This is a genomic window from Streptomyces sp. CB03238 (assembly GCF_002099185.1).
Taxonomy (GTDB): Bacteria; Actinomycetota; Actinomycetes; order Streptomycetales; family Streptomycetaceae; genus Streptomyces.
Genome location: NZ_NBCN01000004.1, coordinates 284,647 through 340,096 on the forward strand (window position 1 = coordinate 284,647; position 55,450 = coordinate 340,096).

The 55,450-nt window shown below is 73.4% G+C and carries 54 protein-coding genes, 3 pseudogenes and 1 riboswitch (2 of these 58 running past the window's edge); of the genes and pseudogenes, 30 read left to right on the forward strand and 27 right to left on the reverse strand.

Going from position 1 to position 55,450, the window contains the following annotated elements; translation table 11 throughout:
* Positions 1 to 292, reverse strand: partial view of an RNB domain-containing ribonuclease gene (locus tag BKD26_RS08545; protein ID WP_084897220.1) — the start only. It extends 1,151 nt beyond the left edge of the window; the window shows 292 of its 1,443 coding nt (coding positions 1-292); it begins with the start codon at positions 290 to 292; its stop codon lies beyond the left edge, outside the window.
* Between the two features lie 127 nt (positions 293 to 419).
* Between BKD26_RS08545 and yaaA the strand changes: the two genes are divergently transcribed.
* Both yaaA and eda read left to right on the forward strand, forming a co-directional pair.
* A complete protein-coding gene (gene yaaA, locus BKD26_RS08550) occupies positions 420 to 1,184 on the forward strand; it encodes a peroxide stress protein YaaA (protein WP_084897221.1) in 765 nt (254 codons plus the stop codon).
* 60 nt (positions 1,185 to 1,244) lie between these two features.
* Entirely contained in the window at positions 1,245 to 1,871 is a 627-nt protein-coding gene (eda, locus tag BKD26_RS08555; protein WP_084897222.1) for a bifunctional 4-hydroxy-2-oxoglutarate aldolase/2-dehydro-3-deoxy-phosphogluconate aldolase, read from the forward strand.
* 361 nt (positions 1,872 to 2,232) lie between these two features.
* Here eda and BKD26_RS40170 read toward each other — a convergent pair whose 3' ends face one another.
* From BKD26_RS40170 to BKD26_RS08575, 5 genes are read right to left on the reverse strand one after another with little or no spacing between them, the layout of a single operon-like run.
* Entirely contained in the window at positions 2,233 to 2,409 is a 177-nt protein-coding gene (locus tag BKD26_RS40170) for a hypothetical protein (protein WP_179166468.1), read from the reverse strand.
* 1 nt (position 2,410) lies between these two features.
* Complete coding sequence (locus BKD26_RS08560; RefSeq protein WP_084897223.1) at positions 2,411 to 3,262, reverse strand: GNAT family N-acetyltransferase; 852 nt, start codon at positions 3,260 to 3,262, stop codon at positions 2,411 to 2,413.
* Positions 3,259 to 4,635 (reverse strand): bifunctional RNase H/acid phosphatase, encoded by a 1,377-nt coding sequence (locus tag BKD26_RS08565; protein WP_084897391.1) that lies wholly within the window; start codon positions 4,633 to 4,635, stop codon positions 3,259 to 3,261. The genes BKD26_RS08560 and BKD26_RS08565 overlap by 4 nt, the downstream gene beginning before the upstream one ends.
* A gap of 8 nt (positions 4,636 to 4,643) precedes the next feature.
* Positions 4,644 to 5,387: a C4-type zinc ribbon domain-containing protein gene (locus BKD26_RS08570; RefSeq protein WP_179166486.1), complete on the reverse strand. Its 744-nt coding sequence runs from the start codon at positions 5,385 to 5,387 to the stop codon at positions 4,644 to 4,646.
* Entirely contained in the window at positions 5,384 to 6,199 is an 816-nt protein-coding gene (locus BKD26_RS08575) for a Nif3-like dinuclear metal center hexameric protein (RefSeq protein WP_084897224.1), read from the reverse strand. Before BKD26_RS08575 ends, BKD26_RS08570 begins: the two co-directional genes overlap by 4 nt.
* A 710-nt stretch (positions 6,200 to 6,909) precedes the next feature.
* On the opposite strand from BKD26_RS08575, the gene BKD26_RS08585 reads away from it, so the two are divergent.
* On the forward strand, positions 6,910 to 8,085 hold the full coding sequence (locus tag BKD26_RS08585) for a hypothetical protein (RefSeq protein WP_084897226.1): 1,176 nt from the start codon (positions 6,910 to 6,912) through the stop codon (positions 8,083 to 8,085).
* A gap of 270 nt (positions 8,086 to 8,355) precedes the next feature.
* Here BKD26_RS08585 and BKD26_RS08590 read toward each other — a convergent pair whose 3' ends face one another.
* The 5 genes from BKD26_RS08590 to BKD26_RS08610 form a co-directional block, all read right to left on the reverse strand.
* On the reverse strand, positions 8,356 to 9,276 hold the full coding sequence (locus BKD26_RS08590) for a 3-oxoacyl-ACP reductase (RefSeq protein WP_084897227.1): 921 nt from the start codon (positions 9,274 to 9,276) through the stop codon (positions 8,356 to 8,358).
* A gap of 12 nt (positions 9,277 to 9,288) precedes the next feature.
* A complete protein-coding gene (locus tag BKD26_RS08595) occupies positions 9,289 to 10,365 on the reverse strand; it encodes a Zn-dependent alcohol dehydrogenase (protein ID WP_084897228.1) in 1,077 nt (358 codons plus the stop codon).
* A gap of 13 nt (positions 10,366 to 10,378) precedes the next feature.
* A complete protein-coding gene (locus tag BKD26_RS08600; protein ID WP_084897229.1) occupies positions 10,379 to 11,233 on the reverse strand; it encodes a MaoC/PaaZ C-terminal domain-containing protein in 855 nt (284 codons plus the stop codon).
* Between the two features lie 550 nt (positions 11,234 to 11,783).
* Positions 11,784 to 12,005 carry a hypothetical protein gene (locus tag BKD26_RS08605; RefSeq protein ID WP_073751884.1) on the reverse strand — a complete coding sequence of 74 codons (222 nt, stop codon included), beginning with the start codon at positions 12,003 to 12,005 and terminating at the stop codon, positions 11,784 to 11,786.
* Between the two features lie 69 nt (positions 12,006 to 12,074).
* The gene (locus BKD26_RS08610; RefSeq protein ID WP_107417793.1) at positions 12,075 to 13,511 is read right to left on the reverse strand and encodes an MFS transporter; all 1,437 of its coding nucleotides are present in this window, start codon (positions 13,509 to 13,511) and stop codon (positions 12,075 to 12,077) included.
* A gap of 140 nt (positions 13,512 to 13,651) precedes the next feature.
* Here BKD26_RS08610 and BKD26_RS08615 point away from each other — a divergent pair, with 140 nt between their 5' ends.
* The 7 genes and pseudogenes from BKD26_RS08615 (at position 13,652) to BKD26_RS41225 (ending at position 19,465) form a co-directional block, all read left to right on the forward strand.
* Positions 13,652 to 14,302 carry a class I SAM-dependent methyltransferase gene (locus BKD26_RS08615; protein ID WP_084897231.1) on the forward strand — a complete coding sequence of 217 codons (651 nt, stop codon included), beginning with the start codon at positions 13,652 to 13,654 and terminating at the stop codon, positions 14,300 to 14,302.
* 1,263 nt (positions 14,303 to 15,565) lie between these two features.
* The gene (locus BKD26_RS08620) at positions 15,566 to 16,438 is read left to right on the forward strand and encodes an N-acetylmuramoyl-L-alanine amidase (RefSeq protein ID WP_107417794.1); all 873 of its coding nucleotides are present in this window, start codon (positions 15,566 to 15,568) and stop codon (positions 16,436 to 16,438) included.
* Positions 16,439 to 16,604: 166 nt separating this feature from the next.
* Positions 16,605 to 17,414: a hypothetical protein gene (locus BKD26_RS08625; RefSeq protein WP_241518580.1), complete on the forward strand. Its 810-nt coding sequence runs from the start codon at positions 16,605 to 16,607 to the stop codon at positions 17,412 to 17,414.
* A gap of 100 nt (positions 17,415 to 17,514) precedes the next feature.
* A complete protein-coding gene (locus tag BKD26_RS08630; RefSeq protein WP_084897233.1) occupies positions 17,515 to 18,519 on the forward strand; it encodes an LLM class F420-dependent oxidoreductase in 1,005 nt (334 codons plus the stop codon).
* Positions 18,520 to 18,591: 72 nt separating this feature from the next.
* Positions 18,592 to 18,873 (forward strand): annotated as a pseudogene (locus BKD26_RS41215) (DUF6531 domain-containing protein); the annotation flags it as partial.
* Positions 18,874 to 18,979: 106 nt separating this feature from the next.
* Positions 18,980 to 19,210, forward strand: a pseudogene (locus BKD26_RS41220) (RHS repeat-associated core domain-containing protein); the annotation flags it as partial.
* Positions 19,211 to 19,255: 45 nt separating this feature from the next.
* Positions 19,256 to 19,465, forward strand: a complete 210-nt coding sequence (locus tag BKD26_RS41225) for an AHH domain-containing protein (RefSeq protein WP_241518592.1) — start codon at positions 19,256 to 19,258, stop codon at positions 19,463 to 19,465.
* 367 nt (positions 19,466 to 19,832) lie between these two features.
* Here BKD26_RS41225 and BKD26_RS40845 read toward each other — a convergent pair whose 3' ends face one another.
* A complete protein-coding gene (locus BKD26_RS40845) occupies positions 19,833 to 20,135 on the reverse strand; it encodes a hypothetical protein (RefSeq protein ID WP_206603678.1) in 303 nt (100 codons plus the stop codon).
* 172 nt (positions 20,136 to 20,307) lie between these two features.
* Here BKD26_RS40845 and BKD26_RS08645 point away from each other — a divergent pair, with 172 nt between their 5' ends.
* Positions 20,308 to 20,601, forward strand: a complete 294-nt coding sequence (locus tag BKD26_RS08645) for a hypothetical protein (protein ID WP_084897234.1) — start codon at positions 20,308 to 20,310, stop codon at positions 20,599 to 20,601.
* A 66-nt stretch (positions 20,602 to 20,667) separates the two neighbouring features.
* Here BKD26_RS08645 and BKD26_RS08650 read toward each other — a convergent pair whose 3' ends face one another.
* The 4 genes from BKD26_RS08650 to BKD26_RS08665 form a co-directional block, all read right to left on the reverse strand.
* Positions 20,668 to 21,195 (reverse strand): hypothetical protein, encoded by a 528-nt coding sequence (locus BKD26_RS08650; RefSeq protein WP_084897394.1) that lies wholly within the window; start codon positions 21,193 to 21,195, stop codon positions 20,668 to 20,670.
* A gap of 223 nt (positions 21,196 to 21,418) precedes the next feature.
* Positions 21,419 to 22,492: a prenyltransferase/squalene oxidase repeat-containing protein gene (locus BKD26_RS08655; RefSeq protein ID WP_084897235.1), complete on the reverse strand. Its 1,074-nt coding sequence runs from the start codon at positions 22,490 to 22,492 to the stop codon at positions 21,419 to 21,421.
* Entirely contained in the window at positions 22,489 to 23,229 is a 741-nt protein-coding gene (locus BKD26_RS08660; protein ID WP_084897236.1) for a class I SAM-dependent methyltransferase, read from the reverse strand. The genes BKD26_RS08655 and BKD26_RS08660 overlap by 4 nt, the downstream gene beginning before the upstream one ends.
* 46 nt (positions 23,230 to 23,275) lie before the next feature.
* Positions 23,276 to 24,586: a glycosyltransferase family 4 protein gene (locus BKD26_RS08665; RefSeq protein WP_084897237.1), complete on the reverse strand. Its 1,311-nt coding sequence runs from the start codon at positions 24,584 to 24,586 to the stop codon at positions 23,276 to 23,278.
* A 220-nt stretch (positions 24,587 to 24,806) separates the two neighbouring features.
* On the opposite strand from BKD26_RS08665, the gene BKD26_RS08670 reads away from it, so the two are divergent.
* Positions 24,807 to 25,442: a TetR family transcriptional regulator gene (locus BKD26_RS08670; protein WP_084897238.1), complete on the forward strand. Its 636-nt coding sequence runs from the start codon at positions 24,807 to 24,809 to the stop codon at positions 25,440 to 25,442.
* Between the two features lie 530 nt (positions 25,443 to 25,972).
* Here the strand turns inward: BKD26_RS08670 and BKD26_RS08675 are convergent.
* From BKD26_RS08675 to BKD26_RS08685, 3 genes are all read right to left on the reverse strand, one after another.
* Complete coding sequence (locus BKD26_RS08675; RefSeq protein ID WP_084897239.1) at positions 25,973 to 26,500, reverse strand: hypothetical protein; 528 nt, start codon at positions 26,498 to 26,500, stop codon at positions 25,973 to 25,975.
* Between the two features lie 123 nt (positions 26,501 to 26,623).
* Positions 26,624 to 26,860 (reverse strand): ferredoxin, encoded by a 237-nt coding sequence (locus tag BKD26_RS08680; protein WP_084897240.1) that lies wholly within the window; start codon positions 26,858 to 26,860, stop codon positions 26,624 to 26,626.
* Entirely contained in the window at positions 26,860 to 28,320 is a 1,461-nt protein-coding gene (locus BKD26_RS08685) for an aldehyde dehydrogenase (RefSeq protein ID WP_084897241.1), read from the reverse strand. Before BKD26_RS08685 ends, BKD26_RS08680 begins: the two co-directional genes overlap by 1 nt.
* A 99-nt stretch (positions 28,321 to 28,419) precedes the next feature.
* Between BKD26_RS08685 and BKD26_RS08690 the strand changes: the two genes are divergently transcribed.
* The 7 genes and pseudogenes from BKD26_RS08690 to BKD26_RS41230 form a co-directional block, all read left to right on the forward strand.
* The gene (locus BKD26_RS08690) at positions 28,420 to 29,454 is read left to right on the forward strand and encodes an MBL fold metallo-hydrolase (protein WP_084897242.1); all 1,035 of its coding nucleotides are present in this window, start codon (positions 28,420 to 28,422) and stop codon (positions 29,452 to 29,454) included.
* A gap of 1 nt (position 29,455) precedes the next feature.
* A riboswitch (cobalamin riboswitch) is annotated at positions 29,456 to 29,589 on the forward strand.
* A 116-nt stretch (positions 29,590 to 29,705) separates the two neighbouring features.
* Positions 29,706 to 30,992, forward strand: coding sequence for a prenyltransferase/squalene oxidase repeat-containing protein (locus BKD26_RS08695; RefSeq protein ID WP_084897243.1), 1,287 nt, complete (start codon positions 29,706 to 29,708; stop codon positions 30,990 to 30,992).
* Between the two features lie 121 nt (positions 30,993 to 31,113).
* On the forward strand, positions 31,114 to 31,662 hold the full coding sequence (locus BKD26_RS08700; RefSeq protein ID WP_347104517.1) for an SCO2322 family protein: 549 nt from the start codon (positions 31,114 to 31,116) through the stop codon (positions 31,660 to 31,662).
* Positions 31,635 to 32,756, forward strand: coding sequence for an energy-coupling factor transporter transmembrane component T (locus tag BKD26_RS08705; RefSeq protein WP_084897244.1), 1,122 nt, complete (start codon positions 31,635 to 31,637; stop codon positions 32,754 to 32,756). The genes BKD26_RS08700 and BKD26_RS08705 overlap by 28 nt, the downstream gene beginning before the upstream one ends.
* Positions 32,753 to 34,714 carry an ABC transporter ATP-binding protein gene (locus tag BKD26_RS08710; RefSeq protein ID WP_084897245.1) on the forward strand — a complete coding sequence of 654 codons (1,962 nt, stop codon included), beginning with the start codon at positions 32,753 to 32,755 and terminating at the stop codon, positions 34,712 to 34,714. Before BKD26_RS08705 ends, BKD26_RS08710 begins: the two co-directional genes overlap by 4 nt.
* Entirely contained in the window at positions 34,711 to 35,526 is an 816-nt protein-coding gene (locus BKD26_RS08715) for an ECF transporter S component (protein ID WP_179166470.1), read from the forward strand. The genes BKD26_RS08710 and BKD26_RS08715 overlap by 4 nt, the downstream gene beginning before the upstream one ends.
* A 414-nt stretch (positions 35,527 to 35,940) precedes the next feature.
* Positions 35,941 to 36,012: pseudogene (locus BKD26_RS41230) on the forward strand (lytic transglycosylase domain-containing protein); the annotation flags it as partial.
* A gap of 72 nt (positions 36,013 to 36,084) precedes the next feature.
* On the opposite strand, the gene BKD26_RS08725 reads toward BKD26_RS41230, so the two are convergent.
* Positions 36,085 to 37,254, reverse strand: coding sequence for a steroid 3-ketoacyl-CoA thiolase (locus tag BKD26_RS08725; RefSeq protein WP_084897248.1), 1,170 nt, complete (start codon positions 37,252 to 37,254; stop codon positions 36,085 to 36,087).
* A 253-nt stretch (positions 37,255 to 37,507) separates the two neighbouring features.
* On the opposite strand from BKD26_RS08725, the gene BKD26_RS08730 reads away from it, so the two are divergent.
* The 3 genes from BKD26_RS08730 (at position 37,508) to BKD26_RS08740 (ending at position 40,245) form a co-directional block, all read left to right on the forward strand.
* A complete protein-coding gene (locus tag BKD26_RS08730) occupies positions 37,508 to 38,773 on the forward strand; it encodes a cytochrome P450 (RefSeq protein WP_084897249.1) in 1,266 nt (421 codons plus the stop codon).
* Between the two features lie 64 nt (positions 38,774 to 38,837).
* On the forward strand, positions 38,838 to 39,539 hold the full coding sequence (locus BKD26_RS08735) for a pyridoxamine 5'-phosphate oxidase family protein (RefSeq protein ID WP_084897250.1): 702 nt from the start codon (positions 38,838 to 38,840) through the stop codon (positions 39,537 to 39,539).
* 37 nt (positions 39,540 to 39,576) lie between these two features.
* The gene (locus BKD26_RS08740; RefSeq protein WP_084897251.1) at positions 39,577 to 40,245 is read left to right on the forward strand and encodes an O-methyltransferase; all 669 of its coding nucleotides are present in this window, start codon (positions 39,577 to 39,579) and stop codon (positions 40,243 to 40,245) included.
* Between the two features lie 7 nt (positions 40,246 to 40,252).
* On the opposite strand, the gene BKD26_RS39035 is transcribed toward BKD26_RS08740, so the two are convergent.
* Complete coding sequence (locus BKD26_RS39035) at positions 40,253 to 41,164, reverse strand: hypothetical protein (protein ID WP_107417796.1); 912 nt, start codon at positions 41,162 to 41,164, stop codon at positions 40,253 to 40,255.
* Positions 41,164 to 41,820, reverse strand: a complete 657-nt coding sequence (locus BKD26_RS08755; RefSeq protein ID WP_084897254.1) for a hypothetical protein — start codon at positions 41,818 to 41,820, stop codon at positions 41,164 to 41,166. The genes BKD26_RS39035 and BKD26_RS08755 overlap by 1 nt, the downstream gene beginning before the upstream one ends.
* A 108-nt stretch (positions 41,821 to 41,928) precedes the next feature.
* Here BKD26_RS08755 and BKD26_RS08760 point away from each other — a divergent pair, with 108 nt between their 5' ends.
* The gene (locus tag BKD26_RS08760) at positions 41,929 to 42,423 is read left to right on the forward strand and encodes a GNAT family N-acetyltransferase (protein ID WP_179166471.1); all 495 of its coding nucleotides are present in this window, start codon (positions 41,929 to 41,931) and stop codon (positions 42,421 to 42,423) included.
* Here the strand turns inward: BKD26_RS08760 and BKD26_RS08765 are convergent.
* Positions 42,420 to 44,468 carry an MFS transporter gene (locus BKD26_RS08765; RefSeq protein WP_107417797.1) on the reverse strand — a complete coding sequence of 683 codons (2,049 nt, stop codon included), beginning with the start codon at positions 44,466 to 44,468 and terminating at the stop codon, positions 42,420 to 42,422. The two genes, BKD26_RS08760 and BKD26_RS08765, sit on opposite strands and share 4 nt — an antisense overlap.
* A 419-nt stretch (positions 44,469 to 44,887) precedes the next feature.
* On the opposite strand from BKD26_RS08765, the gene BKD26_RS08770 reads away from it, so the two are divergent.
* Positions 44,888 to 45,661, forward strand: a complete 774-nt coding sequence (locus tag BKD26_RS08770; protein ID WP_084897256.1) for a peptidoglycan-binding domain-containing protein — start codon at positions 44,888 to 44,890, stop codon at positions 45,659 to 45,661.
* Positions 45,662 to 45,802: 141 nt separating this feature from the next.
* Positions 45,803 to 46,471, forward strand: a complete 669-nt coding sequence (locus tag BKD26_RS08775; protein WP_084897257.1) for an HAD-IA family hydrolase — start codon at positions 45,803 to 45,805, stop codon at positions 46,469 to 46,471.
* 4 nt (positions 46,472 to 46,475) lie between these two features.
* Here BKD26_RS08775 and BKD26_RS08780 read toward each other — a convergent pair whose 3' ends face one another.
* Both BKD26_RS08780 and BKD26_RS08785 read right to left on the reverse strand, forming a co-directional pair.
* Positions 46,476 to 47,060 (reverse strand): TMEM165/GDT1 family protein, encoded by a 585-nt coding sequence (locus BKD26_RS08780; protein ID WP_073751825.1) that lies wholly within the window; start codon positions 47,058 to 47,060, stop codon positions 46,476 to 46,478.
* A 259-nt stretch (positions 47,061 to 47,319) separates the two neighbouring features.
* A complete protein-coding gene (locus BKD26_RS08785; protein ID WP_084897258.1) occupies positions 47,320 to 48,063 on the reverse strand; it encodes an ABC transporter permease in 744 nt (247 codons plus the stop codon).
* A 189-nt stretch (positions 48,064 to 48,252) separates the two neighbouring features.
* Here BKD26_RS08785 and BKD26_RS08790 point away from each other — a divergent pair, with 189 nt between their 5' ends.
* The 5 genes from BKD26_RS08790 to BKD26_RS08810 all read left to right on the forward strand — a co-directional run bounded on the left by BKD26_RS08790 (position 48,253) and on the right by BKD26_RS08810 (position 54,314).
* Positions 48,253 to 48,909, forward strand: coding sequence for an HNH endonuclease family protein (locus BKD26_RS08790; RefSeq protein WP_084897259.1), 657 nt, complete (start codon positions 48,253 to 48,255; stop codon positions 48,907 to 48,909).
* A gap of 67 nt (positions 48,910 to 48,976) precedes the next feature.
* Complete coding sequence (locus BKD26_RS08795; RefSeq protein ID WP_107417798.1) at positions 48,977 to 50,824, forward strand: alkaline phosphatase D family protein; 1,848 nt, start codon at positions 48,977 to 48,979, stop codon at positions 50,822 to 50,824.
* 255 nt (positions 50,825 to 51,079) lie between these two features.
* Positions 51,080 to 52,939, forward strand: coding sequence for an FAD/NAD(P)-binding protein (locus BKD26_RS08800; RefSeq protein WP_084897260.1), 1,860 nt, complete (start codon positions 51,080 to 51,082; stop codon positions 52,937 to 52,939).
* 52 nt (positions 52,940 to 52,991) lie between these two features.
* A complete protein-coding gene (locus BKD26_RS08805; protein WP_084897261.1) occupies positions 52,992 to 53,441 on the forward strand; it encodes a DoxX family protein in 450 nt (149 codons plus the stop codon).
* Between the two features lie 258 nt (positions 53,442 to 53,699).
* Entirely contained in the window at positions 53,700 to 54,314 is a 615-nt protein-coding gene (locus tag BKD26_RS08810; protein WP_084897396.1) for a VTT domain-containing protein, read from the forward strand.
* Positions 54,315 to 54,381: 67 nt separating this feature from the next.
* Here BKD26_RS08810 and BKD26_RS08815 read toward each other — a convergent pair whose 3' ends face one another.
* Together BKD26_RS08815 and BKD26_RS08820 are read right to left on the reverse strand one after the other, a co-directional pair.
* Positions 54,382 to 55,290, reverse strand: coding sequence for a DJ-1/PfpI family protein (locus BKD26_RS08815; protein WP_084897262.1), 909 nt, complete (start codon positions 55,288 to 55,290; stop codon positions 54,382 to 54,384).
* A 10-nt stretch (positions 55,291 to 55,300) separates the two neighbouring features.
* A protein-coding gene (locus BKD26_RS08820) for an isochorismatase family protein (protein ID WP_084897263.1) crosses the window boundary here: on the reverse strand, positions 55,301 to 55,450 show its final stretch. 450 nt of this gene lie beyond the right edge of the window; 150 of the gene's 600 nt are visible here — the last part of the coding sequence; its start codon lies beyond the right edge, outside the window; its stop codon occupies positions 55,301 to 55,303.

Genomic DNA, 55,450 nt, shown 5'->3' on the forward strand with positions numbered 1-55,450 from the left:
CGAAGGCGGCGACGTCGGCGATGGCGTAGTGGACGCGGTAGCCGCCGTCGGCGCGGCGCGTGAGGTGCATGGCCTGGTCGAGGTCGGTGGAGCCGGGCGGGTCGATGGTGAAGAAGGGGAGGTCGGTGGCGTCGCGGCCGGGCAGCCGGGGCGTTTTCGCGGCGGCCTCCGCCTCGGCGAGGACGGCGGGCGGGAAGGCGTCGGGGACGTCGAGCTCGGTACGCAGCGCGCGCAGGGCGGCCCGCAGGGGCGCCTCGGCCGCGCCGGTCACACGCATCTGGCGGCGGGGCATGGGTCGAGCGTAGGGCGCGGGGCACGGGGCGGCACTTCGTACGGTGCGGCGCTTCGTACGCTCCGGCGCTTTGTACGCTGGCGCGGGGCCGCATCCCCGTTTTCGTACGTACTGAAGGAGAACCACCGTGCTCGTGCTGTTGCCGCCCTCGGAAGGAAAGGCCGCATCGGGGAGCGGCGCACCGCTGGAGCCGGGTTCGCTGTCGCTGCCGGGGCTCGCCCCCGCGCGCGCCGCCGTGCTGGAGGAGCTGGTGGAGCTGTGCGCCGGCGACGAGGACAAGGCGCGGGAGGTCCTCGGGCTGAGCGAGGGGCTGCGCGGCGAGGTCGCGAAGAACGCCGGGCTGCGGACGGCGGGTGCGCGGCCGGCCGGGGAGATCTACACGGGCGTGCTGTACGACGCGCTGGGCCTGGCGACGCTGGACGCGGCGGCGCGGGAGCGGGCGGGGCGGTCACTGCTGGTGTTCTCGGGGCTGTGGGGCGCGGTGCGGGTGGACGACCGGATCCCGTCGTACCGCTGCTCGATGGGCGTGAAACTGCCGGGGCTGGGGGCGCTCGGGGCGTACTGGCGTACGCCGATGGCGGCCGTGCTGCCGGAGGTGGCCGGGGACGGGCTGGTCCTGGACCTGCGGTCGGCGGCGTACGCGACGGCGTGGAAGCCGAAGGGCGAGGTCGGGGCACGGACGGCGACGGTGCGGGTGCTGCACGCGCCGACGCGGAAGGTGGTCAGCCACTTCAACAAGGCGACGAAGGGGCGGATCGTACGGAGCCTGCTGGAGGCGGGCGCGGTGCCCGGTTCGCCGGGTGAGCTGGTGGAGGCGCTGGGGGACCTGGGGTACGTGGTGGAGACGCCGGGGGCGGGGAAGCTGGACGTGCTGGTGGACGAGATCCACTGATACGTTGCGGAGGCTGCAACGGTCGTTGCGGGAGGTGATGCCGCTCGGCAGGATGGCCGCATGACTTCCGCCCCGTCCGTGCTCGACCATGCCCCCGTCGTGCCCGTCGTCGTCATCGAGGACGCCACCGACGCCGTACCGCTGGCGCGGGCGCTGGTGGCGGGCGGTCTGCCGGCGATCGAGGTCACGCTGCGGACACCCGCCGCGCTCGACGCAATCCGGTCGATCGCGGCCGAGGTCCCGGACGCCGTGGTCGGCGCGGGCACGGTCCTCTCGGCGCGGGCCGTGGCGGACGCGGTGGGCGCGGGGGCGCGGTTCCTGGTGAGCCCGGGGTGGACGGACGGGCTGCTGGACGCGCTGGAGGGGTCGGGCGTGCCGTTCCTGCCCGGCGTCTCGACCGCCTCGGAGGTCGTGGCGCTGCTGGAGCGCGGGGTGCGCGAGATGAAGTTCTTCCCGGCGGAGGCGGCGGGCGGCACGGCCTACCTGAAGTCACTGGCCGGCCCGCTGCCACAGGCCCGGTTCTGCCCGACGGGCGGCATCTCACTCGCATCGGCGCCCGCGTACCTGCGGCTGCCGAACGTGGGCTGCGTGGGCGGCACGTGGATGCTGCCGGGCGACGCACTCGCGGGCCGGGACTGGTCGCGGGTGGAATCGCTGGCGCGGGAGGCGTCGGCGTTGCGGAGCTGATACGCCGGGGCCGCGAGCCGGCGCTGTCGGCCGGTTGATGGGGCGCGCCGACCGCGGGTCGGCCCGGCGAGTTGTGGGGCGCGCCGGGAGCCCGCCCGGTAGCCGGGTGCGGGGCGCCGCGATCGGGCGTTGTCGGCCAGTTGTGGGTGTTCGAGCCCTGGCGGCCGGCTGGGGCCGAGTCACGAGCCGCGCCGTCGGCACGTTGCGGGGCCCGCTGCTTCCGGCCCGACCGGCCGGGGACACCGCCGGGCGGTTGTGGGGCGTATCCCGAGCGGCGCCGCCGGGCCGGGTGGGGCCGCGGAGTCGGGCCGGTCGACTGGTTGTTGTCCGGCGTACGGACCGGCGGCGAAGGCGAGGGTGCCTACGGGGTGAGCGCCGCCACCAGCCACGCGAACAGGCCGATGCCCGCGACGCCGGCCGCGATGAACGCGGCGGCGAAGGCGATGGCCGGGAGCGCGAGCGCGAGCAGCGCACAGGAGCGGCCCCGGGCCGCCTCCGCCTCCGTCTCCGCCTCGTAGTCGTCGCCCCAGGGGCCCACGTCAGGCGAACCCGACGTCGACGTGGTCGGCGACCGGGCGGTAGCCCAGGCGCTGGTAGAGCGCGGTGCTGGTGGGGTTGGCGACGTCGGCGAACAGCAGGACCTGCCGGGCGCCGGCGTCCTGGGCCGCGCGACTGGCGGCTGCGGTGACGGCCCCCGCGTAACCGCGACCGCGCAGTTCGGGCGGCGTGTAGACGGGCGCGACGCGGGACTGCCCGGCGACGAGCGGTGAGTGGGCCGCCATCGAGACGGGCCGGCCGCCGGTCTCCCAGACGTACAGCCCGCCGTACGCGACCCGCCGCTCGGCGTTCGCCGTGTGGTCGACGGTCGGACCCACGCCGATCTCGGCGGCGAAGGCGCTCATCCAGGCGGCGGCCAGCGGTACATCGGCAGCGGTGGCCCGCCGTGCGGTGCCCGGCGGCGCGGGCCGGGGCGGTGCGAGCTCGCCGAGCCGGAACAACCGGCTGCGGCGGGTGACCGCCCAGGACTCCCCAGGGGCCGTCCATGCCGCGGCAAACGCCCGCGCGGGCCCGTCGCCGCCCTTCACGCCCTCGACACGTGTTCCCCGCAGGGTTTCGGCGAGCTGCCGGGCAGCCACCTCCGGCATGGGCCCCAGCAGCGGATCCCTGGGCGGTGTCTGGACGAACACCGCCTCGACGGGCCCGCCGGCGTTACGACGCCAGAAACCGAACCGGGCGTCCTCGGTCCCGAGCGCCCGGGGGCCGTGGCGCCGTACCGTCTCCGCGACGGTGAGCGGCACGGTGTTGCCGGCCGGGTCGGCTTCGAGGTACGGCTCCGCCTCGCGCCGGAACTCCTCCACGTCATGGGTGACGTGCCAGCCGCCGGCGCTCACCGCAGGTGCGACGTGTCGTTCAGGAGGCGGACCGAGGCGTTGCCGTCCTTGTAGTACGCCACCGCCGAGAGCGACGCCGCGGCCAGCTCCATGCGGAACAGGGACTCCGGCGGAGCACCCAGGGCCAGGCGGATCAGCGTCTTGATGGGCGTGACGTGCGTGACCAGCAGGACGGTACGGCCCACGTGGCGGGCGGTCAGCTGGTCGCGGGTCGCCGCGACCCGGCGCGCGACGGCCGCGAAGGACTCGCCGCCCGTGGGGGCGGCCTTCGGGGAGGCCAGCCAGGCGTCCAGGTCGTCCGGGTACCGCTCCCGTACCTCCGCGAACGTCAGGCCCTCCCAGGCGCCGAAGTCCGTCTCGCGGAGCCCGTCCTCGATGCGGACGTCCAGGCCCAGGCGGGCCGCGATCGTCGCGGCGGTCTGACGGCACCGGGCGAGCGGCGACGACACGATCTCCTGGATGGTGCCGCGCGCCGCGAGGGCGGCCGCGACCGCGTCGGCCTGCCGGCGGCCCACCGGGGACAGGTCGGGGTCACTGCCCCCGCTGCCCGAGAAACGCTTCTCCGGCGTCAGCGCGGTCTCCCCGTGCCGCAGCAGCACGAACGTGGCCGGCGCCCCCAGGTCCGCCGCGGCCGCCCACCCGACGGGCGGGGTCGCGGTCGTCGCGGTCGTCGCGGTCGTCGCGGTACGGCTCGCGGCCGCGGCGACGCCCACCTCACTGAGCGCGTCCCCTCCGGCCGGTGCCACGCGGGTGGCCGCCGTGCTCGCGGGCGCCGCGCCCGCCGTACCGTCGGACGCCGCCGCGCCACCGCCCGCCCGCTCCGTCGTGCCCGTCAGCGCCGCGCGGGCCTTCGCCGCGCCCGCCGCCGCGTCGCCGACCACGCGGGCCGCACCCGTGTCGAGAGCACCGGCGCGGGCACCGGCGTCGAGCGCGGCCGTCGACGAGGACGGCTGCCACTGCTTGCCGCGCTTGCCCGCGTCCATCGCCTCGTTGGCGAGCCGGTCCGCGTGCTTGTTCCGCTCGCGCGGGATCCACTCGTACGTCACCTGCGACGGTGGGAAGATCCGGCCCGCCTCCGCCGCCAGCGGCTTCATGTCCGGGTGCTTGATCTTCCAGCGCCCGGACATCTGCTCCACGACCAGCTTGGAGTCCATCCGGACCCGGATCGTCGCGTCCGGCGCCAGCTCACGCGCCGCCTTCAGGCCCGCCACCAGGCCCTTGTACTCGGCGACGTTGTTCGTGGCGACGCCGATGTACTCGGCCGCCTCCGCCAGCGGCTCCCCCGACACCGGGTCCAGGACCACCGCCCCGTACCCCGCCGGGCCCGGGTTGCCCCGGGAGCCGCCGTCGGCCTCGACGATCAGTTCCCGCATGTCCGGCATTACAGGCCCGACTCCGCCGTACGCACCAGGATGCGGCGGCAGTTCTCGCACCGTACGACGGTGTCGGGCGCCGCCGCCCGCACGTCGTTCACCTCGGTGATGTTCAGCTCGATGTGGCAGCCCTCGCAGCGGCGCTGGAACAGGCGCGCCGCGCCCACCCCGCCCTGCTGCTGGCGGATCTTCTCGTACAGCTTCATCAGGTCGGCGGGAACGGAACCGGCCACGAGCTCGCGCTCCTTGGCGACGGACGCGGCCTCGCTGTCCAGCTCCTGCTGCTGCGCGTCGCGCCGGGCGACCGCGTCGTCGACCTTGGCCTGGACGGAGGAGACCCGCTCGGTCAGCTCGGCGACCCGCTCCTGGGCGGACTCGCGGCGCTCCATGACCTCCAGGACGATGTCCTCCAGGTCGCCCTGGCGCTTGGCCAGCGAGACGATCTCCTTCTGGAGGTTCTCCAGGTCCTTGGGGGACGTGATCGCCCCCGAGTCCAGCCGCTGCTGGTCGCGGACGGCACGCTGGCGCACCTGGTCGACGTCCTGCTCCGCCTTGGTCTGCTCGCGGGCGCAGTCGCTCTCCTCGGTCTGCGCGGCGACGAGCAGGTCGCGCAGCTGGGTGAGGTCCTTGTTCAGCGACTCGATCTCGGCGTGCTCGGGCAGGGACGTGCGCTTGTGGGCGAGCTGCGACAGGCGTACGTCGAGGGACTGGACGTCGAGGAGTCGGATCTGGTCGGCGGGCGCGGCGTTCAGTTGGGGGCTCCAGAAGAAGAGTGGTGGGACCACGGGTCGGTGACCGTCCTGGACACATGGACCCTGAGGTCCCAGCCGTGGCGGTCGGAAATCTCGTCGAGCTGGGCGGCGGCCAGCTCGCACCAGGGCCACTCGGTGGCCCAGTGGGCGGCGTCGACCAGCCCCAGCGGTGAGTGGTGGGTGGCCTCGGAGGCCGGGTGGTGGCGCAGGTCGGCGGTGAGGAACGCGTCCACGCCCGCCGCCCGTACGGCGTCGAAGAGCCCGTCGCCGGAGCCACCGCTGACCGCGACGGTACGGACGGTGGCGTCGGGGTCGCCCGCGACGCGGATGCCCTGCGCGGTGGCGGGCAGCCGCTCGGCGGCGCGGGCGGCGAACTCCCGCAGGGTCTCCGGGTGGTCCAGCTCGCAGATCCGGCCGAGGCCGTTCTCGGGCACGAGGGGCCCGGTGACGCGCAGGTCGAGGGCGCCGGCGAGGGCGTCGGAGACGCCGGGGTCGGCGGTGTCGGCGTTGGTGTGCGCGACGTGCAGCGCGATGTCGTTCTTGATCAGCGTGTGGACGACGCGGCCCTTGAAGTGGCCTGCCGCGACCGTCGTCGTACCGCGCAGATAGAGCGGGTGGTGGGCGACGATCAGCTCGGCGCCGAGCGCGATCGCCTCGTCGACGATCTCCTGTACGGGGTCGACGGCGAACAGCACGCGTGTGACGTCTCCGTCGGGGTCGCCGCAGACCGTGCCGACGGCGTCCCACTGTTCTGCCCGCTCGGGCGGCCAGAGGGCGTCGAGCTCGGCGATGACTTCAGACAGACGGGGCACGGAGGAAAGGCTACCTGGCCTGCCCTCCCGCCCCACACCTGTGGCCGCCCCCGTACTGCGGCGGCCCGCCACGGGAGCGGGCCCCGCCCCGGTGGCGGGCGCGGACGTGCGCGTACGGCCCTCCGGCCGCCGGGCCCGCCCCGGTCCGGCCGTCCCGCCGTCGGCCCGGCGCCGCACAGGTACGCGGCCGGGCTACGCCCGGTCAGGGCACCGCCCGGTGAAGGCACCGCCCGGTGAAGGCACCGCCTGAAGCGGCGACGGCACCCCCGTGCTCCGCCCGCGAGGGGCAGCGGCTGCACCCCCGGGCGTCGCACACCCGGCTGCCGGGCCCGGCCCGGTCGCCCACCCACGCAGCCCCGGCGCCCGCCCGGTGGGGCCGGTGGGCGGCGGGCGTGGCCCCTCCGGGCTCGTCTCCTCGAGGCCGGCGGCCTCGGGGACGACAGATGGGAGCCGTTACGGAGCCGCCAACCTCTGCGGGGACGACCCTGCACGGCCCCACCCCGGCCGTCGTTCGCCCGGCCGCAGTGGGGGGTCCGGACGAGGCAGGACGGGATGTCGTCGTCGCCCTCGCTCGACGCCCCGGCAGCACAACTGCACCTCCTTTCTCAGGCGAACCCGGACATCGCCACCCTTATAGGTGAAGCGCGAGGGCTCCCGTTGTTCGGCTGGAAGTGCGAAAACTAGCTTCGGTCGCCGGAGGTGACGACTCGATGACAGCCTGTGCCCTCGAGACCGCCGCGGAGGACGACGGCGCGGTGTCGCGTGCGAGTTTCACCATCGCGGCGAACGGCGCCTACGCGGCACGCCTGGCCGGTTCCGGCGAGGCGCTGTTCCCGGAGCGGTGGACGCTGGACGGGCCGGAGCCGTACGCGGTGCCGCTGCCGGCCGCCCAGCCCGAGGACCCGCACGCGCAGCTGCTTCCGCTGGTGGACGGGCGGGTGCTGATCGGGCGCCGGGTGGGCGGGCGGTACGTCTTCTCGCTGCTGTACCCGACCGGGCCGCGGACGGGCGAACTGCCGCTGGGCGCGGTGGAGTCGGCGTCGCTGCGGCTGCTGCCGCCGTCGCCGGACGGGGCGTGCGCCTACGCGCTGGCCGCCGGGGAGCACTCGACGGGTGTCTGGCGGGTGGCCGGCGGAGCCGGCGCCGGCCCCGAGCACGTCGCCGAGGTCAGGGGGCGCTGTACGGGTGGGGCGTGGCTGGACCGTACGGGCCGGATGCTCGCGCTGGACCGGCGGCCGCCCGGGGGCGGGCCGGTGAAGACGGTCGCGGTCGACCTGGAGCGGGGCGGCGAGATGACGCCGCTGCTGCAGATCACGGACGGCAGCGACGACCGGCTGCTGCTCGCGGACCCGGACAGCGGGCTGCTGCTGATCCGGTCCGACGCGCCGTCACCGGGCCACCACCGGCTGGGCTGGGGCGTTCTGGGGAGCTCGCTGCCGGTGCGTTTCCCGGAGTGCCTGCGCCCGGCCGACGCCGCGGTGACGCCGTTCGCGATACAGCCCGGTCAGACGCTGACGCCGGAGGCGTGCGCGGTGGCGTTGCGGATCGACGCGGCGGCGGGCAGCTGGGTGGGGCTGTGGCGCCCGGCGGGGCGGCGGCTGCACCACCTGGCCGCGCCCGAGGGGTGGCTGACCGGGGCCGGGCTGTGGACCAGGGAGGGGGTGCTGCGGCTGCCGTACGCGACCCGGTCGGTGCCGTGCGGCCTGGCCCGGGTCGACCCGGCCGTGGCGATGCGGGAGGAACCCGTACAGCATCCGGTCACCACACAATCGACACAAGCGGAATGCGCTGGTGGGGAACCGTCCGGGCGCGTGGTGACTCCTGGTGTGTGCAAGCCGGTGCCGTTGCAGCAGGCACCGCTCACCGGCCGCACAGCCCGTGGATAGACTCTCGGGCCGCAACATCGTCAGCGATCACTACGGGGTGACTTCCCACATGTCTGAAGCCAGCACCGACACGACCCACGGGCGACCGCAGGGGGACGCCGGCGGCTCCGGAAAGCACCGAGGGGGCGCGGCGTCGACGGAGGACCTCTCGACGCAGCCGCACGGCCGTCACCGCAAGGATCCGCACCACAGCGCGGCCTGACGGCACGACAGCTACAAGGGGCCGCCCCGGGGAGATCCCCCAGGGGCGGCCCCTTCGCCGTACGCGGCTCAGTCCTTCGTCAGGGACAGGACCTCGGAGGCGCCGAACGTCTCGCCGGGCGGCCGGCCGGCGTAGTACGGCGAGAGCAGGGCGTCCAGCTCCTCGTACGAGAACGCCTCCTTGGCCGTGTCGAACTTCGCCGCCACCCTGGGCCGTTCCATCACGGCGACCATTCCGCCGTGGACGACGAGCAGTTGGCCGTTGACGGCGGAGGCGGCGGGTGAGGCGAGGTAGCCGACGAGGGGCGCGACGTGGTCCGGGGACAGCGGGTCGAGGGCGTCGCTCGCGGTGGGCTCCTTGTAGCCGGCGAAGACGTCCTCGGTCATACGCGTACGGGCACGGGGACAGATGGCGTTGCACGTGACGCCGTACTTGGCGAGCGCGAGCGCCGTGGAGGTGGTCAGGCCCACGATGCCGCCCTTGGCGGCGGCGTAGTTGGGCTGGCCCGCCGAGCCCGCGAGGAACGCCTCGGAGGAGGTGTTGACGATCCGGCCGTGGACCGGTGCCCCGGTCTCCTTCGCGCGCTCGCGCCAGTGGACGGACGCGAAGTGGGTGGTGTTGAAGTGGCCCTTGAGGTGGACGCGTATCACCGCGTCCCACTCCGCCTCGTTCATCGAGAAGATCATCCGGTCGCGGAGGATGCCCGCGTTGTTGACCAGGATGCCGAGTCCGCCGTACGTGTCGATGGCGAGGCCCACCAGCTCGCCGGCCGTGGCGTGGTCGGCGACGTCCCCGACGTGGGCGACCGCCCGGCCGCCCGCCGCGTGGATCTCGGCGACGACCTCGGCGGCCGCGGCCGCCGACCCCTCCCCGTAGTCGTTGACGACGACCGCCGCACCGAGCCGGGCCAGTTCGAGCGCTTCCGCGCGGCCGAGGCCCCGGCCGGCGCCTGTGACGATCGCGGAGAGGTCCCGTAGAGGCATGGACATGGGATCTCCTCCTCAGATCTCGATGCAGGTACGCAGCGCCTCGCCCGTCCGCATCTGCTCCAGCGCGTCGTTGATGCCCGCCAGCGGCACCCGGTGGGTGATCAGGCCCGCGAGGTCGATACGGCCCGCCCGCCACAGGGCGATGGCCCTCTCGTACGAGCGGAGCACGTCACCGCCCCCGTACATCGAGGGCAGGATCCGCTTCTCGTCGAAGAACAGCTCGAACATGTTGAGCTGGAGGAAGTCGTCCATGGCGCCCGCGCCGACGATGCAGAGCGTGCCGCCGCGCCGGGTCGACTCGTAGGCGGTGCGGGCCGTGGCGGACCGGCCGACGACCTCGAAGACGTAGTCGAAGCCCTCACCGGCGGTGATCCGCTGCTTGGCGTCGGGGAGTCCGTCCGGGGCCACCGCCTCGGTCGCGCCGAACCGCAGCGCCGCCTCGCGGCGGGAGGCCACCGGGTCGACGGCCACGATCTGGGCCGCGCCCTGGAGCTTGGCGCCCTGGATCGCGGAGATGCCGACGCCTCCGCAGCCGATGACCGCGACCGACGAACCGGCCTCCACGCGCGCGGTGTTGATGGCCGCGCCCAGTCCGGTGGTCACGCCGCAGCCGATGAGCGCGGCGATGTCGAAGGGGACGTCGTCGGGTATGGGCACCGCGCAGCCGGCGTCGACGACGACCTCCTCGGCGAAGGTTCCGGTGCCGGCGAAGCCGAAGACGTCCCCGCCGGGGCGCTTGAAGTTGGGCGTGCCGGCGTTCATGAAGCCGGCGAGGCACAGCTGGGTCTGGCCCCGCTTGCAGGACGGGCAGTCGCCGCAGGCGGGCAGCCAGCACAGCAGCACCCGGTCGCCGGGCTTGTGGGCGGTCACCCCGCCGCCGACGTCCACGATCTCGCCCGCGCCCTCGTGGCCGGGGACGAAGGGCGCCGGCTGCGGCAGGACGCCGTTCATCGCGGAGACGTCGGAGTGGCACAGGCCCGTCGCCCTGACCCGGATGCGCACCTTGCCGGGGCCGAAGCCCACCGCCTCGACGTCGTCGAGGACTTCGAGTTTGTCCTGGCCGGTCTCGTGCAGTACGGCTGCGCGCATGGTGCGGCTCCCTTCACACGGTTTCTACGAGGGTGTCGGCGAGGACCGGGGCGTCGTCCCGCTCGGCGGCGGACACCGCCACCCGTACGCCCGTGTCCTGGCGCCACATCCGGATACGGAGGGTCTCGCCCGGGTACACCACACCGGCGAAGCGGGTGCGGTACGAGCGGACACGGGTGACGTCGCCGTCGAGGAGCGTGTCGGCGACGGCCTTCAGCGTCATGCCGTAGGTGCACAGGCCGTGCAGGATCGGCCGGTCGAAGCCGGCGAGCTTGGCGAACTCGGGGTCGGCGTGGAGCGGGTTCCAGTCGCCGGAGAGCCGGTAGAGCAGCGCCTGGTCCTCCCGGACGTGCCGCTCGACGGTCCGGTCGGGGGCGCGGTCGGGGGGTTCGGGGCGGGCGGAGGGGCCGCGGTCGCCGCCGAAGCCGCCTTCGCCGCGTACGTAGATCTCGGTGTCGCTCGTCCACAGCGGCCCGTCGTCGTCGGCCGCCTCGGAGCGGAGGACGAGGACGGCCGCCTTGCCCTTGTCGTACACAGCGGCGACGCGGGAGGTGGTGGCCGCCCGGCCGCGCACGGGGATGGGCCGGTGCAGGTGGATGGCCTGCCCGCCGTGCAGGACGGCGGAGAGGTCGACGTCGATGCCGGGTGCCGCCAGCCCGCCCATCATGCCCATCCCGGCGCCCGCGACGGTGGCGAAGCTGGGCAGGACGTGCAGCCGGGATTCCAGGGTGTAGCGCAGCTCGTCGGGGTCGGTGGCGGGGGTGCCGGCGCCGAGGCCGAGGTGGTAGAGCTGGACGTCCTTGTGGTCCCAGGTGATCTCGGCGGAACGGGGCTCGGCCGCGAGTGCCTGGCCTGCGTCAATGGGCATGGGGCTCCTGCTCGTCGCTGGAGACCTCGGCACGGCCGTCCGCACCGTCGGCCGCGCCGAGGCCGTGAAGGGACCGGTTCTAGAACGCGTTCTAGGGCCGGTGGTCCTCCTGTATAGCGCGGGGCCCTGGGGTTGGGAAGAGTCCTGACGCCGCGTCAGGTCTGGTGGCGCGCTCCTGGCCCTCCCGTTGTGGGCAGTCGTGCCGCAGAGCCCGTCTCCCCCCGTTGTGGGCAGTCGTGCCGCAGGGCGATGGGGGTCCCCCCTGCTCGAGCGAAGCCGAGAGCTTGGGGGAGGGTGGGCACAACGGGCCAGGGCGGCGCCTGTTCTCGGTTACCCCCGTGACGGCGCCCTCGCGGGGCGGGCACCCCCGGTACCGGGGGGCGGGGCGGCGGCCGAGCGCGGCGGCCGGGCGCGCGGGACGCCGCGGCGGCGGGCGGGTCCCGGGGGTCGGGACCGGCTCCGCGGCGCGGCGTCCGGGTCGCGGGCGGGCTGCCGGCGAGAGGGTCGGTCGGCAGCCGTCAGGGGGACGGATCAGCCGGGCTGAAGGGGGTCAGAGCTTGTCCATGCCCTTGTACGGGCTGACGATGCGGGTCTTCTGGGAGCCGAAGTCGACGAGCGTGGCGATCTGGTCCTCGACGGCGATGACCGTGCCGAGGCCGTGCCTGTCGTGGGAGACCCGGTCCCCTACCGCGAAGTGCTTGATCGGTGCGGCGACGGGGGCTTTGAAGGGACTGGTGGCGAGGTGGCGCCGGGGCGCGGAGCGATTCGTCATTTCCCGCCAGTATGCGGCACGGAGGCCGGATGGGGCAGGGGGCTGCCGTGACCGGGGGCCGACCGTAACCTACGCCTCGGTGCGGCGCGGCAGCCACAGCAGCATCAGCACGGCGCCCACCAGCAGGATCCCCGCGCCGGTGCGGAACGCCAGCGCGTACCCGGCCGTGAGCGCCTCCGGCCCCGTACCGCCCGCCATCCGGGACGCGGCGACCGTCGACAGGACGGCCAGGCCCAGCGCGCCGCCCATCGTGCGTGAGGTGTTGACCAGGCCCGAGACCAGGCCGGCGTCGCCCGGTGCGGCGCCCGACGTGGCGAGCGAGGCGAGCGGGGTGATGGCCAGCCCGATGCCGGCCATCATCAGGATGCCGGGCCCCAGGATGGTCGTGACGTACGTACCGTGCGCGTCCATCAGGGACTGCCAGCCGAACCCGGTGGCGGCGATCAGCGTGCCGATCGCCGCGAGGTTGCGCGCCCCGGTCGTCACCATCAGCCGCGGCGCCAGCTTGGAGCCGACGATGACGCTGATCGAGCTCGGTACGAGGGCGAGGCCTGCCGCCAGCGGGGAATAGCCGAGCACGTTCTGGGCGTACACCGTCATGAAGAACCACATGGCGAACGAGGCGGAGCCGTTCATCAGCATCGCCACGTTGGCCGCCGACACGGCCCTGGACCGGAACAGCTTCAGCGGCATCAGCGGGGCGTTCGTCCGGGCCTCGACCGCCACGAACGCCACCAGCAGCGCCACCCCGCCGAGCAGCGGCAGCAGCGTCGCGCCCGCGCCCCAGCCGGCCTCCTCGGTCTGCACGATGCCGTACGCCACGGCCGCCAGCCCGCCGGTGACGAGCACCGCGCCGGGCAGGTCGAGCCGCCGGCCGCCCTCCGTCCTGCTCTCGCGGATCCACAGCGCGGCGCCGACGAGCACCAGCACACCGACCGGCACGTTGATCAGCAGCACCCAGCGCCAGGAGAGCAGGTCGGTCAGGACGCCGCCGACCAGCCCGCCCGCCGCGCCGCCGCCCGCGCCCACCGCCGACCAGGTGCCTATCGCACGGGTCCGCGCGGGCCCCGGCGGCACCGCGCCGGTCACGATGGTGAGCGTCGCGGGCGCGAGGACCGCGGCCCCGAGCCCCTGCGCGGCACGGGCGGCGAGCAGCTGCCAGCCCTCCACGGCGAGGCCACCGGCCACGGAGGCCGCGGTGAACAGCCCGAGCCCCACCAGGAACATACGCTTGCGCCCGAAGAGGTCCGCCGCCCGCCCGCCGAGCAGCATGAACCCGGCGAAGGCGATCGAGTACGCGTTGAGCACCCACTGGAGCCCGATCGCCGACAGCCCGAGGTCGGCGCGCATCGACGGCAGCGCCACGTTCACCACGGAGACGTCGAGGACCACCAGGAACTGCCCGGCACAGGCGGCGGAAAGCACCACCCAGGTACGGGCGGCGGGGCGAGGTGAGCCGGCGGCTGTGGGCGCGGGGACGGTGGTGTCGATACGGGGCTGAGACATGGCTGTCATGGTCGCAGGTGCCGTGCGCTCCGTACATCAGGATATGTACCTACGCCGGAAGTCCCGCGTGGGACCGCGCCGCCTACGATGTGACCGCCCAGTAGGACCGTCCGACGCCATCGTCCGACCAGGAGGAACCCATGGCTGTGCCTGCCGCGCCCAAGCCGGAGACGCTCGCCGCCTTCGAGGCCGCCAAGGGGTTCATGCCCGTACGCGAGGGCCTGGCGCTCCACGCGGCGGCCGCCGAGGCGGGGCGGCTGGGGCTGCCGCTGCTGGAGGTCGGCACGTACTGCGGCCGTTCCACGATCCTGCTCGCCGACGCGGCCCGCGCGGCGGGCACGGTGGCCGTCACGGTCGACCACCACCGGGGCAGCGAGGAGCAGCAGCCGGGCTGGGAGTACCACGACCCGACGGTGGTGGACCCGGAGGTCGGGCTGATGGACACGCTGCCGACGTTCCGCCGCACGCTGCACGCGGCGGGCCTGGAGGAGCACGTGATCGCGGTCGTCGGCCGCTCGCCGCAGGTCGCGCGGGTGTGGGCGGGCGAGGTCGGCCTGGTCTTCATCGACGGCGGCCACACCGACGAGCACGCCACGTCCGACTACGAGGGCTGGGCGCCGCGCGTGGCCGAGGGCGGACTGCTGGTCATCCACGACGTGTTCCCCGACCCCGCGGACGGCGGCCAGGCCCCGTACCGCATCTACCAGCGGGCCCTGGAGTCCGGCGCGTTCACCGAGGTGTCGGTCACGGACTCGCTGCGCGTCCTGCGCCGCACGGCCCCGGGCATCTGACGGAGCGCGCCGGCTCCCGCGCCGGCCGGCGCCCCGGGTGCCGGACGTGGTGCCTCAGCCGGCCAAGGCACGGCAGGCACCGGCCGGCCGGGCAGACGGGGCACGCCCGTGTCGGATCACCGGAGTCGTGGGCGGGATGGGACACCCAGAGCCCGGATACTCATCGCCGAAAGGTGTCCCACACCGCCCACAACTCCCCGGCCCTGGTGCCGGTGTGACGGTGGGGGCTGGGGTGAGGCGTCCTGGTGAGGCAGGCGGGGCCAGGGGGCGCCGAGCCCCGCACGCCGCGCCCGCATGACGCCAAGCGACGGCCGTCGTGTCCCGTTGCAGGACCAGGTCAGCCCGGCACCCGGGGCGAGGCCCAGCCCCTCGCCTCCAGGAGTCCGGCGGGATCCGGACACGGTGCCCCGCACGGTCGGCTTCCTGTCCGGCACCCGCCTGGGGCACGTCCTTCCCGGCGCCACTGCTGCTCTGCGGCAGCCCCGGGGTCCCGAACACGTCATCGGACCTTCAGGACGGCCCCTCCGCCCCCTCCAGTCCCAGCCGTATCGCCTCGCCGGAGATGTGGGCGGGATCGGACACCCACAGCCCGGGCACCACGGCGGGAAGGTGTCCCACACCGCACACAACACCCCCGATCCCGGTACTGCCGTGACCAAGGAGACGGGTGGGACCTCCCTGTGTGGCAGGCGGGGCCGGACCGGGACCGCGAGCCGACAGGCCGGCCACCCAGCCACACCCACCCCTTCACCCCGGCCAGCGGGGCGACACCACGGCCCAGCCCCGCACCCACCCCAGCCACCCGCCTGAACGCCGACCCCTCACCCACCCGCACCCGCCAAGCCGACCCCGGAAGCCCCATGCCACTCGGGCGTACCCACCACCCACCGAAGCGAGGTCCTGTACCTCAGCCGAAAGACGAGCCGCAGCCGCTTAACCCAGCCGCCACCGCCCCATTCCACTGCCGCGCCCCCTCCGCCGCCCGCCTCCCGGCCATGAACGGCACGGGCATAGGGCGGCCCCTCCTGGACCCGTTCCCCCGGGCCGCCCTCCGAGTGGGAAAAGGCGGGCGGAGGCGGCCGGTCAAGGGTGGAGCGCAGCGACATCGCGAAGCGACGCGACCGAAGGGAGCGCCCTTGACGGGGCGCCGGAGCCCGCCACACTCGGAGAGAGGGCGGCCCACACGCCCACCATGACCGGCGCGGCCACCTTGTGCGGGGGCGGTGCGGCGGCCGTACGCCTCCGTACGCATACCATCGCAGGGTGCACGATGACGACAGCTCGAGTCCCGTCCGCCGCAAGCTCGTGCTCGCGGTCGGCGCGCCGCTGGCCGCCGCGCTGGCCGGGTGGCTGGCCTGGCAGGCGATGAGCGGCGACGGGAGCGAGCGGGTACCGAAGGCGCTCGGGCCGATGCCGGTCGCCTCCGACGTGGCGCAGGGCACCCCGCCCGCCCCCGCCGCGCGGCCCCTCGCCGGAAAGACCGTCGTGATCGATCCGGGTCACAACCCCGGCAACTTCGATCACCCCCGTGAGATCAACCGGCTCGTGGACATCGGAACGAACCGCAAGGAATGCGACACCACCGGTACGTCCACGAACTCCGGTTACACGGAAGCCGCATTCACCCTGGATGTTTCACACCGTCTTCGCACCCTGCTCCAGAAGCAGGGCGCGACGGTGACCCTCACCCAGGACGCCGACCGCCCCTACGGCCCGTGCATCGACGAGCGCGCCCGCATCGGCAACGCCGCGAAGGCCGACGCCGTGGTGTCGGTCCACGCGGACGGCTCGGGCACCGGCAACCGCGGCTTCCACGTGATCCTTCCCGCACTGGTCAAGGGCGGGGCGGCCGACACGACGAGGATCGTCGGCCCGTCACGCGCCCTCGGTGAGCGCATCGCACGGGAGTTCGCGCTGGCCACCGGAACCGCTCCGGCCAACTACATCGGCGGGGGTGCCGGTTTGGACGTACGCAAGGACCTCGGCGGCCTGAATCTGTCGACCGTGCCCAAAGTGTTCGTCGAATGCGGCAATATGCGTGACCCGAAGGACGCCGCATTGCTGACAGACACGGCATGGCGGCAGAAAGCGGCCCAGGGAATCGCGGCCGGCGTCAGCACCTACCTGCGGGACTAGGTCCGGCGGACGATAGCCTGCCGGGGGTCCGGTCACCCCGGGCCCAGACCCGTACCGCATCCGTACGATGGGGCCGGCCACCCCCGTGCTTCGCGCCACCCCGACGAGACGAACCGACGAAGGACTCTTACACGTGAACATCCGCTCCCTCACTCGAGGCGATGGCGTGGTGATCGGAGCAGCGGTGGTGCTGTTCATCGCCTCGTTCCTCGGCCTCACCAGTTTCGACTGCCCCAGTGGGGTCGACTGCTCCGGCTTCGAGAAGACCAACGCCTGGGACAGCCTGGGCCTCTTGATGAGCATGTTCCTCTCCGGCGTCATCGGGGCGGCGCTGATCGTCGTCGGCCGGGGCATGCCCGGCCGCAAGATCGCGGGGATCGACCTGGGCCAGTTCGGTGTGGCCTTCTGCATCTTCGCGCTCTGGACGGCGTTCTGGACCATCATCGACATGGACGCCGACGCCGGCGCCGGCATGATCCTGGGCCTGCTGGCCACCATCGCGCTCGCCGCGGCCGCGGTCGCCGCTCCGCTCGTCCCGGCGCTCAAGGCCCCGCTCATGGGCGCGCCGCGGCCGCAGCAGCCGCAGCCGTACGGCGGGCAGCCGCAGGCCGGTTACGGCTACCCGGGCGCCCAGCAGCCGCCGTACGGCGGGCAGCCCGAGGGCGGTTACGGCTACCCCGGCGCGGCTCAGGGGGTCCAGCCGGCCCAGCCGCAGCCCGCGCAGGGTGGCCAGCAGCCGCAGCCGTCACAGGGCGGCGGTCAGGCCGCGCCCGCCTCGGACTTCGCGCCGTTCTGGTTCGCCGTTCCGGTGGCCCGTCCGCTGTACGCGGAGGACGGATCGCCGACGCCGATCGCGGAGCTGGCGCCGGGCACCTGGTACCTGGCGGTCGAGCAGCGCGGCCAGGGCCTGGTGGCCCAGACGCAGGACGGCCGCCGTGGCGTGCTCCAGGACACCACGGGCATCCAGCGCGGCTGACGCATCGTCGTAGGCGTACGGCCCCTCGCCCTTCCGGGCGGGGGGCCGTTCCCGTACAGTCGGGCCCACATAACTGACGTACCGTCAGAGACGAGGTGGCATGCGGCTCGGACTGGCACTCGGCTACTGGGGGCGCGGCCCGGACCCCGCCCACCTCGAACTGGCCCGCGAGGCCGAGCGGCTCGGCTACGACTCCGTGTGGACCTCCGAGGCGTGGGGCTCCGACGCGTTCACCCCCCTCACCTGGATCGCGGCGCACACCACCCGGATCCGGCTCGGTACGGCGATCGCGCAGATGGCCGCGCGGACACCGACCGCCACCGCCATGCACGCGCTCACCCTCGACCACCTCTCGGGCGGCCGGATGATGCTCGGGCTCGGCCTGTCGGGGCCGCAGGTCGTCGAGGGCTGGTACGGCCGCCCGTTCCCCGCCTCGCCGCTCACCGCGACACGCGAGTACGTCGACGTCGTCCGCCAGGTCCTGCGCCGCGAGGCCCCGGTGACGCTCGACGGCCGCTTCCACTCCCATCCGTACGCCGGCGAGGACGGCACCGGCCTCGGCAAGCCGCTCAAGCCGATCACCCACCCGCTCCGGGCAGACCTCCCGGTCCTGCTGGGCGCCGAGGGCCCGAAGAACATCGCCCAGACGACGAGGATCGCCGACGGCTGGCTCCCCCTGTACTGGTCGCCCTCGCACCCGGACGTGTACGACGTGAAAAACCTGCCCGACGGCTTCATGGTCGCGCCTCTGGCCCGCGCGCAGCTCTGCGACGACGTCACCGAGGGCCTGCTGCCCGTCAAGGCGATGCTCGGCTTCTACATCGGCGGCATGGGGCACACCACCCGCAACTTCCACGCCGACCTGATGGCCCGCATGGGGTACGAGGCCGAGGCGCGCCGCGTCCAGGAGCTGTTCGCCCAGGGCCGCCGCGACGAGGCGGTCCTCGCCGTCCCGGACGCCTTCGCGGACGAGATCTCACTGGTCGGTCCGCGCGAGCGCATCGCCGAGCGCCTGGAGCTGTGGCGCGCGGGCCCGGTCACCGACCTCCTGGTGACGTCCCCCGACGCGGCGACGCTGCGGGTGCTGGCCGACCTGACCACGTAACACCGCCTGGGGCAGGTCAAGAACAACCCTCGGCTGAACGGCGCGTCGCAGAACGGCAAGCCTTGGTGCAACGACCCGGTGGACGCCGCCTCCGGTGAGATGTACCTGCCGCAGACGGATCTGTCCTTGCCGGGGGTGCTGCCGCTGGTGCTCTCGCGCACCCATCTGTCGGGGTACCGCTTCGGCCACTGGTTCGGCCGCTCCTGGGCCTCGACGCTGGACGAACGGTTGCAGCTCGAGGGTGACGGCTCGGCGCTGTGGGCCCGTGAAGACGGCACCACGCTGCTGTACCGACGGCTGCCGGAGGCGGTCGGCGAAGAGGTCTGGCCGCAGGAGGGCCCGCGCCTGGCGCTGGTCCGCCTGGCGGTGGCGGACGGCGCACCGCCCGCCTTCGCCGTCCGCGACCCGCGCACCGGGTGGCTGCGGCGCTTCGCGGGGGCGGAGCCACCGACGGGTGTTTTCGACGCTGTGGGGCGTCACCGCCTGGAACCGCGACGCCTCGGCGTACACCCCGCTGCGCTTTCCCGGCCAGTACTTCGACCCCGAGACGCAGCTCCACTACAACCTCTTCCGCCACTACGACCCGGCCACCGGTCTCTACACCAGCCCGGACCCACTTGGCCTGGACGCGGGACCCGACCCGCACCGCTACGTGCTCAATCCCCTGCACGCCTTCGACTACTTCGGGCTGCAGCAGCTGTCGTGCAAGGAGAACGCGAAGCTGCTGCGCGAGCACATGACACACGAGGGCCGTGCGCCCTCCCCCGGACAGGCAGCGGCGCACCTGGTGCCCTCTGGAGGGTCGCGCCGCCTGTGGGCACCGGGCGCGAGGAGCCGTGCGCTGCTGGAGAGGTACCGTGTCAGCATCAATGACGCGGCGAACGGGGTGGGACTGACTTACCCGAAGCCACATAACTACACTCACCGCGGTGCGTTCCTCCAGTGACTCGACCGGCACCTCCACGAATTGGTCGAACGGATGACGGAAGAGGGCCGGGGTGCGCGAGCGATTCGCAGCGCGCTCCGGAAAGAGCTGCGCGCCATCGGTAATGAGGTCGTGGAGGAACTCAGGAGTGGCAAACCGAAGCAGGGTGCTGTATGGACGGCGTAATCATGGCTGACGTATCACGAGGCCCTCGGCGGGTGTACCGACTGCTGCCTGCCCTCGGTGAGTTCCGGACGCTGCTCTTCGACAGCTCCGTGCGGAAGGTCATGCGCTGGCAGCGGACTGGTGACTCCGCGGATCTGCCGCAGGATCTCAGGGCGGAATGGAACGGGAACCCGGCCCTCCGGGTGACCGAGTTCCCCTCCGGCTACACGGGAGCCTCAGCCGCCGCATCGCGGACGCCCTGCAGGACGACCTGCTGAAAGCCGGCAGGCTCGTACCTCTCCGTACCGATGACCTCGGCGCCGGGGAATTCCTGTTCTATGCCGTCGAGGCGGTCGTGGACTGTCTGGACGCCCGACGGTCCTCCAAGCCCAAGAAGGCCACCGGGCAGATCAAGCAAGCCGTCTTCCGGGCGAACGCCCTGCCCTGCGAACTGCCCGCCTTCCGCGTACCGGAATCCCCCCCAGGCGGTGTACTGGAACGGCTGGGGCGCCGACCGACTGGCCACGCTCCTCGGCGACGACCTCGAAGGGCGCCTGGTGTGGTCGGAGGACCCACAGCTCACCCCGCACCCTGATCCGATGGGGTTCTGAGCGGCAAGAGAGTCAGTGTCCAGTGAACGCGCCACCGGGGCGTTGCCGTACGGGTTTCAGGGGCGGCGGAGCGGCAACCCGTTGAGCATGTCTCCCCGTCACAGCAACGGAAGTCACCAGGCGGCGACCGCGGTCGCGGTGGTCGCCGATGTCATGGCCGCGATCATCGGCCTGTGGATCCTGATGTACCTGTTCGACGCCAACCGGGCCAACGACCTGGTGCAGTTCGTCCAGGAGGCGGCCCGCTGGCTGGCCGGCTGGTCGCATGATCTGTTCACGTTCGACGCGGCGTGGCTGCGGGTCGTGGCGGGCTACGGTCTCGCCGCGCTCGTGTACCTGCTCCTCGGCCACGCCCTCGCCGGCCGACTGCGCCGGTACTGAGGCACGGCACCACCACGCCGGCCGGCACCCGGAGCAGGTCCGGGTGCCGGCCGGCGTTCTCGTGGTTCAGCGGGCGGCGCCCCACGTGTGGGCGACGTCCACCACGAGGCGGTCGGACAGGTGGAGGACCCGGAACGGCAGCCGGGCGCGGACGCCGAGGCCGATCTGGGTGTCACCCTCGAAGCTGCCGACGAACCGGGTGTCCTTGAAGGTGCGGTACCCGGTGAGGTTCACACCGGGCAGCGGCTGGGCCACCTTCCCCCGGTACGTCTGTCCGCCGGTCTCGGGGTTGTAGCTGGGCGCGGCGATGCGCACTTCCAGGCGGGCTCCGCCGGCGACCGGGACGTACTGCCCTGAGCCGTCCTGGTACACCCGGTCGACGTACCTGACGTGGTAGCCGATCTTGCCGCTGCCGATGCCCGGCACGTGGAAGACCATGCGGTCGAAGCAGTCGTGGCGGCCGGTCCTGATGTCCACCAGGGAGGCGGTCGCGGCGCTGACGCCGGTCTTCTGGGCGCTGCCCCAGCCGGTGGGGCAGACAGCGGTGGTCTGCGTGGTCACTGCGGGGGCCGCCTCGGCGGGCACCGTCAGCATCCCGAATCCGGCGCCTGTGAGCAGGAGCGTCACCAGTGCCGTGGCGCGTCGTTTCATTGTTTTCCCCTGACGCTGGGCCTTTATTGTGTTGGACGATCGGGACAGCGGGATGGTTGCGGACGAATCGCCCGCAATACCGTCTCGATCGGTGAACTCGGGTACCCCGCCCCAAGGCTGGCGAATCCGGGCGGGGGCCGGTTCAGGCCATCAGGGCATCAGGCCATCACCGGCAGCAGTCCGGGGCCAGGCCGTGCGGCAGCCGCTCGCCGCCGAAGACCGCGGTCGTCGCCTCGTCCCCGCCCAGGGCGGCGACGGCCAGCAGCAGGGAGCCCGCCGTCCAGGTGGTGAGCTCCTCGGGCCAGAAGGCGCGGTTGCCCTCGAAGACGTACCCCGTCCAGTACATGCCACCGTCGGCGCGCAGGTGACCGATGGACTGGAGGATCTCCAGCGCGCGGTCGGACTCGCCCATCGCCCAGAGCGTCAGGGCCAGTTCGCAGCTCTCGCCGCCGGTGACCCAGGGGTTGGGCAGGACGCAGCGTACGCCGAGGCCGGGGACCACGAAGTCGTCCCAGGCGCTCTCGATGCGCTCCTTGGCGGCCGCGCCGGTGACGGCGCCGCCGAGGACGGGGTAGTACCAGTCCATCGAGTAGCGGTTCTTGTCGAGGAACCGCTCCGGGTGGTGGCGGATGGCGTGGGCGAGTGCGCCGGCGGCCAGCTCCCAGTCGGGCTGGGGCTCCTCGCGCTCCTCGGCGATGGCCAGGGCGCAGCGCAGCGCCTGGTGGATGGAGGAGGAGCCGGTCAGCAGCGCGTCGGTGACGGGCGTGCCGTCGGGCTCGCGCTTCCAGCCGATCTGGCCGCCGGGCTGCTGGAGCCGCAGCACGAACTCGACGGCCGCGTAGACGACGGGCCACATGCGGTCGAGGAAGGTGTCGTCGCCGGTGGAGAGGTAGTGGTGCCAGACGCCGACCGCTATGTAGGCGCAGAAGTTGGTCTCCCGGCCGTGGTCGGTGATCTGGGTGTGGTCGCCGTCGTGGTAGGCGGCGTACCACGAGCCGTCCTCGTTCTGGTGGCGGGCGAGCCACTCGTAGGCGCGGGCGGCCGCGTCGTGCTCGCCGGCCGTGTCCAGGGCCATGGCGGCCTCGGTGTGGTCCCACGGGTCGAGGTGGTGGCCGCGGAACCAGGGGATGGCGCCGTCCTCGCGCTGGACGCCGAGGATGCCGGCGACGGTCTCGGCGGCCTGCTCGGCGGTGAGGACGCCGGGCAGGACGAGGTGTTCGGTCCTCTCGGGGCTCGTCACGCGGTCTCGGCCTCGGCCTTCGGAAGGTGGGGCTTGGTCGCGTACGCCACGAAGCTCTTGCCCATGACCGGGTTGAGGGCCTGCTCGGCGAGGCGGGTGGCCAGGGGCTTCTTCATGATGTCCCAGACCAGCAGCTTGTGGTACGCGCGCACCGGCAGCGCCTTGTCGTTGTCGACGCCGAACGCGCACTTCAGCCACCAGTACGGCGAGTGCAGCGCGTGCGCGTGGTGGGTGCCGTACGGCTTGAGGCCGGCCTCGCGGATCTTGGCGAGCAGCTCGTCGGCCTTGTAGATACGGATGTGGCCGCCCTCGACCTCGTGGTACGCGTCGGAAAGTGCCCAGCAGACCTTCTCGGGGCCGTAGCGGGGGACGGTGACGGCGATGCGGCCGCCCGGCTTGAGGACGCGGACCATCTCGGCGAGGACGCCCTTGTCGTCCGGGATGTGCTCCATGACCTCGGAGATGATCACGACGTCGAACGACTCGTCGGGGAAGGGCAGGTTGAGCGCGTCGCCCTCCATGGCGGTGGCGGTCGCTCCGGCGGGCGCCTCCCCGGCCTCCTTCATGGCGGCGAACCACTTGGCGACCTCGCGGATCTCCTCGCCGTTCTGGTCGAGGGCGACGACCTGGGCTCCGCGCCGGTAGCACTCGAAGGCGTGCCGCCCGGCACCGCAGCCCAGGTCGAGGACGCGGTCGCCGGGGGCGAGCGGGAAGCGGGTGAAGTCGACGGTCAGCACGAGGACGGCCTGCTTTCACGGAGGGGGGAAGGTGTACGGGGGTGGGTCACCGGCGGGCTCCGCGCGCCGCGATGGCCTCGCGGTACAGCTCCGCCGTGCCCTGGGCCGCGCGGGCCCAGGTGAACCTGTCCAGCACCCGGGCGCGGCCGGCCGTGCCGAGGCGGGTGCGCAGTTCGGCGCCTGCGTCGCCGAGCAGCCGGCCGAGGGCCGCCGCGAGGGCGCCGGCGTCGCCGGGCGGGACGGCCAGGCAGGTCTCGCCGTCGGGGCCCGTGACCTCGGGGATCGCGCCGCCCGTGGTGGCGACCAGGGGCGTCCCGGTGGCCATGGCCTCGGCGGCGGGCAGCGAGAACCCCTCGTACAGCGAAGGTACGCACGCCACTTGGGCGCCCCGGTACAGGTCCACGAGCTCGGCGTCCGTGATGCCCTTGACGAACCGGACGGCGCCGTCGAGCCCGTACCGCTCGATGGCCTGCGCGACCGGCCCGTCCTCGGCGCGCCTGCCGACGACGACGAGGTGGGCGTCGGGGTTCTCGGTGCGGAGCTTCGCGAGTGCCTCGACGAGGTGGACGAGTCCCTTGAGCGGGACGTCGGCGCTGGAGGTGGTGACGATCCGGCCGGGCACTTCGGGGACGGCCGGGTCGGGGGACCACAGGTCGGTGTCGGCGCCGATGTGGACGACCCGGATGCGGTCCTGCCGTACGCCGAGGTGCTCGACGATCTCGTCGCGGGAGGTACCGGAGACGGTGAGTACGGAGGGGAGGCGACGCGCGACGCGCTTCTGCATGCGCGTGAAGGCGTACCAGCGGCGGACGGAGGCGCGGCGCTTCCAGTCCCGCGCGGCGTCGAGCTCCAGCTGCCGGTCCACCGTGATGGGGTGGTGGATGGTGGTGACGAGCGGGGCGCCGAGGTCGCCGAGGAGGCCGTAGCCGAGGGTCTGGTTGTCGTGGACGACGTCGAAGTCGCCGCGCCGGGCGGCCAGGTGGCGACGGGCGCGCAGCGAGAAGGTGAGCGGTTCGGGGAAGCCGCCGGTCCACATGGTGGCGACTTCGAGGGCGTCGATCCAGTCCCGGTACTCGTCGCGCTTCGGCGTGCGGAACGGGTCGGGCTGCCGGTAGAGGTCGAGACTGGCGAGCTCGGTGAGGGGGACGCCCTCGTCCAGTACGGGGTAGGGCTGGGAGCCGATCACCTCGACGCTGTGCCCGAGGCGGGCGAGTTCGCGCGACAGGTGACGTACGTAGACGCCCTGTCCGCCACAGAACGGGTTCCCCTTGTACGTGAGGAGCGCGATGCGCAGCGGGAGGTCGTCGCCCCCGGTGACACCGCCGCGGGGGCCTGCCTCTATGGCCTCAGCGGTCACTCGCGGCCCCCTTCTTGCCTGCGTTTCGCCGGAGCCTAACCGGTCGCGCTAATCTAGAACAAGTTTCAGACTTGATCGTCCAAGGAGCTTCGAATCTACCGGCAGGTAGCGCCGCTGTGAGGGCCGGAACAGGTGATTCACGCCACGGCGGGCGCCGCCGGGCGGTACCGGTCCGTGGGCACACCGGTACGCCATGGAACGGGACTACGGAACGGGACAGATGACAGCGGAAGACAGACCGGCGTCGCCGCCGCTCACCGAGCGCCAGGAGGCGCGCCGCCGCCGGATCCTCCACGCCAGCGCGCAGCTGGCCGGCCGGGGCGGCTTCGACGCGGTCCAGATGCGCGAGGTCGCCGAGGCCGCCGGGGTCGCGCTCGGCACGCTGTACCGGTACTTCCCGTCCAAGATCCACCTGCTGGTCGCCACCATGCAGGACCAGCTGGACCACCTGCACACGACGCTGCGCAAGCGCCCGCCGGCCGGGGAGTCCGCGTCCGAGCGGGTGGCGGAGACGCTGATGCGCGCCTTCCGCGCCCTCCAGCGCGAACCGCACCTCGCGGACGCGATGGTGCGGGCGCTGACGTTCGCGGACCGCAGCGTGAGCCCGGAGGTGGACACCGTGTCCCGGCAGACGACGGCGATCATCCTGGACGCGATGGGCCTGGAGCACCCGACGCCGCAGCAGCTCTCCGCGGTGCGGGTGATCGAACACACCTGGCACTCGGCGCTGATCACATGGCTGTCGGGCCGGGCGTCGATCGCCCAGGTGAAGATCGACATCGAGACGGCGTGCCGCCTGATCGACCTGACGACTCCGGACGCCCCGGGGGCCAGGCCCACCACCAGCCCGGCTTGAGCCGGGCTCGCCGCTCTGACGCCTCCACGGGCGGGGCGGTGCCGACTCCGTGCCCGTTGTGGGCAGTCGCCCCCGCCGGCCCCCGCCGCCTCCCGTTGTGGGCAGTCGTTCCGCTGGGGGTCCCCCAGGACGAAGTCCTAGGGGGAGGAACGGGTGGGCACAACGGAACGGGGCGGTGCCCTTGCGGCGACTCCATCCGGGGCGGTGCCTGCCGGTGGGGGTGGGGCGTGGCCCCTCCGGGCTCGTCTCTCCCCCAGAGGGGGCACCCCCACGAGGCCGGCGGCCTTGGGTACGGAACAAGGGAGCCCACCCGTCGCCGCCAACCTCTGCGGGGACGACCCTGCACGGCCCCACCCCGGCCGGTGGCCGGCTGAGGGCCGGTGGGGGCAGGGGCACGGCCCCACCCCGGTCGTCGGCCGGGTGCGGGCCGGTGGGAGCAGGGGCACGGCCCCACCCCGGCCGTACGCCGACTGCGGGCCGGTGGGAGACAAGGGCACGGCCCCACCCCGGTCGGTTCCCGGGTGCGGGTGTTACTGGGTGTTCTTGTTCTTCTCCAGGTCTTCCCGGAAGGCCTTCTCGCACGCCGGGCTGTTGTCCGTGGCGATGAACATGACGGTGACGAAGCCGCCCTGGCCGTGGTGGCTCGCCTTCAGCGTCCAGCCGCTCTTGGCCAGCGACTTGATCACCGAGCCCTTCTGGTCGAAGCTCTGCGACTCCTTCCAGCCGTTCTTGGCGAGGGCCGCGACCGTGTCGTCGTAGGACTTCTTCGCGTTGGTGGCCTTCTCGCCGTCGACCGCCCAGTCGACCATGCAGGACGCGAGGACCGGCGGGACGGCGTCCGAGGGCTTCTTGGTGAAGCCCGCCGCCGTCGCCGCGTCGCCGATCTCCTTGGTCACCGCCGCCGCGTCCAGGCTGCCGCCCTCCGCCTCCGCGCCCGCACCGGCCGGGGCCGAGGAGCCGGACGAGGGGCCCGTTCCCTTGTCCGGACCACCGCCGCCGCAGCCCGCGACCAGCAGCACCACACCGGCGGCCGCGGCCGCCCACTTCGCCTTGCGCACGAATCTCCCAATCCCGCGTGCACGTGGGCCCCTTGCCCCCGTGATCAAGGGAGAAGTTTCGCATGGTCGTGGTGGGCGGGCCGGGCAACGACGGGCGCCACGCGCCGTTCCTTCGCGGCTCCTTCACTCTTCGTCAGCAGGGAAGACCGGTTCACCGCCGTCCACCAGGGCGATCGTGATCGCCTCCACCGGGCAGCCCTCGGCCGCGGCGAGGATCCGCTCGTCGGCGTCGGTCTCGGGGGCCCGTGGCCGCGACTGGCGGGCCGCGTCGAGGGTGAAGCCGTCCGGGGCGTGGTGCACGCACATGCCGGAGCCGATGCAGACGTGTCGGTCGACCTCCACGTGCCAGCGGTCGCCCATCACCGTGCCTCGTGGCCGGCGGGGAGGTGGATCATCTTGTACTCCAGGTACGCGTCGTAACCCTCGGGTCCGAACTCCCGGCCCAGGCCCGAGTTCTTGTAGCCGCCGAACGGGCCCAGCATGTCCAGGCTGAAGGTGTTGACGTTGAAGGTGCCGGTGCGGACCTGGCGGGCGAAGTCGACGCCGTGTTCGACGTCGGCGGTCCACACGCTGCCGCTGAGGCCGTAGTCCGAGTCGTTGGCGATCTTCAGGGCCTCGGCCTCGTCCCCGTACGGCAGCAGGCAGATGACCGGGCCGAAGATCTCCTCGCGGGCGACGCGCATGTCGTTGTGGACGTCGCCGAAGAGGGTCGGCTCGACGTACCAGCCGCGCTCGTGGCCGGCCGGGCGGCCACCGCCGGCGAGGATCTTGGCGCCCTCCTCCTGGCCGATGCGGATGTAGTCGAGGGACCGCTGCTGCTGGCGCCGGGCGACGAGCGGGCCTACCTGGGTGGCCGGGTCGAGCGGGTCGCCGACCACCAGGGCGCCGGCCGCCGCGGCAAGGGCCTCGGCGAACTCGTCGTACCGGGAGCGCGGGGCGAGGATCCGGGTCTGGGCCACGCACGCCTGGCCGTTGTTCATCCAGGCGGCCGGGACGATCCCGGCTACGGCGGCCTCCAGGTCGGCGTCCGGCAGGACGACGGCCGCGGACTTGCCGCCCAGTTCCAGGGTGACGCGCGTCAGGTTGCGCGAGGCGACCTCCATCACGCGCTTGCCCGCCGTGACGGAGCCGGTGAAGGACACCTTGTCGACGCCGGGGTGGCCGACCAGGTACTCGCTGACCTCCCGGTCGGCGGGCAGGATCGACAGCACGCCCTCCGGCAGCCCGGCCTCCCGTGCGATGTCGGCCAGGATGTACGCGTCCAGGGGTGTCTCCGGCGACGGCTTGAGCACCACCGTGCACCCGGCCAGCAGCGCCGGGCCCAGCTTCGCCGCGGCCGTGAACTGCGGGACGTTCCACGGCACCACCGCCGCGACCACCCCGACCGGCTCGCGCCGTACCAGGATCGGGCCGAGGACGCCGGCGCGCTCCACTTCGTACGGGTGGTCGCGGGCGACCGTGATGGCCGCGTCCCACACCATCATCGCGCCGAGCGCCTGCGCGAGGACGCTCCACGAGTAGGGGGAGCCGTTCTGCGCGCTGACCGTCCGGGCGATCTCCTCGTGCCGTACGGCGATCGCGTCCTTGATACGGGTGACGACGGCGATCCGCTCGTCCAGGGACATCCGGGGCCAGGGCCCCTCGTCGAAGGCCCGGCGTGCCGCCGCCACCGCGCGGTCCACATCGGCCTGGGAGGCGTGCGGCACCCGGCCGATGATTTGCTCGGTGTGCGGCGAGGTCACGTCGATGACGTCATCGCCGAGGGGGTCGGCGAACTCGCCGCCGATGAACAGCTTTCCGTGCTCGACCAGCTCGGCCATGGCCGACCGCCTCCCGCAGTTTCTGACAGTGTTTCAGAACTGATACCAGTTCTAGTTATACTGGGCAATGGCCGTACCGCCGTGGGGAGATGAGGGCTCATGCCACCAGGACCGCAGGTACACGACCACGGCGGCGGCGTATCGAGCATCGCGGTCACCATCCCGGACAACCCCCTCGGCCACACCCTCGTCCACGTCGTCGACACCGACCGGGGCCCGGTCCTCGTCGACACGGGCTGGGACGACCCCGGCTCCTGGACGGAGCTGTGCGAGGGGCTCACCGCGCTGGGCACCTCCGTCCGGGACGTCCACGGCGTCCTCGTCACCCACCACCACCCCGACCACCACGGCCTGTGCGGCCGGGTCCGGGAGGCGTCCGGCGCCTGGATCGCCATGCACGCCGCCGACATCGCCGTCGTACGCCGCACCCGCGACGCCGAGCCGGGCGCCTGGCTCGACTACCTGCTGGCGAAGCTGACCGCCTCCGGCGCGCCCGACGAGCACACCGCCCCGCTGCGGTCCGCCCGCACCGGTGACCTCCCCCTGCCGCAGCCCGTCCTGCCCGACCGGGAGATCGCGCCCGGCGAGCTGCTCGACCTGGCGGGCCGTCGGCTGCGCGCGATCTGGACGCCCGGCCACACGCCCGGTCACGTCTGCCTGCACCTGGAGGAGGAGCACCCGGCTCGCCGGCCCGGCCATGGGCGGCTGTTCTCCGGCGACCACCTGCTGCCCGGGATCAGCCCGCACATCGGGCTGTACGAGGACCCCGACGACGCCACGGTCACGGATCCCCTGGGGGACTACCTGGACTCGCTGGAGCGGGTCGGCCGGCTCGGTGTCGCCGAGGTGCTCCCCGCCCACCAGCACGCCTTCACCGGCGCCGAGGAGCGGGTGCGGGAACTGCTCGCCCACCACGAGGAGCGGCTCACCGGCCTGGCCGGCCTGCTCACCACCCCGCTCACCCCCTGGCAGCTCGCCGAGCGCATGGAGTGGAACCGCCCCTGGGACCGCATCCCGTACGGCTCGCGCACCATCGCCGTCTCGGAGGCGGAGGCGCACCTGCGGCGGCTGGTGAAGCTGGGGCGCGTGGAGCCGGTGCCGGGCAGCGACCCCGTGACGTACCTGGCTGTATGACCCACCGGTAGAGTGAGCGGGTCGTCATCATGCCCGTACGGGGGGAAGCCGGTGAGAATCCGGCGCTGACCCCGCAACCGTGAACCGCCGTCTTCCCGGCGGTGAGCCGGATCGCCCCGTACGCGCACGTGTTCGGCTCGCGTCACCGGGAACGACTGCCCGGTGACCGGCACCGTCGAGGAATACGGAGCCGGAGCTTGGTGCCTTTCGCGTGCCGGTGCCCGGTTCCCGCAGGAAAGGCCACCGAAGCCATGACCACCGTTCGCGTCCGCCACGGCGCCGCGGCGCTCGCCGCCGCCGTGCTGCTGTCCGGGACCGGGACCGTCGCGTACGCGGCCCCCTCCCCCGCGCCGTCGCCGGTGATCCCCGCTGGCCTGTACGGCACGAAGGACCCGACGTACGACGGGGTGTGGCGGCAGTCGCTCGCCTTCATGGCCCAGCAGGTGTCCGGCGTCGAGCCGAACCGCAAGGCCGTGGACTGGCTGCTGAAGCAGCAGTGCGACAGCGGCGGCTTCGCCTCCTACCGCCCCGACCCGGCCAGGACCTGCGACCCGAAGACGCTGCTGGACACCAACGCCACCGCCGTCGCCGTACAGGCGCTGTCCGGAGTCGACAGGCCCGAGGCGGCGGAGCCCGGGACCGACCCGGTCAGCAAGGCCATGGGCGCGGGCGCCGCCTGGCTGAAGGGCGTCCAGAACAAGGACGGCGGCTGGGGCTACAACCCCGGCGCGCCCAGCGACGCCAACTCCACGTCCCTCGTCGTCAGCGCGCTCGCCGCGACCGGCCACCGGCCCGGCGAGATCCGGTCGAGCGGTGGGAAGACGCCGTACGACGCTCTGCTCGGCCTCGCGATCCCCTGCGACGCCAAGGAGGGCGCCGGCGCCTTCGCCTACCAGCCCGACCCGAAGAGCGGCGCGCTCGTCGCGAACGGCGACGCCACCGCCGCCGCCGTGCTCGCCGGGCTGGGCAAGGACCTCCAGACGCGGGGCGCCGAGCCGGAGCAGAAGCCGACCTGCGAGACCCCCGCCGAGCCGGCCGCCCAGCCGACGGCCGAGCGCGCCGCCCGCAACGGCGCCGCCTACCTGGCCACCGCGCTCGCCAGGAGCGGCCACCTGGACCTGCCGCCGATGCCAGGCGCCGCCGCCACCGCGCCCCAGCCGGACGTCGGCAACACGGCCGACGCCGTCATCGCCCTCGGCGCGGCCGGGCACATGGACCAGGCCGCCCCGGCCGTGGCCTGGCTGAAGAAGAACTCCGCGGCGTGGGCCAGGGAGAACGGCCCCGCCGCCTGGGCCCAGCTGGTCCTCGCCGCCCACACGGTGGGCGCGGACGCCCGCGACTTCGGCGGCGTCGACCTCGTACGGCAGCTCAACGCGACCGGTCCGGCGCCGAAGTCGCTGCCCCTGGAGGAGACGGAACAGCGGGAGACGGAGGAGGAGCCGGGCTTCAACGTCTGGCTTGCCGTCGCCGTCTTCCTGGTCGCCGGCATGGGCATCGGGTTCCTGCTCAGCGGCCGCAAGCGGGACCGGCAGCGGTGATGCGCGCCCGGATCGTGGTCCCGCTGCTCGCTGCCTGTGCCGTGCTGCTCGGCCTCGCCGGTCCCGCGCAGGCGACCGGCTACCGCTACTGGTCGTTCTGGGAGAGCGGTAAGGGCGGGACGTGGGTGTACGCCACGCAGGGTCCGGGCACCGCCCGGCCCGCCGACGGTGCCGTGACCGGCTTCCGGTTCGCGGTGAGCCCCGACTCCCAGAACGCCCCCCGGCCGCGCCGGGCACCCGACTTCGCCGCGATCTGCGGTTTTCCGCGAAGGACGGCACCAAGCGGGTCGGCCTGGTCATCGACTTCGGTACGGCGGCCGACGCTTCCACGTACGAGCCGGAGCCGCCGCCCGCGCTGCGCACCACCTGCGCGCAGGTGCGTACCGACGCGACGACCACTGACGCGCTCGCGACGGTCGCCAAGCCGCTGCGGTACAACAACCAGGGCCTGCTGTGCGCGATTGCCGATTACCCCAAGACGGGGTGCGGCGAGCTGGTGTCGTGGAGCCCCCCGCCGGGGGTCCCCCCGCTGGAGCCGGCCGGGTCTCCCGAGTCCCACCCCGTCATGGACCTCGAACCCGGCCCGTCGGTCGGGCTCGTCGCCGGTCTGGCCGCCGTCGCCGTCCTGGGTGCCGCCGCCGTGTGGCAGGCCCGCCGCCGTCGCCGGTGAACCTCCGCGCACCAGAGGCGAACCGCTCCAACGCCCTGCACGCGGGCGCGTGGTGGCTGTGGGCGCTGGGCCTGGCCGTCGCCGCGTCCCGCACGACCAACCCGCTGCTGCTGGGTCTGCTGGTCGGCGTGGCCGGGTATGTGGTGGCGGCCCGCCGCACCGATGCGCCATGGGCCCGCTCGTACGGGGCGTTCGTGAAACTGGGGCTGGCGGTGCTGGTTATCCGGCTGGTGTTCTCGGTGTTCCTCGGTTCGCCCATCCCCGGTACGCACCTGCTGGTGACACTGCCCGAAGTGCCGCTGCCCGCCTGGGCGCGGGGCGTGCGGATCGGCGGCTCGGTGACGGCCGAGCAGCTGGTGTTCGCGCTGTACGACGGGGCGAAGCTGGCCACGCTGCTGATCTGCGTGGGCGCCGCGAACGCGCTGGCGAACCCGGCGCGGCTGCTGAAGTCGCTGCCGGGTGCGCTGTACGAGGTGGGGGTCGCCGTGGTCGTCGCGATGACGTTCGCGCCGAACATGGTCGCCGATGTGGTGCGGCTGCGGACCGCGCGGCGGCTGCGGGGGCGGCCGACGGGCGGGGTGAAGGCGGTGCTCCAGGTGGGGCTGCCGGTGCTGGAGGGCGCGCTGGAGCGGTCGGTGGCGGTCGCCGCGTCGATGGACGCGCGGGGGTACGGGCGGACGGCGCCGGTGCCTCGCGGGGTGCGGCACGCGACGACGGTGCTGACGCTGGGCGGTCTGCTCGGGGTGTGCGTCGGGGCGTACGGCCTGCTGGCCGCTTCCGGGGGCGCGTACGCCGTGCCGCTCGTCGGGGCGGGGGTGGTCATGGCGCTGGCGGGGTTGCGGCTGGGTGGCCGCCGTTCGGTGCGTACCCGCTACCGGCCGGACCGGTGGGGTGCGCGGGCCTGGCTGGTGGCGGGGTCGGGGGCGGTGGTCGCGGCCTTGCTGGTCGCCTCGGACGCGGCTGCGCTGCACCCCGGTGTCGTTCCGCTCGCTGCGCCGGGGCTGCCGGTGTGGCCGGCGCTCTCCGTTCTGGTGGGTTTGCTGCCCGCGTTCGTGGCCCCGTTGCCGACCTCGTTGCCGAAGGAGTCCGTGTGATCCGGTTCGAGAACGTGACGGTGACGTACGCCGACGCCGGCGCGCCCACGTTGGAGGGTGTCGACCTGACCGTCCCGGAGGGCGAGCTGGTGCTGCTGGTGGGCCCGTCCGGGGTGGGCAAGTCGACGCTGCTGAACGCGGTGTCGGGCCTGGTCCCGCACTTCACGGGCGGCTCCCTGCGCGGCCGGGTCTCGGTCGCCGGCCGTGACACCCGTACCCACAAGCCGCGTGAACTGGCGGATGTCGTCGGCACCGTGGGCCAGGACCCGCTCGCGCACTTCGTCACCGACACGGTGGAGGACGAGCTGGCGTACGGCATGGAGTCGCTGGGCCTCGCGCCCGCGGTGATGCGGCGCCGGGTGGAGGAGACGCTGGACCTGCTGGGCCTGGCGTCGTTGCGGGACCGGCCGATCGCGACGCTGTCGGGCGGCCAGCAGCAGCGGGTCGCGATCGGTTCCGTGCTGACCCCGCACCCGAAGGTGCTGGTGCTGGACGAGCCGACGTCGGCGCTGGACCCGGCCGCGGCGGAGGAGGTCCTCGCGGTCCTCCAGCGCCTGGTCCACGACCTGGGCACCACGGTCCTGATGGCCGAGCACCGCCTGGAGCGGGTGGTCCAGTACGCCGACCGGGTCGCGCTGCTGGGCGCCGCCGGTGCCCCGGTGGTCCTGGGGCCCCCGGCCGACGTGATGGCCGTCTCCCCCGTCCACCCCCCGGTGGTCGCCCTCGGCCGCCTGGCGGGCTGGGACCCGCTTCCGCTGTCGGTCCGCGACGCCCGGCGCCGCGCGGGCGGGCTGCGGGAGCGGCTGGCCGGGCTTTCCCCCACCCCTCCCCCTACGCCTGGCGGCGTGGGGGGTCCCCCACTCCCCGAAACCGGGGGCAAGCCCCCGGCCCCCCAGGTGGCTGGGGGTACGGGGTACACCCAAGCCTCCAACGAGCGCGAGCGCTCCGCGCGGGAGGCGCCGTCCGGCGTGCGGGCGGCGCTGGGCCGCCTGCTGCGCCGACGCGACGCGACGGGGGCGGGCCCGCACGCAGGATCACCGGGCCGCGGCGAAGCCGCCGGACCCGCCGAGGGCTCCGGGGGCACGGAGCACCCCCACGACCACCACCCGGGGTCCGGGGCGGAGCCCCGGTTCGGGGAGTGGGGGTCCCCCCACGCCGCCAGGCGTAGGGGGAGGGGTGGGGGCGACGCCCCGCGCAGCGGCCTGCACCAGCCCGTCGCCGAGGTACGAAGGCTGGACGTGCGGCGCGGGCGGGTCGAGGCGCTGCGGGGTGTCGGCCTCACGGTGCGGGCCGGGGAGACCGTGGCGGTCATGGGCCGCAACGGGGCCGGGAAGTCGACCCTGCTCGGGGCGCTGGCCGGGATGGTCGAGCCGGCGGGCGGCAGCGTGCTCGTGGGTGGCCGGGTTCCGCACCGGACGCCGCCGCGCGAGCTGGTCCGGCAGGTGGGACTCGTACCGCAGGAGCCGCGTGGTCTGCTGTACGCGGACACCGTGGCGGCCGAGTGCGCGGCCGCCGACGCCGACGCGGGCGCCGAGCCGGGGGCCTGCCGGGCTCTGGTGTCGGAGCTGCTGCCGGGCGTGCAGGACGGCACCCATCCCCGGGACCTGTCGGAGGGGCAGCGGCTCGCCCTGGCCCTGGCGGTCGTGCTGACCGCCCGGCCTCCGCTGCTGCTGCTCGACGAGCCGACCCGGGGGCTGGACTACGCGGCGAAGGCCCGGCTGGCCGGCGTCCTCACGGGCCTGGCCGCCGACGGGCACGCCATCGTGATGGCGACGCACGACGTGGAGCTGGCCGCCGAGCTGGCGCACCGCGTGATCATCCTGGCGGACGGGGAGGTCGTCGCGGACGGGCCGACCCATGAGGTCGTCGTCTCCTCGCCCGCCTTCGCCCCGCAGGTGGCGAAGATCCTGGCGCCGCAGCCGTGGCTGACCGTCTCGCAGGTGGAGGCGGCCCTGTGACCGCCCGTCCGGTGCGGCTCGGGCCCCGCTCGGTCGCCGCCCTCGTACTGATCAGCGCCATCGGGGTGGTCGCCTTCGGCTGGCCGCTCCTCGCGGACGGCACGTCCGTCCTGGCGGGCCGGTCCCAGGACGCGCCGTGGCTGCTGGCCGTGCTGCTGCCGCTGCTGGTGGCCGTGGTGGTAGCGACGATCGCCGACTGCGGCATGGACGCCAAGGCGGTGGCGATGCTGGGCGTACTGGCGGCGGTCGGCGCGGCGCTGCGCCCGCTGGGGGCCGGGACGGCGGGCCTGGAGCCCATGTTCTTCCTGATGGTGCTGAGCGGCCGTGTCCTCGGCCCCGGGTTCGGTTTCGTGCTGGGTGCGGTGACCATGTTCGCGTCGGCGCTGCTGACCGGCGGGGTGGGGCCGTGGATGCCGTTCCAGATGCTGTCGATGGGCTGGTTCACGATGGGCGCCGGGCTGTTGCCGGGCCCGGTGCGGCTGCGCGGCCGGGGTGAGCTGCTGATGCTGTCGCTGTACGGGGCGGTGGCGGCGTTCGCGTACGGGACCGTGATGAACCTCCAGGGCTGGGTGACCCTGCAGGGCATGGGCAGCGGGATCTCGTTCCATCCCGGTGACCCGCTGCACGAGAACCTGGTCCGGTTCCTGGCGTACTGCGCGGCGACGTCGCTCGGCTGGGACCTGGGGCGGGCGGTGCTCACCGTCGTCCTGGTCCTGACCATCGGATCGACGGTTCTGAAGGCGCTGCGCCGTACGACTCGGCGGGCGGCCTTCGAGGCGCAGGTCACATTCGAAGGCGCCGAAAGGGCCTGAAAGGGTCCTGTGAGGGTGAGCCGCCCCACAGGACGTAGGTCACATACGAGGGACGATAGTGGGCCAAATCGGACAGCCGTCCGGCCCGTGGCCACCCGTGTCGACCTGCACTGATCGCTTTCGGGGGCAGCGAGTCCTTCCGGCCCGCACTCCGGCTCCGCCTAGTAACAGGGGTCCTTGCAGCGGCGGAACCGCCCTGTTTCTCTGGTGATGTCGCCGGGCGCAGCTCGCATCGCAGCGCCCCTGGCAGCCCCGTTCCCCCCGCCTCTGGCGTGGTTCGGCATGCCTGTGCGACGCCCCATGTCCCCGACGTTAGGTCACCTACGTGTTCCGCTCGCTCGTCAGCCGTTTCTCCGCCCGTCCCAAGTCCCTCGCCGCCGGCGCCGCCGTGCTGCTGGGCGCCACCGGTGCCGCGACTACATGAACGACCGCTACGGCAGCCCGTGCGGTGCCTGGAACTTCTGGCAGGCCAACGGCTGGTACTGAGCCACACCCAGCAGATGACGACGCAGGCCCCGGTGAACGACGTTCACCGGGGCTTCCCCGTTTCCAGGAGCGTCACAGCCGCTGGATGATCGTGCCCGTCGCCAGCCCGCCGCCCGCGCACATCGTGACGAGCGCGAACTCCTTGTCGGCCCGCTCCAGTTCGTGCAGCGCGGTGGTGATGAGCCGCGCGCCCGTCGCGCCCACCGGGTGACCGAGGGCGATGGCTCCGCCGTTCACGTTGACCTTCTCCAGGTCCTGGTCGAAGACCTGGGCCCAGCTGAGCACCACGGAGGCGAAGGCCTCGTTGATCTCGACGAGGTCGATGTCCTTGAGCGACATCCCGGCCTTGCCGAGGACCGCGCGGGTGGCGTCGATGGGCCCGTCGAGGTGGAAGTGCGGGTCGGAGCCGACGAGGGCCTGGGCGACGATCCGGGCGCGGGGTTTCAGTTTCAGTGCCCGGGCCATCCGCTTGGACGCCCACATCAGGGCGGCGGCGCCGTCGGATATCTGGGAGGAGTTCCCGGCGGTGTGGACGGCGGTCGGCATGATGGGCTTGAGCCGGGCGAGCGCTTCCATGCTGGTGTCGCGCAGCCCTTCGTCGCGGTCGACGAGCCGCCACATGCCCTGCCCCTCGCGCTGCTCCTCCTCCGTGGTCGGCACCTGGACGGCGAACGTCTCGCGCTTGAAGCGTTCCTCCGCCCACGCGGTGGCGGCGCGCGCTTGCGACAGCAGCCCGAGGGCGTCCACCCGCTCCCGGGTCAGGCCCCGGTGGCGGGCGATGCGCTCGGCGGCCTCGAACTGGTTGGGCAGGTCGACGTTCCACTCGTCGGGGAAGGGCTTGCCGGGCCCGTGCTTGGAGCCGCTGCCGAGCGGTACGCGGGACATGGCCTCGACGCCGCAGCTGATGCCGACGTCGATGACACCGCAGGCGATCATGTTGGCGACCATGTGGGCGGCCTGCTGCGAGGAGCCGCACTGGCAGTCGACGGTGGTGGCGGCGGTCTCGTAGGGCAGGCCCATCGCGAGCCAGGCGGTGCGGGCGGGGTTCATGGACTGTTCGCCGGCGTGGGTGACCGTACCGCTGACGATCTGTTCGACGCAGTCGGCGTGGATGCCGGTGCGGCCGAGGAGTTCGCGGTAGGTCTCGCCCAGGAGGTAGGCGGGGTGGAGGTTGGCGAGTGCGCCTCCACGCTTCCCGATGGGGGTGCGTACGGCTTCGACGATGACGGGTTCCGCGGCCATGAGCTCGTCCTCTCCTCGCCCGCCCGCGAGGCGTCCCGGCGCCCGCGCGGGGGGCTGTGTGTGGTCGGGGACACCCCCCAGCCCCCGGACTCGAACTAGTACGCGTTCTAGTTCTTCCCTCAGTCTGATGAGGGCTACCGCGGGTACGCAAGGGTCGTGCACACAACGGAAGACCCCATGGCTCTTGCCACTTGGGGAACCCGTTACTACCTTTCGGACAATTCTGATGGGCCGTCAGACATGGAGATCGCCGATGACCTGCCCCCATCTCCCCCCGCTGCCCCCGGGGTTCGACTTCACCGACCCCGACCTCCTCCAAGCCCGCGTCCCGCTGCCCGAGTTCGCCGAGATGCGGCGGACCGCCCCGGTCTGGTGGTGCGCGCAGCCGCGCGGCATCTCCGGGTTCGACGACGAGGGGTACTGGGCGGTGACCCGGCACGCCGACGTCAAGTACGTCTCCACGCACCCGGAGCTGTTCTCGTCGAACACCAACACCGCGATCATCCGGTTCAACGAGAGGATCAGCCGCGACCAGATCGACGCCCAGAAGCTGATCATGCTGAACATGGACCCGCCCGAGCACACCCGGGTCCGCCAGATCGTCCAGCGCGGCTTCACGCCCCGCGCGATCCGGTCCCTGGAGAACGCCCTGCGCGACCGGGCCCGCTCCATCGTCCGGACGGCGACCGAGAACGCGGGCGACGACGGCTCCTTCGACTTCGTCACCAACATCGCCGTCGAACTGCCGCTCCAGGCCATCGCCGAGCTGATCGGCGTGCCCCAGGAGGACCGCGTCAAGATATTCGACTGGTCCAACAAGATGGCGGCGTACGACGACCCCGAGTACGCCATCACCGAGGAGGTCGGCACCGAGGCGGCCATGGAGATCGTCTCGTACGCGATGAACCTGGCCGCCGCCCGCAAGGAGTGCCCGGCCAAGGACATCGTCTCCCAGCTGGTCGCGGCGGAGGACGAGGGCAACCTCGCGAGCGACGAGTTCGGCTTCTTCGTCATCCTGCTCGCGGTGGCGGGCAACGAGACCACCCGCAACGCCATCAGCCACGGCATGCACGCCTTCCTCACCCACCCCGAGCAGTGGGAGCTCTACAAGCGGGAACGCCCCCGGACGACGGCCGAGGAGATCGTCCGCTGGGCCACCCCCATCGTCTCCTTCCAGCGCACCGCCACCCAGGACCTGGAGTTCGGCGGCCAGAAGATCAAGGCGGGCGACCGGGTCGGCCTCTTCTACTCCTCCGCCAACAACGACCCCGACGTCTTCGACCACCCCGAACGCTTCGACATCACCCGCGACCCCAACCCCCACCTCGGCTTCGGCGGCGGAGGCCCGCACTTCTGCCTCGGCAAGTCCCTCGCCGTCCTGGAGATCGACCTCATCTTCAACGCCATCGCCGACGGCCTGCCCGGCCTCCGCCTCACGGGCGACCCGCGCCGGCTGCGCACGGCCTGGCTGAACGGCATCAAGGAGCTCCAGGTCAGCCTCGGCCCCCGTACCTCTTGAGTCCTGCCCATGCCCACTGAAAAGGTGGGTGCGACCAATACGTCGCAACGGGATCGGTGGGCACATGGGCGAGGAACAACTGAATCAGCAGCACGGGGAGCGTCCGGAGCGTCTGGCGGTCACCGAGCGGACCCGGCACCGGAGGCTGCGGGAGAAGGGCAGCACCCTGCGCTCCGACCTGGACGACATCCTGCGCGCCGGATTCGTCTGCCACCTCGCCGTGGTCGTCGACGGGGCACCGCTGGCCGTACCGACCGTCTACGGCGTGGACTTCGACGCCCGCGTGCTCTACCTGCACGGCTCCGTCGCCAGCCGCAGCCTCGTCCAGTCCCCCGGCGCCCCCGTGTGCGTCACCGTCACCCACGTCGACGGGCTGGTCCTCGCCCGTTCCGTCTTCGAGCACGGCGTCAACTACCGCTGCGCCATGGTCCACGGCACCCCGCGCCGCATCACCGACCGCGAGGAGCTGCTGCACGGGCTGCGGGTGCTGACCGAGAACTGCGCACCGGGGCAGTGGGAGTACGCGCGTACGCCCAGCAGGAAGGAGCTGGCGGCCACGTCGCTGCTCGCCCTGCCGCTCGACGAGGCGTCGGTGAAGATCGCGGCGGGCCCGCCGGACGACGGGGACGGCCCGGACGCCGAGCTGGGCCTGTGGGCCGGGGTCGTCCCGTACCAGCCGGTCTTCGGCGCCCCCGAGCCCGACCCGCTGCTGCCCGCCGGCCTGCCGGTGCCCGCGCACATCGCGGCCCTCACCGGGCGTGGATGACTCCCCGCGCGCGGTGGCGTGACATACGTTCGGCTGCATGAGCCAAGAGCGATGGACCGCCGTGGACGACTACCTCACCGACATGCTCGCGCCCGCCGACGAGGCACTGGCCGCCGCGCTCGCCGACAGCGACGCGGCGGGCCTGCCGGCGATCGGCGTGACGCCGCCCCAGGGGAAACTGCTGCACCTGCTGGCCCGTACGCAAGGTGCGCGCACGATCCTGGAGATCGGCACGCTCGGCGGCTACAGCACCATGTGGCTGGCCCGCGCGCTGCCGGCGGACGGCAGGCTGATCTCGCTGGAGTACAACCCGGAGCACGCCGGCGTCGCCCGCGCGAACCTCGCCCGGGCGGGGCTGGACAAGGTGGCCGAGGTACGGACGGGCGCGGCCCTCGACACGCTGCCGAAGCTGGCCGAGGAGGGCGCGGGCCCGTTCGACCTGGTCTTCATCGACGCCGACAAGCCCAACAACCCACGGTACGTGGAGTGGTCGCTGCGGCTGACCCGGCCGGGCAGCCTGATCATCGTCGACAACGTGGTACGCGGCGGCGCGATCACCGACGAGACGTCGACGGACCCGTCGGTGATCGCGACGCGCGAGATGTTCGACCTCGTCGCCCGCGACCCCCGTCTGGACGCCACGGCGCTCCAGACGGTGGGCGGAAAGGGCTACGACGGAATGCTGCTGGCCCGCGTGGCGGCCTGAGCGGCCGTCATACCCGCAGCAGCCGCTCGGCCATGGCGCGGTACGCCTGGAGCGTGACGCGCAACTGCTCGGTGTCCGGCTCGTGTTCGCCGTCCCCGTCCCAGTCGGCCCGCAGCGCGCGGCGGTGCTCGGTCAGGGCTTCCGTAAGGCGGTCGGCAGCCGCGTCCAGCACGGCGGCGGCCTCCTCCACGGACCGGTGCGGGCTCTCGACGAAGCCGGTCAGCGCCTGCTGCATGCGCGAGCCGAGCTCGTCGCGCACCCCCCGCGCCACCAAGGGCTCCGACACCCCGGCCACCGAGCCGGAGCCCCCGACCCGGGGCGGGGTGTCGGGCCCGGGCGGGGTGGCGGGCCCGGTTGCGGTTCGGGCGCCGGCCCCGGGCGGGGCGCCGGCTCCGGGCGGGGTCTCGGGGCTGGTCGGGGCGCCGGCTCCGGTTCCGGTTGGGGTGCCGGTTCCGGGTGGGGCGCCGGGCTCGGTTGCGGTGTCGGGCTTGGCCCCGACGGGGCCGCCATAGGGGACGCGGCGACCATGCGCCCCGTCCTGCTCCGTCGGCGCACCGGCGCCCTGCGGCGCGCGAGCACCCGTCGGGACGCCGGCCGCGTTGGCGGCGTCCGGCGCCACGGGGCTGCCGGTCGCCGGCCGGTCACCGGCCCCGTGCGGCGCGCGGGCAGCCGTGTGGGCGTCCGCCGCCGTCGGGGCACCCGGCCCCGCCGGGGCGCTCCCCGCGTACGGGGCCCGGGCAGCGGTCGGGGTTCCTGCTCCAGTGGGGGCGACGGGGCCGCCGTACGGGGCGCTGACGCTGCCCGGAACGGGACCGCTGTGCGGGGCGTCCGGCCCCTGCGCGTCGGGTGTGCCGTGCCGGGTGCGGGATGCGGCCGGGCCGGTCGGGCCGGTCGGGTCGGTGGGGTTCTGCGGGGGCATCAGGCGCCACTCCCCTTCGGCCAGGGCGCGTGGACCCGGTGGCCGCGGGCGGCCGGGCGGCGCGGGGCGTGGCGGGCGTGGTCCTCGGGCTGTGCGGTGACCAGCGCCTCGAACAGCCGCCGCGCGTCGACCATCGCGGCACGCAGCTCCTCAGTGCCGGCGCCGGTACCGGCACTGGTACCAGTACCGGCGTCCGCGCGGGCGGTGCGGTGCACGCGCCGGTAGCCGTCGACGTAGTGGGCGTGGTGCACGGACAGCGCGGCCACCTGCTCCTCGTACGCGGAGGCCGCCGGGAAGCCGCGGTCCTCGGCCAGCCGGGCCAGCAGCCGGTCCGCCTCGGCGACGGCCTGGCGCGGCGCGTCGACGAACTGCTCCTGGAGGCCCGCCCACAGGGCCACGTACTGTTCGCGGGCCTCACGCGACAGCGGCCGCGGCCGCAGGTCGCCGTGGCGCGTGACGCGCTCGGCGAGTTCACGTTCGGCGGCCTTGGTGTCGCCGTCGTGCAGGGCGACCGTCCGCTCGTACTCGGGGCCGAACCGCCGCTTCAGCCCGCGGCCGCGCCTGCCGGACGCCTTGCCGGGGCCCACGTACAGGACCGCGGCGACCACGGCGGCGAAGACGACGACCAGAGCGACGACGATCAGGACAGTGGACATGACTGTCTCCCCTCGATCCGGGGGTCGGGGTTTCTTCGTGACTGTTCGACGGGCGTGTTGCCGCTATCCCATTGGCCAAACGGTCCGCCCGTCGGATAGAGACGCACCATGACGAGCACCAACTGGACCATCCGCCCCGAGCGTTACGACACGCCCGACGCCACCGCGCTGCGCCGCGACTACTACGACGACGTCGCGAGCCGCTACTGGCACCGGCCGGCGACGGCGGCGGAGGTCGACGAAGGGCTCACCAACGACGGTGTGGAGCGACTCACCCCGCCGTCCGGCCAGTTCGTCGTCGGCCGGGCGGACGGCAAGCCCGCGGCCTGCGGCGGGGTGCTCATGCTGGACGCGGAGCGGGCGGAGGTCACCCGCGTGTTCATACGCCACGCCTTCCGCGGCACCGGCGGCGCCACGCTCCTGATGGACGCCCTGGAGTCGGCCGCGGCCGGACTGGGCGCCCGGCGCATGGTGCTCAACACGCGCCTGGACCTGGTCGAGGCGCGCGCCCTGTACGTCCGCAGCGGCTACCGCGAGATCCCGGCGTACTGCGAGGGCCCGTACAAGGAGATCTGGTACGGCAAGGAGCTGTCCGCCCGCTAGAGCGCGTGGTTCCGGCGGGGTTCGGGGGCCCGTGGCCGTTCCTGGGTGGAGCCGCACAGCTCGGCCGTCAGCTCCGCCACGAGCTGGACCAGGTCGGTCGGCCGCTCCGGCCCCCACCAGTCGCCGAGCAACTCGGCGAGGGACTCCTCGCGGGCGTGCGCCAGCCGGACCGCCACGTCCACGCCCTGATCGGTCAGCATCAGCTGGAGGCCCTCGCGGCGCACCAGGTGCCGCTCCTCCAGTTGCCGGGCGGCCTCGGTGATGATCCGGATCGGTACGGGGGTGGTGTCGGCGAGCCGTCCGGGCTCCACGGTGCCGTGGCGGCGGACCCGCAGCAGCAGCCAGCTGGCGGCGGGCAGCAGGTCCAGGCCCGCGCGCGCGGTGATCTTCTCGTAGATGGCCTTGCGGCCCTCCCGAGAGCCGAGCACCGACAGCGCGCGGGCGCACTCGTCGTACGAGGAGCGCTCGACAGGGTTGGAGGCGACGGTCTGGCTGGGGTCGGGCGCGGTGACCGCGCCTCGCAGCCGGTCCTCCTTCAGCAGCCAGGCGATGAGGAACGCGACGGCGACGACGGGCGCGGCGTACAGGAAGACGTCGGTGATGGACGTCGCGTACGCGTGCAGTACGCCGGGGCGCAGGTCCGGAGGCAGTTCGGCGATGGCGCGCGGGTCGGCGGCGAGCTGGTCGGCTCCGGTGCCCGGGGGCAGTTCGCGGCCGGCGAGGGCGTCGGAGAGTTTGCCGGTGAGCCGGTTGGTGAAGATGGTGCCGAAGATGGCGACGCCGAAGGACGCGCCGATGGAGCGGAAGAAGGTGGCGCCGGAGGTGGCGACACCGAGGTCCTCGTACGCGACGGCGTTCTGCACCACCAGCACCAGGACCTGCATGACGAGGCCGAGTCCGGCGCCGAAGACGAAGAAGTACAGGCTCATCTCCCAGTCGGAGCTGGACTCCTTCATCCGGTGCAGCAGCACCAGCCCGATGGCGGTGACGGCGGTGCCGAGGATGGGGAAGACCTTCCAGCGGCCGGTACGGCTGACGATCTGGCCGGAGCCGGTGGAGGTCAGCAGCATGCCGAGCACCATCGGCAGCATGTGCACGCCGGACATGGTGGGGGTGACGCCCCGCACGACCTGGAGGAACGTCGGCAGGTAGGTCATCGCGCCGAACATCGCGAAGCCGACGACGAAGCTGATGACGGAGACGAGCGTGAAGGTGCGGATCCGGAACAGCTTCAGCGGCAGTACGGGTTCGGCGGCGCGCCGCTCGACGTACACGAACCAGACGAGGAGGACGGCGCCGAGGACGGCGAGGCCGATGATCTGCGCCGAGCCCCAGGCCCAGGTGGTGCCGCCGAGGGACGCCACGAGGACGAGGCAGGTGGCGACGGAGGCGATCAGGAAGGTGCCGAGGTAGTCGATGGTGTGGCGGGTGGCGCGCACCGGGATGTGCAGCACGGCGGCGATGACGAAGAGCGCGACGACGCCGATGGGGAGGTTGATGTAGAAGACCCAGCGCCAGGAGAGGTGCTCGGTGAACAGGCCGCCCAGGAGCGGTCCGAGGATGCTGGTGGCGCCGAAGACGGCGCCGAAGAGGCCCTGGTACTTGCCGCGTTCGCGCGGTGAGACGAGGTCGCCGACGATGGCCATGGACAGCACCATGAGGCCGCCGCCGCCCAGGCCCTGGACGGCGCGGAAGGCGATCAGCTGCGGCATGTTCTGCGCGATGCCGCAGAGCGCCGAGCCGATGAGGAAGAGGACGATGGCGGTCTGGAAGAGCTTCTTGCGGCCGTACTGGTCGCCGAGCTTGCCCCAGAGGGGGGTGCCGGCGGTGGAGGCGAGCATGTAGGCGGTGACGACCCACGACAGGTGCTCCATGCCGCCGAGTTCGCTGACGATGGTCGGCAGGGCGGTGGAGACGATGGTCTGGTCGAGCGCCGCCAGCAGCATCCCGAGCAGCAGGGCGCCGATGGCGACCAGGACGGTACGCCGGTTCTGTCCCTGGCCCGGGGCGGGGCTGGTGGCCGGGGTGGTCACTTCCTGCGCCATGGGTTCTCCCTCGTCGTCTCGCGGGCCCTCGTCGTCTCGCGGGTGGGCGGCGGGCCGGACGCGTACCCCCTCCTCCCCCTCCCATCCTGGGTGCTTCGTCCCGATACGGCCCGCCGAGCGGGGGCGGGGTGCGGTGGGTGGTCCTCCGGGGCGCCCGGCGGGCTGCATAATCGCTCGCAGTTCAAGGGGAGGGGCCCACATTGACGGGACAGAACTGTCCTGAGTGCGGCGGTCGCGGCGGCGACTGCGGTTGCGCGTCCACGGAGGACACGCTGGGGATACGTCCGTATGTGAACCTGCAGGCGGAGCCGGAGTCTCAGCCGGGGACGGGTCCGGCCTTTCCGGCTCCGGCTCCGGGTCCGGGTCCTGCTTCGGGTCCAGTACCGCCTCCGTCTTCGTCTCCGCCTCCGCCTCCGACGATGCCGCTGTACGTGCCGCTGGAGCCCGAACTGGTACCGCTGGAAGGCGCGGGCCCGCCGCGCGGCGCGCGCGCCGGTGCGCGGGCGCAGGCGCGGGCCCGGGCACGGTCCCGGAACCGGGCCCGCCGCCCGTACGCCGTGTCCGGCGCCGTGGCGGCGGTCGTCGCCGTGCTGGGCGTGGCCGGCTTCGCCGGCGGCCTGTTCGGCGGGGACGGGGAGGCGGACCGGCTGCTGCCCGACCTGTCGCCGAGCATGCCCGCCTGGCCGAGCGGGGAACCCAAGGGGCCGTCCTCGTCGGCGTCCGGGCCGGCGTCGCCGTCGGGCTCCCCGTCCGCGTCGGCGTCCGTGTCCGCGTCCCCCTCCGGTTCGGCGTCCGCGTCCCCCTCCCCCTCCGCGTCGGCGACCGCCTCCGCGTCCCTGGCCATCGCCGTGCCGGGTACGGCGTCGGCGGCACCGTCCTCGAACGGCGAGCCGACCGGTCCGGCCACCGTCCCCTCGCCGTCCCCCGCCCCCTCCCGGACGCCCAGCCCGGAGCCGTCGGAGGACGAGCCGGTGACCCTGCGGCGCGGCGACCGCGGCCCGGAGGTCACGGAACTCCAATACCGCCTGCGGCAGGCGGGCCTCTACGACGGCCCCATGAACGGCCGCTACAACGAGGACGTGGAGTGGGGCGTGGGCCAGTACCAGGAGGCCCGCGACCTGTGGAGCGACGGGTGGGGCGTATACGGCCCGGAGACCCGCCGGTGGCTGGAGTCCGAGACGACGGGCCGCTGACCAAGGCGTGCCCGGCGCGGGCTGGCGTTCGCGGGGGTTGATTTTGTATCGTGGGGGAACAAAGTGGTCCCGCCCGTATACCCTGACCGGCGGGCGGGCCACTTCGTACCCGTTTCTCCCCCTCTCCCGTGGAGATCGCCGATGCCGGCCACCCCTTCCCCCCTGACCGCCCGGGCCCTCCTCCTCGACATGGACGGCACGCTCGTCAACTCGGACGCGGTGGTGGAGCGCTGCTGGCGCCGCTGGGCCCTGCGGCACGGGCTCGACCCGGAGGAGGCACTCAAGGTCGTCCACGGCCGCCAGGGGTACGCCACCATGGCCGTCCTCCTCCCGGACCGCCCGATGGAGGAGAACCACGCCGACAACCGCGTGATGCTCGCCGAGGAGACCGCCGACCTGGACGGCGTCGTGCCGATCGGCGGCGCGCCCGCCTTCATGGCCGCCATCGCCGCCCTCCCGCACGCCCTGGTCACCTCCGCCGACGCGCCGCTCGCCCGGGCCCGCATGGGCGCGGCCGGGCTGCGGATGCCGGACGTACGCGTGACCGCCGAGTGCGTGGGGGCGAGCAAGCCGGACCCGGAGGGTTTCCTGAAGGGCGCCGCCGAGCTGGGCTTCGACCCGGCGGAGTGCGTGGTGTTCGAGGACTCCGAGGCGGGCATCCAGGCGGGCCGCGCCGCCGGGATGCGGGTGGTGGGCGTCGGCCCGCGCGCCGGCGCGTACGCCCCCGACGTACACGTACCGGATCTGACGCACGTGCGCGTGGAGGCGGACGGCGCCGACGGCACCATCCGCGTCCACATCACCCCGTAACGCCTTACGGCGCCAGCGCCTCGTAGAGGCTGAAGCCCGCCAGCGCCAGCATCAGGCAGGCGGCGACCTTGGTGATCAGGCGCAGCGGTACGTACTTCATGAGCGTCCGCCCGCCCAGGATGCCGATCCCGGCGACCGCCCAGAGGGCGAGCACGGCGCCGAGCCCGACGGAGAGCGGGTTGTCGTAGCGGGCGGCGAGGTTCGCGGTCATGATCTGCGTCAGGTCGCCGAACTCCGCCACCAGGATCAGCATGAAGCCCGCCCCGGAGACCTTCCAGAAGGACTGGTCGGCCGGGGCCTTGATCTTCTCGTCCTCGTCGTCGCCCTTCTTCAGCAGCAGCACGGCCGCGCCCGCGAGGAACAGCACACCGACCAGCGCCTGTACCAGCCGGTGCGGCAGCAGGGTCAGGACGCTGCCGGCGGCGACGGCGAGGACGACGTGGATGGCGAAGGCGGCGGCGACACCCGCGAAGACGTAGGACGCGCGGTAGCGGGTGCCCAGCATGAGGCCGGCGAGCGCGGTCTTGTCGGGGAGTTCGGCGAGGAAGACGACGCCGAAGGTGATCGCCATGATCGTGAGGCTGAGCACGGGATGGGGTTCCTCAATCGGTCGGGCGGTTCCGCCGTACCGAGAAGAGACGTCTCAGGGTTCCGAGGAGTCGCTCCGGCACGGCGGCACCATGGATGTGGGCATGGCGCTGCTGTCGCCGAAGGTCTCGCTGGCGCACCCCGAACGGGCCGCCTCCGGGCGCCGGCCGGGCGCGAGGCCCAGCAGTATGTCGACGTTCCGGCGAAGAGCTACTCCCCTTCTGCTCCGTCCAGGGTACGTGATCGCCACGGCGCGACCGTCATGCCTCGACCTCCCGGTGCAGCTTCCCCCGGGCCACCAGCTCCAGCCCGGCCGCCACCGCCACGCCCTGCACGGCCATCAGCCCGACCAGCACGAACAGCTGCACCGCCCCCGCCAGCAGCGGTGACGCCCCGCCCAGCAGCATCCCGACGAACGCGCCCGGCAGGGTGACGAGCCCCACCGTCCTGGTCTGGTCGAGCCCCGGCAGCAGCGCGTCCGCCGCCGCCTCCCGGGCCACCTCCAGCCGCGCGTCCCGCTCCAGCAGTCCGAGCGCCAGCCCCGCCTCCACCTCGCCGTGCCGCGTGTCCAGCTCCTCCAGGGCGCGCCGCCCGCCGAGCACCGTCGCGGTGAGCGCCCCGCCGATGAGGATGCCGGTCACGGGGATCAGCGCGATGCCCTTGAGCGGGACGAGCCCGGTCAGCAGCAGGGCGCCGACGACCGGGACGACCCCGGCGGCGATGGGCACGGCCGCCCACCACCAGGTGCCGTTGGGCGTGATGCGGCGCCCGGCCGTACGTACGGCGACGGCGTACATGAGCAGCAGGAAGGCGAGCAGCAGCGGTACGGAGCGGACGACCCACCCGATGACCAGCGACACGGCCGCGAGCTGTACCGCGGCCCGTACCCCCGCGGTGACGATCTCGCGCGGCGCCCGGAGGTGGGCGAGCGCGGCGACGGTGGCGGCGACGGCGAGCAGGACGGCGAGAACAGCCGCGAACGTGGCATTGACGGGCAGCAGCACACGTCAACCCTAAAGCCGGACAAGGCAGGTGCCGGGACGTCAGAAACCGGGCACAACCCTTGATGTGACGTGCACATGTCGTCACTCTGTAACCCGGCGCATCCCCCGGGGCAACCTGGCGCCGCCACGATGGCCGAGCCGCCCGAACGGGCGTCCGGCCAACACCCCCACATCCCAAGGGAGTCACCCATGTCCGGTGTCTACGCGCGTCGAATAGCCCGTCGGACCGCCGTCCTCGCCGCGTCCGCCGCCCTCACCGCCACCGGTGTCCTGGCCACCGCACCCGCCGCCCAGGCCGCCCCGCCCACCCCGGTCAGCGCCGCCACCGCGCGCACGTACCTGGGCCAGCTCACGGTGAAGGCGGAAGGTTCCTCCAGCGGCTACAGCCGTGACCTGTTCCCGCACTGGATCACCCAGTCGGGCAGTTGCAACACCCGCGAGGTCGTCCTCAAGCGCGACGGCGTGAACGTCGTCCAGGACTCCGGTTGCGCGGCGGTCAGCGGCAGTTGGTACTCCGAGTACGACGGCGCCACCTGGCGCGCGGCGTCGGACGTCGACATCGACCACGTCGTCGCCCTCGCCGAGGCCTGGCGCTCCGGCGCCAGCGGCTGGACCACCTCGCAGCGCCAGGCCTTCGCCAACGACCTGACCCGCCCGCAGCTCATCGCGGTCACCGACGACGTCAACCAGGCCAAGAGCGACCTCGACCCCGCCGAGTGGCTGCCGCCGCGCACCGCGTACCGCTGCACGTACGCCCGGATGTGGGTGCATGTGAAGCACCACTGGAACCTGAGCGTCGACTCCGCCGAGAAGAACGCCCTCCAGTCCGTCCTCAACGGCTGCTGACGGCCCCGTACCCCTGAGCCTCCGTCGTTCCGTACCGTAGTTGTACGGGCGACGGAGGAGGCCGTGTATGACAGCCGGACTGCGGTTGGGACCGCTCCTGCGGTACGTCGACTGGGAGCGCGGCGACCGCGCGACGGTCTGGGTCGAGGCCGACCGGCCCTGCACGGCCCGGGTCCGGTGCGCGGACGGCGCCGGCGGCAGCACACGGACCTTCCAGATAGCCGGGCACCACTACGCCCTGGTCCCCGTCACCGGCCTGACGCCCGGGACGACGACCCCGTACGAGGTGCTGCTCGACGACCGGCCGGTGTGGCCGCCCACCGGCCCCGACTACCGCTACCCGGCCAGTACGATCACCGCGCCCCGGCCGGGCGGCACGGAGCTGCGCGTCTCGTTCGGGTCGTGCCGCTGGGCCGCGCCCCCGGCGGGCGGGAAGGACCCGGTCGGCCCGGACGCCCTCGACACCCTGGCCACCCGGCTGGCCACGGACCCCGACGCCGTACGCCCCGACGTGCTGCTCCTGCTGGGCGACCAGGTGTACGCGGACGAGACCTCCAAGGCGACCCGCCGCTGGCTGACCGCCCGCCGGGACCTGCGCGAGGAACCGGGGGCGCAGGTCGCGGACTACGAGGAGTACACCCACCTCTACTACGAGTCCTGGCTCGACCCCGGCGTGCGCTGGCTGCTGTCCACCGTCCCCAGCTGCATGATCTTCGACGACCACGACGTGATCGACGACTGGAACACCAGCGACTCCTGGCTGGCCGACATGCGGCGCACCGGGTGGTGGCGGGAACGGATCCTCAGCGGGCTGATGTCGTACTGGGTCCACCAGCACCTGGGCAACCTCTCCCCCGATGAACTGGACTCCGATCCGCTGTACGCGGCGGTCCGCGCCGCACCGGACGGGACGGAGCTGCTGCGCCGGTTCGCCGCCGAGGCCGACGCCGACCCGGCGCGGGCGCGGTGGAGCTACCGGCGGGACTTCGGCCGTACCCGGCTGGTGATGATCGACACCCGGGCCGGGCGCGTGCTGGAGGAGCAGCAGCGGGCCATGCACGACCAGGAGGAGGAGGGGTGGCTGGCCCAGCAGATGCTGGCCGACCGGGACCGCTGCGACCACCTGCTGGTCGGGGCCTCCCTGCCGTGGCTCCTGGCGCCGATGATGCACGCCGCGGAGACCTGGAACGCCGCGCTGTGCCGCGGTGAGCGGGGCGCCGGGTGGGCCCGGCTGTCGGAACGGGTGCGCCGGGGGGCGGACCTGGAGCACTGGTCCGCCTTCCCCGACTCGTTCGAGCGGCTGACCCGGCTGCTGGCGGAGGCGGGCCGCGGCCCGGACGCCCCTGCGACGGTGTGCGTCCTGTCGGGCGATGTCCACCACGCGTACGTGGCGGAGCCGGAGTGGCCGGAAATCACGGGTTCCGGGGGCACGCCGGAGGAGCGGGGCGTCCCGGCGGCCCCGGCGACCGCGGGCGACCCGGCGGCATCTGCGACCCCGACCGCCCCGGGCACCTCGGGCACCTCGGGCACCTCGGGCACCTCGGGCACCTCGGGCACCTCGGGCACCCCCGCGGCCCCCGACGCGCCGGACGCGCCGGACGCCCGGGTCGTCCAGTTGACGTGCTCACCCGTGCACAACCGGATCCCGCGTGTGCTGAGGGTGGGGTTCCGGCTGGGCTGGAGCCGGGTGGGGCGGTGGCTGGGGCACGGGCTGCTGCGGCACGGGCGGAGCGAGCGGCCGGTCGTGGACTGGCGCCGTACCGGCGGGCCGTGGTTCGGCAACCAGCTGATGACGCTGACGCTGCGCGGGCGGTCGGCGGAGCTGCGGCTGGAGCAGGCGGCGGGCCGGGGGCGGGACCGGAGCGACGCCGAGCTGAGGACCGTACACGAGCGGACGCTCACGCCCGGGCGGTGAGCGTCCGCTGGGACGCACCCGGCGCTGTGAACGTCCGCAGTGAAGATTCCGCGGTGAAGATCCGCGGTGAACATCGGCTGTGAACGTCCGGTGAACGTCCGGTTCAGGCCTCTGCCAATCCCACCCATAGCGGATGGTGATCCTCCGGTCAGGGGTTCGGTGAGGGGCGAGGCAACGGCATGATGAGCTTTCGCCTGCCACGAGCCGGCGACGCCAGCTCCGCCCGCACCGCCCCCTGCCCCGGGAGTCCGAGTCTTGTCGTCCGAAGTTCCCCATGCCATAGCCCTGGTCGGTGCGGGTCCCCGCGGCACGTCCGTGCTCGAACGGCTCTGCGCCTCCGTCCCGGAACTGGCCGCGGGAACCCCGCTGACCGTCCATGTCATCGACCCGGCCCCGCCGGGGGCGGGCCGCGTGTGGCGCACCGACCAGCCGGCCGAGCTGCTGATGAACACGGTGGCGTGCCAGGTGACGGTCTTCACCGACGAGAGCGTGAGCTGCGAGGGCCCGATACGCCGGGGGCCGAGCCTGTACGAGTGGGCCGCCTCCCGCTCGTACCCGCTCGGCCCCGACGACTACCCCACCCGCGCCTGCTACGGCGCCTATCTGGAGTGGGCGTTCGCCCGCGCGGTGCGCGAGGCGCCGCCGGAGGTGACCGTGCGGGTGCACGCGGCACGGGCCGTACACCTGGAGGGCGCCGGCCCGGGGTGCGCCGGCCCGCAGACCCTCACGCTGGACGACGGCACGGTCCTCACGGGCCTTGGCGCGGTCGTCCTGGCTCAGGGCCACCTCCCGGTCGTCCAGGACCCGTCATCGGCTCACCTGGGCGCGTACGCGGCGCGCCACGGGCTGCGCCACTTCCCGCCCGCCAATCCGGCCGACCTCGACCTCACGCCCGTCGCCCCCGGCGAGCCGGTGCTGTTGCGGGGCCTGGGCCTGAACTTCTTCGACCACATGGCCCTGCTCACGGAGGGCCGGGGCGGCACGTTCGTACGCGACGGGAGCACGCTCCGGTACGTGCCCTCGGGCCGTGAGCCCCGCCTGTACGCCGGTTCGCGGCGCGGTGTCCCGTACCAGGCGCGCGGCGACAACGAGAAGGGCTCGTCGGCACGGCACGAGCCGTTGCTGCTGACGCCGGACGTCATAGAGACGTTCCGCAAGCGGGCGGGCGCGGGCGATCCTCCGGACTTCCTGGACGAGATATGGCCGCTGGTGGCCAAGGAGGTCGAGACGACGTACTACGAGGCGCTGCTGAAGCGGCCGAAGGGCTTCCGCACCCGTTTCCTGACCGACCCGCAGGCCGCCCTCGACACCTACGGTGTCCCGCCGCACGACCGCTGGTGCTGGGAGCGGATCTCCCGCCCCTACGCGGGGGAAACGTTTCGGTCGTCGGCCGGTTTCCGCGCCTGGCTGCTGTCGCACCTGCGCCGGGACGCGGCCGAGGCGGCACGGGGCAATGTGGCCGGACCGGCGAAGGCCGCGCTGGACGTGCTGCGGGACATCCGCAACGAGCTGCGGCTGATCGTCGACCACGCGGGGCTGTCGGGCACCTCGCGCCGCGACCACCTGGACCGCTGGTACACGCCGCTGAACGCCTTCCTGTCGATCGGACCGCCGCGCCGCCGCATCGAGGAGATGACGGCCCTGATCGAGGCGGGGGTGCTGGATGTGATCGGCCCCCGTATGCAGATCCGTCCGGAGAAGGGAGTATTCCGGGCTGAATCACCCGATGTGCCGGGTTCGGCGGTGACGGCGACCACACTGATCGAGGCCCGGCTGCCGGAGCCGGACGTACGGCGCACCGGCGACACACTCCTCGCCGGAATGCTCCGGTCCGGCCAGTGCCGCACGCATGTCGTCGACGGCTACGACACCGGAGGGCTGGACGTCACGCCGTCCCCGTACCGCCTGATCGACCGTCACGGGCGGGCTCATCAAAGGGTTTTCGCGCTCGGTGTGCCGACGGAGGGAGTGCACTGGGTGACGGCGGCGGGCGCCCGGCCGGGTGTCGACTCGGTGACCCTCTCGGACACGGACGCGGTGGCCCGGGCCGCCCTGCGCGCCTGCTCCACCACCAGCGCCGAACGGCTGAATGTTGAACTTGCAAGTATTGATTAGGACTCCCTAACCTGGAGGCTCGTCGGTTCCGTCCCCAACCGAAGGACCCCCCATGCCCAACCTCACCACGCGCCTCGATCAGTCCCGTCCTTACGCGCTCGGCCTGTTCCGGATAGTCGTCGGCCTGCTGTTCCTGTGCCATGGCGCCGCCTCGCTCTTCGGCGTCCTGGGCGGCGCGGGCGGCTCCGGCGGTACCGTCCCGGCCGGCATCTGGCCCGGCTGGTACGCGGCCGTCATCCAGCTCGTCGGCGGCGCACTGGTGCTGCTGGGCCTCGGCACCCGTACCGCGGCGTTCATCGCCTCCGGCTCGATGGCGTACGCGTACTTCAAGGTCCACCAGCCGATGGGCCTGTTCCCGATGGAGAACGGCGGCGAGGCGTCGGCCATGTTCTGCTGGGCGCTGCTCCTGCTGGTCTTCACGGGCCCGGGCGCGCTCGCCCTGGACGGCCTCTTCTCGTCCTCGCGGGCGGACGACCGCAAGCGCGAGCCGGTCGCCGCGTAAGCGCGAGCCGGTCGCCGCGTAAGCGCGAGCCGGTCGCCGGGTAAGCGCGGCGGGTACGCCGCCGTACGGACCCGTTGCGCACCTGTACGTACCCTCCCCGCACACTTCCCGCACCCGGGCGTGGGGGCGCCGACCTCGCACAGTCCCCCTCGTCCCCCGCCCGGGTGATCGCCGACCCGCCTTCCGGCGTACGCTTTCCGCCTGTCCAGCCGCGCCGCCCGCTTCACGGGACCGGCTTCACGGGACCGGGGAGTGAAGGTGCTCGAAAGCGTGGCCGCCGGCCCATGGATCTATACGGCTGTCGCCGTATCCGTCCTGCTGGACGTGTTCCTGCCGGTCCTGCCGAGCGGCATCCTGGTGATCACCGCCGCGACGGTCGCCGCGACGGGGAGTGGCTCGCTCCTCGCGCTGACGCTGTGCGCGGCCACCGCCTCCCTACTGGGTGACCTCGTCGCGTACCGCCTCGCGTGGCGCGGGCGGTCCCGCCTGCACCGGGCGATCGCCCGCTCGCGCCGGCTGACCAGCGCGCAGGAACGTCTCGGCGCCGCTCTGGCGCGCGGCGGCGGCGTCCTCGTCGTCATCGCGCGGTTCGCCCCGGCCGGGCGCTCGGTGGTCTCCCTGGGGGCGGGCGCGGCGCGGCGCAAGGCCAGCCAGTTCCTGCCCTGGTCCGCCCTGGCGGGTGTGGCCTGGGCCTCGTACAGCGTGGGCCTCGGCTACTTCGGCGGGCAGTGGCTGGGCGCGACCTGGACCGGCGTTGCGGTATCGGTGCTCGCGCTGTTCCTGGCGGGCGCCCTCGCCGCCTACGTCATACGCCGCCCGCCGGCTCCGTCACGGGCTCCCGCGCCGGCTCCGTCCCCGTCGGCGGCCTCTTAGGGGCTCCACCCGTGGGTAGGCACGGGAGTCAGCTGCCCACCCGGGGGCGTTCGATGACCTGACGCGGTCAGGCCGTGCGGGCGCGGAGGCGGCGCAGCATGCGTGGGTCCTCGAAACCGACTGAGCGGGCGGCAGCGTCGACCGTCGCGCCGTGGCTGATGAAGTGCTGGGCGCGTTCGAGGCGGAGGGTCTGCTGGTAGCGCAGTGGGGTGAGCCCGGTGGCGCGGCTGAAGAGGCGGGTGAGGGTGCGTTCGCTCACGCCGACGGCCGAGGCCAGGGTGGGCAGCGGGAGCGATTGGTCGAAGCGGGCGTCGATGAGGTCCTGGGCGCGGTGCACGGTGTCGTCGAGGTGGGACCGGTGCCGGAGCATCGCGCTGGACTGCGGCTCCTGGCCGTTGCGGCGAGCGTAGACGACCATGTCCCGGGCCACCTGGGCGGCGACGGCCGGGCCGTGCCGGGTCGCGACCAGGTGCAGGGCCAGATCGATGCCGCTGGCGATGCCGGCCGAGGTGATCACCCGGTCGTCGGCGGTGAACAGTACGTCGCGGACGACCACCGCCCTGGGGTGGCGCAGGGCCAGCTCGTCCTGCACGTCGTGGTGGGTGGTGCAGTGGCGGCCGTCGAGCAGGCCGGCCTGGCCGAGCGCCTCGGCTCCGGCGCAGACGCTGGCCACAGTTCCGCCCCTGGCGTGGTGGTCCCGGAGGACCTGCAGGGAGGCGGCGCCGATGGCTGGGGCGTCGGCCAGGGTGACTGCCCGCCAGCCGGGCACCACGATCAGATCCTCGGGCCCGAGCTCGGGCCAGTCGAGTCCGGCAACCAGCGGCAGCCCCTGGGCGGTGGAGACCTGTGGCTGCTCGGCGACGTAAGAGAGCGTGTAGGGGTGCCCGAAGTCGGCGGCCGTGGAGAAGACCTGCGCGGGGCCGGCCAGGTCCAGCAAGTGGACTCCGGGCACCAGGAAGAAGACGATGTGACTCACGATTCGGTCATCATGACTGAAGTCCTGCGGCGGCCTCCAGCTGGTCGACCGTCGCGATGGTGGCGAAGCGTCCGGCGAGGGCGTACTCGGTGCGCCTGATGACCTCTTCGGCAGGCAGCGTGCGGGGGTCGGCCAGCAGCTCGGCGACGCTCTGGTCGGC

What these genes read in the sequence shown, in the direction of transcription:
- BKD26_RS08690 (WP_084897242.1), top strand. Translation starts at nt 28,420, where the DNA reads ATGCCACCAGGACCGCAGGTACACGACCACGGCGGCGGCGTATCGAGC.
- BKD26_RS08805 (WP_084897261.1), top strand. Translation starts at nt 52,992, where the DNA reads ATGCCCAACCTCACCACGCGCCTCGATCAGTCCCGTCCTTACGCGCTC.
- BKD26_RS08790 (WP_084897259.1), top strand. Translation starts at nt 48,253, where the DNA reads ATGTCCGGTGTCTACGCGCGTCGAATAGCCCGTCGGACCGCCGTCCTC.
- BKD26_RS08770 (WP_084897256.1), top strand. Translation starts at nt 44,888, where the DNA reads ATGCCGCTGTACGTGCCGCTGGAGCCCGAACTGGTACCGCTGGAAGGC.
- BKD26_RS08565 (WP_084897391.1), bottom strand. Translation starts at nt 4,635, where the DNA reads ATGCGGGAACTGATCGTCGAGGCCGACGGCGGCTCCCGGGGCAACCCG.
- BKD26_RS08765 (WP_107417797.1), bottom strand. Translation starts at nt 44,468, where the DNA reads ATGGCGCAGGAAGTGACCACCCCGGCCACCAGCCCCGCCCCGGGCCAG.
- eda (WP_084897222.1), top strand. Translation starts at nt 1,245, where the DNA reads ATGACTTCCGCCCCGTCCGTGCTCGACCATGCCCCCGTCGTGCCCGTC.
- BKD26_RS08600 (WP_084897229.1), bottom strand. Translation starts at nt 11,233, where the DNA reads ATGCCCATTGACGCAGGCCAGGCACTCGCGGCCGAGCCCCGTTCCGCC.
- BKD26_RS08670 (WP_084897238.1), top strand. Translation starts at nt 24,807, where the DNA reads ATGACAGCGGAAGACAGACCGGCGTCGCCGCCGCTCACCGAGCGCCAG.
- BKD26_RS08725 (WP_084897248.1), bottom strand. Translation starts at nt 37,254, where the DNA reads ATGGCCGCGGAACCCGTCATCGTCGAAGCCGTACGCACCCCCATCGGG.
- BKD26_RS08760 (WP_179166471.1), top strand. Translation starts at nt 41,929, where the DNA reads ATGACGAGCACCAACTGGACCATCCGCCCCGAGCGTTACGACACGCCC.
- BKD26_RS08595 (WP_084897228.1), bottom strand. Translation starts at nt 10,365, where the DNA reads ATGCGCGCAGCCGTACTGCACGAGACCGGCCAGGACAAACTCGAAGTC.
- BKD26_RS08740 (WP_084897251.1), top strand. Translation starts at nt 39,577, where the DNA reads ATGAGCCAAGAGCGATGGACCGCCGTGGACGACTACCTCACCGACATG.
- BKD26_RS08755 (WP_084897254.1), bottom strand. Translation starts at nt 41,820, where the DNA reads ATGTCCACTGTCCTGATCGTCGTCGCTCTGGTCGTCGTCTTCGCCGCC.
- BKD26_RS08590 (WP_084897227.1), bottom strand. Translation starts at nt 9,276, where the DNA reads ATGTCCATGCCTCTACGGGACCTCTCCGCGATCGTCACAGGCGCCGGC.
- BKD26_RS08585 (WP_084897226.1), top strand. Translation starts at nt 6,910, where the DNA reads ATGACAGCCTGTGCCCTCGAGACCGCCGCGGAGGACGACGGCGCGGTG.
- BKD26_RS08650 (WP_084897394.1), bottom strand. Translation starts at nt 21,195, where the DNA reads ATGCTGACGGTGCCCGCCGAGGCGGCCCCCGCAGTGACCACGCAGACC.
- BKD26_RS08695 (WP_084897243.1), top strand. Translation starts at nt 29,706, where the DNA reads ATGACCACCGTTCGCGTCCGCCACGGCGCCGCGGCGCTCGCCGCCGCC.
- BKD26_RS08645 (WP_084897234.1), top strand. Translation starts at nt 20,308, where the DNA reads ATGTCTCCCCGTCACAGCAACGGAAGTCACCAGGCGGCGACCGCGGTC.
- BKD26_RS08685 (WP_084897241.1), bottom strand. Translation starts at nt 28,320, where the DNA reads ATGGCCGAGCTGGTCGAGCACGGAAAGCTGTTCATCGGCGGCGAGTTC.
- BKD26_RS08775 (WP_084897257.1), top strand. Translation starts at nt 45,803, where the DNA reads ATGCCGGCCACCCCTTCCCCCCTGACCGCCCGGGCCCTCCTCCTCGAC.
- BKD26_RS41225 (WP_241518592.1), top strand. Translation starts at nt 19,256, where the DNA reads ATGACACACGAGGGCCGTGCGCCCTCCCCCGGACAGGCAGCGGCGCAC.
- BKD26_RS08610 (WP_107417793.1), bottom strand. Translation starts at nt 13,511, where the DNA reads ATGTCTCAGCCCCGTATCGACACCACCGTCCCCGCGCCCACAGCCGCC.
- BKD26_RS08680 (WP_084897240.1), bottom strand. Translation starts at nt 26,860, where the DNA reads ATGGGCGACCGCTGGCACGTGGAGGTCGACCGACACGTCTGCATCGGC.
- BKD26_RS08735 (WP_084897250.1), top strand. Translation starts at nt 38,838, where the DNA reads ATGGGCGAGGAACAACTGAATCAGCAGCACGGGGAGCGTCCGGAGCGT.
- BKD26_RS08795 (WP_107417798.1), top strand. Translation starts at nt 48,977, where the DNA reads ATGACAGCCGGACTGCGGTTGGGACCGCTCCTGCGGTACGTCGACTGG.
- BKD26_RS08730 (WP_084897249.1), top strand. Translation starts at nt 37,508, where the DNA reads ATGACCTGCCCCCATCTCCCCCCGCTGCCCCCGGGGTTCGACTTCACC.
- BKD26_RS08615 (WP_084897231.1), top strand. Translation starts at nt 13,652, where the DNA reads ATGGCTGTGCCTGCCGCGCCCAAGCCGGAGACGCTCGCCGCCTTCGAG.
- BKD26_RS08630 (WP_084897233.1), top strand. Translation starts at nt 17,515, where the DNA reads ATGCGGCTCGGACTGGCACTCGGCTACTGGGGGCGCGGCCCGGACCCC.
- BKD26_RS39035 (WP_107417796.1), bottom strand. Translation starts at nt 41,164, where the DNA reads ATGCCCCCGCAGAACCCCACCGACCCGACCGGCCCGACCGGCCCGGCC.
- BKD26_RS08605 (WP_073751884.1), bottom strand. Translation starts at nt 12,005, where the DNA reads ATGACGAATCGCTCCGCGCCCCGGCGCCACCTCGCCACCAGTCCCTTC.